The sequence below is a fragment of the Mycolicibacterium parafortuitum genome (genome assembly GCF_002086815.1).
GTDB classification, from domain to species: Bacteria; Actinomycetota; Actinomycetes; order Mycobacteriales; family Mycobacteriaceae; genus Mycobacterium; species Mycobacterium parafortuitum.
In genome coordinates, this window is sequence record NZ_MVID01000009.1 from 56,083 (window position 1) to 113,753 (window position 57,671).

Consider the following 57,671-nt stretch of genomic DNA (forward strand, 5'->3'; position numbering starts at 1 on the left):
ACGCGTGCCAGATGTCGGCGTGCCTGGCCACGGCCGGCAGCGAGCGCTTGGGTCCCGTGCCGCCGATGAGGATCGGCAGCTTGCGCACCGGCGGCGGAATCAGGGCGGCCAGCCGCTTTTCGATACGGAGCAGGCTCTCGTCGAACAGATCGAAGCGTGAGCCGAAGGTGCCGAAGTCGTATCCGTAGGTGGTGTAGTCCTTTTCGTACCATCCCGCGCCGAGACCCAGAATGAGCCGTCCGCCGCTGATGTGGTCCACGGTGCGCGCCATGTCGGCCAGCAGGTCGGGGTTGCGGTATCCCACGCCGGTGACGAGAAGACCGATTTCGGCGTGTGAGGTGATCTCGCCCCACGACGCGAGCGCAGTCCAGCCCTCGAAGTTCGAGACGTCGGGCTGCTCGTCATACATGACGGGTTTGCCGTCGACGATGGCCTCCATCGCCGGGCGGTGGAAGTGGTCGTAGCCGAGGATGACGTCGACGCCGAGGTCGTCGGCCGCCAGGACGGCGTCGCGCCACGTGGCGTAATCGGGTGTGCCACCGGGCTGGATCTGTACGGCGACGCGGATGGGACGGGTCATGGAATCTCCTGGGTCGGGGGAGGGCGACTCTTCAGCCAAGTCATCGGGTTGGGGGGTTTATTCCGAATCCGCCGAGCGGTTTCACGGCCCATTTCACGGCTGCGCCGAGGACCCGCAGATCCACCGTGCGGGAATGCCCCACCGGACAGGGCTGTTCTACCGACTCATGACGACCGAACATCCGTCGGGTGCAGAGTCGGCTCTCGTCATCGGTACTGGTGAGCTCGGCGGCAGCGTGGTCGGCGCGCTGACACAGCGGGACGACCCGCCGCCGGTGACGGTGTTGCTGCGACCGTCGGACACGCCGAGACACGTCCGCCTGCGTGCCGAGCTCGCTGCAAGTGATGTGGCAGTGGTGGAGGCCGATATGGCCACGGCGACGATCGGTGAACTGGCGGCGATCTTCGGCCGGTTCCACACGGTGATCAGTTGCATCGGGTTCGCTGCGGGTCCGGGAACGCAACGCAGGATCACCGAGGCCGTTCTGCAGGCCGGGGTTCGCCGATATCTGCCGTGGCAGTTCGGTGCCGACTACGACGCGATCGGGCGCGGCAGTCCGCAGGATCTGTTCGACGAGCAACTCGATGTCCGTGACCTGCTGCGGGCCCAGGACGTCACCGACTGGGTGATCGTGTCCACCGGAATGTTCACCAGCTTCCTCTTCGAGCCGGACTTCGGCGTGGTTGATTTCGCCACCAACACCGTCAATGCGCTGGGCGGTTGGGATAACGCGGTCACTGTCACCACCCCGGAGGACATCGGCGTATTGACTGCGGAGGTCGTGTCGGCCCGGCCACGCATCGCGAACCAGGTCGTCTATGTCGCCGGTGACACGATCACCTACCGCGAGCTCGCGGACATCGTGGAACGGACCCGAGGCGTACCGGTCACCCGCAGCGAGTGGACGGTGGCGCGATTGCTCGACGACCTCGCCCGAGACCCCGACGACTCCATGCGCAAGTACCGCGCGGTGTTCGCCCAGGGCAGGGGTGTCGCGTGGCCGAAAGCCGTCAGCTTCAACGCATCTCGTGGAATCCGCACCACTACCGCGGAGGAGTGGTTGCGGAAGCACCTCGGCGCGTGATGGCTCATCCCAGGATCGACCGCGCCGCTCGCTCGGCGATCAGCATGACCGGCGCGTTGGTGTTCCCCGAAGTGATGGTGGGCATCGCCGACGCGTCGATGACGCGTAGGCCCGCGACGCGGAACACGCGGCAGTCGGTGTCGAGCACCGTGGTCGCCGACCGCGGCACGCCGTGGGTGTCGAAGGCTCCCATCGCGCACGTGCCCACCGGGTGGAAGATGGTCGTCCCCAGTTCCCGGGCCGCGGCCTGCAGGTCGTCGTCGCTCTGCAGGTCCGGGCCGGGGAGCATCTCTTCGGGACGGTAGCGGGCCAGGGCCGGTGACGCCATGATCTGCCGGGTCATCCGGAGGCCGCGCACGGCGATCTCCCGGTCCGCGTCGGTGGACAGGTAGTTGCAGAGGATCCTCGGGTGGGCCAGCGGGTCCGCGTCCGCCATCCGCACATGGCCGCGCGAGGTGGGCCGCAGGTTGCAGACCGAGGGCGTTATCGCGCCGTATGGGTGCAGGGGATCGCCGAACTTAGGCAGTGACAAGGGCTGCACATGCCACTCGAGATCGGGGCTGCTCAGCGCGGGGTCACTTTTCGCGAATGCCCCCAAGGTGGACGGCGGCATCGTCAGCGGTCCCGATCGCAGCAGCAGATACTGCAGGCCCATGCCCGCCCGGGTGATCCAGTTGCGGTACAGCGTATTCACGGTGCGCGCCCCTCGAATCCGATAGACGGTTCGCAGCTGCAGGTGGTCCTGGAGGTTCTCGCCCACTCCGGGTAGGTCGACGGCCACCGGCACCTGATGCCGGGTGAGTAGGTCGGCCGGGCCCAGGCCGGAGACCTGCATCAGATGTGGTGAGCCGATCGCTCCCGCGCTCAGGAGTACCTCCCGGCGGGCTCGCACCGTGGCGATCTGACCGCCCTTCAACAGCCGCACCCCGGACGCGCGGTGCCGGGCCGTGGTCCAGGCGCCGCGACGCTGGTTGTCGCTGACCTGATCGTCCAGCAGCAGCCCCAACGCCTGGGTCTTGGTGTAGACGGTGAGATTGGGGCGGTGGGCGACGGGGTGCAGGAAGGCATCGGCCATCGACCAGCGTCGGCCGCGTTTCTGGTTGACGTGGAAGTACGCACTGCCGGAGTTGTCACCCCGGTTGAACTCCTCGATCGGCGCGATGCCCCACTGGGCGGCGGCGTCCTGCCAGGCGTCCAGGATCTTCCAGCGCACCCGCGGTCGCTCGACCCGGATCTCGCCGGCGCTGCCGTGCCAGTCGTCGGCGCCGCCGAAGTAGTTCTCCAACTCCTTGTAGATCGCCAGGGTCTGGCCCGGACGGTCCGGGCCTCCCCAGAGCCACCGGTCGTCACCGGTGGCCTGTGCCCACTGTTGGTAATCGCTGGCCTGCCCGCGCATGTGGATCATCGCGTTGATCGACGAACAACCGCCGATCACGCGGCCCCGCGCGTAGATGATGCTCCGCCCGGCCAGACCCGGGTCGGGTTCGGTGGTGAAGCACCAGTCTGTGCGGGGGTTGGCGATCGTGTACAGATAGCCCACCGGCACCTTGATCCAGAACCAGTCGTCCTTGCCGCCGGCTTCCACGAGGAGCACACGGTGAGCGGGGTTGGCGCTGAGCCGGTTGGCGAGCAGGCACCCCGCGCTGCCCGCGCCGACGATGACGTAGTCATATTCAGCGTCGTACTCGGCGCCGTATTCGGGCCTAGGGCTGGTTTCCGGCACCGTTCCTCCATTGCGCTCCGTTGCGCGTCCCAGTGTGCGCGATGACGGCCCGGTAGAGGAGTAACGCAGGTCGCGTGCCGCGGTCGTGACGCCCCGGCGCCGGCTGATCAGGCCAGTACGTCGCGGATGGCGGCATCCAGGAACTCGGCGAACCCGGCATCGTTGCCGGGGCTGGCGACGCAGTGCCCGAGCGGTGAATCGTAGGGCCGGAGCTCGGCGTTGGGCATCTGCACGACCTCGAGTTCGTTGTCCTCTGGCGGGAAGTACAGGTCCTGGGTGCACGGGATCAGGATGGCGCGCGCGGTGGTCGCTGCGAGCGCGGCGTGAAAGTCGCCGTGGTACAGCGGGTTTGCGCTGATATCGCTGTTCTTCCAACTCCAGATCTTGGCCAGCAGGTCGTGGGCGTCCCAGTTGTCGACGTGGTCGTGCTCCCAGTCGACCAGCAGGTCCTCGATCGTGTCGTAGCCGAGGGAGCGGAAGTGCCCGTCCCGGTAGAACGTCTGCGAGTACGCCCACCCGGCGTAGACCCGGGCGAACGCCTTCAAACCTCGGATCGGTGACCCGTGCTCCCAGAGTGGGTCCGCCCGCAGCGCCGCCTTGATGCCCTCCAGGAACACCACGTTGTGCGGTGAGGTCCTGGCCGAGGCGCAGAACGGGACGATCGCGCCGACCACGTCGGGATACATCGCGCCCCAGTGGTAGGCCTGACAACCCGCCATCGACCAGCCGGTCACGAGCGCGATCCGCTGCGCGCCGAGTTCCTCGAACAGCAGCCGGTGCTGGCACCGAACGTTGTCGTAGAGCGTCACGTGCGGGAATGCCGCGCCGTGTTGCGACGGAGCCGCGGTGGACGGCGAGGTGGACAGCCCGTTGCCGAACATGTTGACCGACACCACGAAATGGCGTGCGGGGTCGATGGCCCGCCCCGGACCGAAGAAGCCTTCATTGCGGATATGTGTTCCGGTGTAGAACGTGGGCAGGACGACGACGTTGTCGCCTGCCTCGTTCAGTCGACCGTAGGTTTCGTACGCCAGCACCGCATTCGACAGCGTCTCACCGCTGAGCAGGGGCACATCGCCGAGGTCGAAGTTCTTCATGGTCAGTAAAGGCGCAGATACTCTTCGACCTCCCAGTCGGTGACGGCCTGGTGATAGCGCTCCCACTCGTCGAGTTTGTACGCGACGTACGACTTGAGCATCGTCTGCCCCAGGACGCCCGCGATCAGCTCGTCCTTCTGGAGATGACTCACGGCGTCGAGCAGGTTTCGGGGGAGCCGGCGGATGCCCAATGCCTCACCCTCTTCCGCCGTCATGGAGTACAGGTCGCGGTCGGTGGGCTCGCCCGGGTCCGTTTCGGTGACGATGCCCTCGACGCTCCCCGCGAGCGTGCAGGCCAGGGCCAGATAGACGTTCATGCACATGTCGGCGGCGCGGTTCTCGATGCAGTAGCGGCTCTGCGGCAGACGGAACTGGGCGGCCCGGTTGTTGTGGCCGTAGGTGATGTTGGTGGGCGCCCAGGTGACCGTGCCGCCTTCGAGACCACCTACTCGGGGCACAAGCCCGTTGTAGGAGTTGACCGTTGGGCAGGTGATGGCGGTCAGCGCCTCGGAGTGGGCGAGCAGGCCGCCGACGGCGTAGCGGGACTCGTCGCTCCACCCGCCGCCGGGGCGTTCGAAGAGGTTCTCGTCGGGGGCATCGACGGAGCGCAGCGAGAAGTTGATGTGCGCACCCGAACGCCAGTCGCCCGTGGTGGGTTTCGGCATGAACGTGACGAACATGCCGTGCCGTTTGGCGACCTCTTTGAGCGCGAGACGCAGGAAGACCAGCCGGTCGGCCATCTCCAGCAGGTTCGTGTAGTGGAAGTCGAGTTCGAACTGGGAGTAGGCGCCCTCGGCCACCACGTCGTGCAGGTTCCAGCCCAACCCCTCGAGCATGTCCATCATGTCCTTGAGGAACGGCATCGCGTCCAGGGAGTGTTCGACGTCGTAGCCGTAGGCCTGCCGTCGCGGACGCAGACCACCGACCTGCTGGGGATCGGTGTCGAAAGCCTTGACCGGCCTGCCGTTCTCGTCGTAGCGCATGACGATGAACTCGGGCTCGATTCCGGCGTAGCCGACGTAACCTTGTTGCGCTGCTGCGTGAATGGTGCGTTTGAGTGCCTGGCGGGGACAGACGTTGTAGGGCTTGTCCTCCCAGAACAGGTCGGCGAAAATGATCGCGGTGCTGGTGTCCCACGGGCAGATATAGACCGCGTCCAGGTCGGGCACCGGGATCTGATCGGAGTCGGCCGCGGTCAGTTCCGGCACGAAGGACACCGAGTGCACGGCGAACTGCGGGCCCTTGCCCTTGCACAGCGCTTCGAAGTCGCTCATCGGCACGGGCTTGGTCTTCGGGACACCGAACAGGTCGATCCAGCACGACAGCACATACTTGACCCCGGCGGCTTCCAACTCGGCCCGAACGGCGGCGATCTTCGCGTCGTCGGGCAACGCCTCCGCCAAGGTTTCGGCGTAGTGCGGCGCGGTGCTGGTGTCGGGATCGAGCGTGCTCGTCATAGCTCACTTTCGACGCGGGGTTTCTTGTTGAGAGTCACCGTATCGCCAGATGAAACGGGTCGCATCTGGAAGCGGAGGGAAAACACCGACATACCGTTGTCGTGGCGGTGGCCGACGCTGAGGTCATGACTGAGAACCTGAACACGGTGGAGACAGACACGGCTGCTGCGGATGCGGGGCTGGCGGTGTGGTTGGAGATGTGGAACAGCGACAGTGCGATCGCACGTCGGATCTGCAGTGAGGATTTCCGGATTCACTTCTTGATCCCCGATTCCGACGGATCGAACCCTGGCGACGATGTGCTGGGCGCGCAGAGTTTCGTTCGGTTTCTGGATCGGTGGCGCGAGCGACATCCGGGTGTGGTCTTCACCGAGGTGGCGCGGGCGGTGGACGGTGCGCACGGGCGGATGCTGTGGAACATGCAAGCCGGGGACGTCGTTGCGGGTGGGATCGATGTCTTCGACTTCACAGAGGACGGGATGATCCGCGAGGTGTGGTCGGTGAACGGAACGCGCGCGCACCTGACTTGAGACCGGGAGACTTGAGCTCGTGAGGAGAGCCGAGCGGCTGTACGCGCTGGTGGATCTGCTGCGGGGGTCGCGCCGGCCGTTGTCGGCTGCGCGGCTCTCCGAGGAGTTCGACGTTTCCAAGCGCACGATTGAGCGCGATATCCAGTCGCTGCAGCTTGCGGGGGTTCCGATCTATGCCGACCACGGGGTGTCGGGCGGATACTCGATTCTGCGGGAGCACTCGTTGCCGCCGCTGAATCTCACGGTGCCGGAGTCACTGGCGGTGCTTGCCGGGCTTGGCTTGGTGGAGACCTCACCGTACGGTGCCGCGGCACGCCGGGCGCGGGCGAAGATCCTCGCAATCAGCCGCGAGGATCAGCTCGCGCCGATAGACGAGGCGTTGGCGTCGATGTTCGTCATCGACGCCCAGCCGCCGACCGAGGCAGCGGTCGCCCTGATTCCGGAGGCGATCGCCGCGCGCCGGGTCGTCCGGTTGAGCTATACCGCCAAAGACGGTGCGACCCACACCATCCGTGACGTAGAGGCGATGGGACTGCTGCGCGGAGGTGCCGCCTGGTTGTTCGTCGGGTGGTGCCGGCTGCGCGAAGGCATCCGCGGATTCCAGCTCGACCGCATCCGGCAGTTGGAGATCACCGATGAAGTGTTCCCCGAACGTGATTCGGCGGTCCTGGAGGCGGATCTGTCGCGGTGGAGCACGCGGCGGCTCGGGTGACCCGGGGTTATGCGACGCTGCTGATGATCGCGACGACCAGCCCGCCCAGCGTCAACACCCCGACGATCACTGCGGCGGCGATCGCCTGGCGACGCCGGCGCCGACGGGCACCGTCGACGGCCACCGCGAGGATGCCGAGGATCAACGCCGCGTAGACCGCCAGCCCCACCGTCAGCGCCGGCGCGGTGCTGGCCGCCAGTGTCACAGTGCGCATGGCGTGAGCCTACGACGGGCGCGGATTCGTCCGACGCTGAGCCGGCGGCAGACTGCGCACCTGCACTGTGCACTGACGGATGCGGGACACACCGGCACCGCGTGACCATCGGTTGAAGCTTCGATCAGCCATGCGACCGCCGAGGAGTCAACATGACGGCGCCATCCGTCGATCGTCCCGGCCGCAGCGGGCCGGGACTGTGCCCGCGATGATGCGGGCCGTCGGCGTCACCCGCTATGGCGGCCCCGAGGTGCTGGAACTCGTCGAGGTGCCCCGTCCAGACACCGGGCCGGGGAAGATCCGGGTCCGGGTGCACGCCGCGACGGTGAACCCCGGTGACACCCTGCTGCGCATCGGCGACCTCGACGAGGTGTTGCGCGCCGGCCCGCTGTACCCGCCGTACCGACCGGGTATGGAGGCGGCCGGCGTCGTCGACGAGATCGAACCCGGCGCCGCAACCGATCTCGCGGTCGGGGACCGGGTGATGACCGTCGTCATGCCGATCGACTCCACTGGGGGCGCCTACGCCGAGTATCTGGTCGTGGACACCGATCAGGTCACCCGCGCCCCGGCGGGCAGCACGCACTCCGAGGCCGCGACGCTACCGATGAACGGACTCACCGCCCGGCTTGCGCTCGACGTACTGGCGCTGGAGCCAGGGGAAACGGTGGCGGTCACCGGCGCCGCCGGCGCGGTCGGCGGATACGCCATCCAGTTGGCCAAGGCGGACGGGTTGCGGGTGATCGCCGACGCTGCAGAGTCCGACGAGGCGCTTGTCGCCGCGCTCGGCGCCGATCAAATCGTGGCGCGCGGTCCGGGAGTGGGGGAGCGCATCCGCCGATGGTGGCCGGGCGGCGTCGCCGCGGTAGTAGATGCGGCGCTACAGGGCCGCGAGGTGGTCCCGGCCCTGCGCGCCGGCGGCCAGATCGCCGCCGTCCGCGGCTGGGAACTGCCCGACCCCGCTGCGCTGGGCGCCGACCATCACATCACCGTCCGGGAGGTGTTCGTACCGGAATACACCCACGCCCACGACAAACTCGACGAACTGCGCAAGCTCGCCGAGGACGGGTCACTCACGCTGCGAGTGGCCCGCACGTATCCGGCGCACCAGGCCGCCGAGGCGCATCGAGCCCTCGAAGCCGGCGGCATCCGCGGACGCCTCGTCCTCACCTTCGACTGACAGGAGATCCCTCATGGCACTCGCCAACAAGGTTTGGTTCATCACCGGATCCTCTCGTGGCTTCGGACGCGCCCTGGTCCAGGCCGCCCTGGCCGCCGGCGACCTGGTCGCAGCGACCGCACGTCGCCCCGAGCAGGTCGCCGATCTGGGACGCGAACACCCGGACCGGTTTGTGGCGCTGCCCCTCGACGTCACCGACCGTGCTGCCGTCGACCGGGCCGTCGCGGCTGCCGCGGAGCGGTTCGGCCGGATCGACGTGGTGGTCAACAATGCCGGCTACGCCGATGTCGCACCGATCGAAACCGGCGCTGAGGAGAACTTCCGCGCCCAATTCGAAACCAACTTCTGGGGCGTCTACCACGTCTCGCGAGCAGCGATTCCGGTGCTGCGGGGCCAGGGTGGGGGGCTGGTCATCCAGTTCTCCTCGATGGGCGGACGTGTCGGCGGCTCGCCGGGTATCGCCTCGTATCAGGCCGCCAAGTTCGCCATCGACGGGTTTTCCCGGGTGCTGCAGGCCGAGACCGAGCCGTTCGGCATCAAGGTGCTCGTCGTGGAACCCAGCGGCTTCGCCACCGACTGGGCCGGCTCCTCGATGGCCGTCGAGGACATCCCCGACGTCTACACCGACACCGTCGGGGCGATGTCGGAGGTCCGGCGCAGCGCGGCCGTCACCGCCGGGGATCCGGTCCGGGCCGCCGAGATTCTGGTGCGTCTGGCCCGGCACACCGACATCCCGTATCACCTGCCCCTCGGGGTGAACGCCGTGGAGGGATCCATCCGCCAGGACGAGTTTCTGCTCGGCGAGGACCGCAGGTGGGCCGCGGTGGGCCGGTCGGCGGACTTCGGCGAACCGTACCCGGTCGACTTTCCGGCCGCCTGAGATGTCTGCCCCGGTTACGTCAGCACTTGGGGAAGTTGGCTGCGGGAGCTGATCCCGAGCTTGGTGAACACCTTGCGCAGGTGGTACTGGACCGTGCGGGCACTGATGAAAAGCCGGGCGCCGATCTCCGGGTTGGACAGCCCGTCGCGGGCCAGCCGGGCCACTTGTTCCTCCTGTGCGGTCAGCGCCGCGCCTCCGACGGCGGAGGGTTCATCGGCCGCGACACCGTAACCGGTGGCCCGCAGTTCACGTCCGGCACGCTCAGCGAAGGCCTGCATCCCCATCGCGATGAACATGTCATGCGCGGTCTGTAACTCGGTGCGGGCCTCGCCGCGCCGGCGCTGCCGCCGCAGCCATTCGCCGTACACCAAGTGCGCGCGGGCCAGTTCGGTACGGATCCGGGTGCGGCCGAGCCGATCGATGGCCTCGACGTACAAGCGTTCGGCCGCAGCATCGTCGGCAAGTAACGCCCGCACCCGCGCCTCGGAGCCCAGCGCCCAGTCCGTCCCGCTCGACCGGCTGATCTCGCTGAATCGACGCAATGCGGATTCGGCCTCGTCCTGCAGACCCAACCGAGCTGCCGCCTCGACCAGTTCGGTGAAGGCCCAGTTGGCTGAGCTCAGCCCTGCCGGATACTCGATGGCTTGACGCGCTGCGTCGAGTGCGGCCTGGAAGTCACCGAAACCGTTGTGCAGCAGCGCTGTTGCCCACATCGCCACCGAGATGCCGTTGCCCTCGCCTCGAGCGGTGACCTCCGAGATGGTGCGCGAGCTCAATGCCAGGGCGGTGTCGCGGGCTCCGCGCAGCGCCGCGAGGCCGAGCGCGGCGTAGGGCGCGATGGTGCTCTTGACGGCGTCCTGGGCCGTCGCCAGTTCCTCGACCAACGCTGCGGCAGCGGATAACTCGCCGGTGAACATGGTCATGAAAGCATGCGTGTTCAGCGCCAGCGGGATATCGCTCAGGATGCCCGCGACCCGCACATAATCGACGTAGCCGCTGGACATCTCATGCCAGCGCCGGTCATCCCAGGCCCGGAGCGCAGCGACGGTGGCCAGCCAGGCGCACCGGCGTCCTTCCCACTCTGGGACATCCCCTTCGGCAGCGTCCAATGCCCGGTTCAGGGCCGGTAGGGCCGCGGCGTGACCGTGCGTGAAGAACTCGACCAGCCAGTCCAGCAGCAGATCTCGTAACTGCGGCGCGCCCGGGGGACGTGGCGCGTCCGCCGCGGATCGCGCGATCTCCTCGGCGTCGGCGCCGACGGACAATCGGCCCGCGAACATCGCCGCGGTGAAGGCCTCGATGTAGGTGGTGCGGCACAGGTCGGTGTCGATCGCCCGCAGCCCCTCGGCGGCCTTCAGTAACAGCGGGGGAGCGTCACTGCCGCGCTGGGAGACGAAAGCGATCCGTGCCTGCAGCAGATCTGCCCGTGCCCACTGCAGGTCGCTGAGATGTTCGGAGCGGGCCAGCGCCAACAGATCGACCGCGGCGTCGAACGCCCCGGCCTCGGCCTTGGCCTCCGCCGCGGCCAGCACCCGTTCCGCGCGTTTGTCCCGGTCGGCGGTCACTGCCGCCGCCCGCTCCAGGAAGGCCGCCGCCGCGCTCACCCCGCCGCGGCGGTGCGCGCGGTCAGCCGATTGTTCGAGCGCGACGGCGACATCCTCGTCAGGCCCCGTCGCCGCATGCGCCAGATGCCAAGCGCGACGGTCGGAATCATGTTCGGGGTCGGTCGCTTCGGCCAGTGCTCGATGCACCCGCCGGCGGTCCTGTGCAGTGCCTGCCCGGTAGGCCGCCGAGCGCACCAGGGGGTGCCGGAATCGCACCCAGGTGCCGAATCCGGCCAGGTCGGCCTCGACCGCGGGCACCGCCGACTCGGCGGAGATCTCGAGGAGTTCGGCGGCCCGCCAGACCAGGGCGGCATCGCCGGTCGGCTCGGCCGCGGCGAGTAGCAACAGCAGCCGGGACGGTCGCGGCAAGCCGGCGATGCGTGCCCCGAACGCGGGCTCCACACCCGTCGAAATCCCCGCGGCCCCAAAGAATCCGAATCCGCCGGCAAGGTCCTCGGCGGTCATCTGCCGGGGCAGTTCCAGCAGCGCCAGCGGGTTACCCATGGTTTCGGCGACGATCCTGTCGCGCACCCGCACGTCGAGTGGACCGATCAGCGCCGCCTCGAGCAGTGCCCGCGCGTCAGGAGCGTGCAGGCCGCGGATGACCAGCGTCGGCAGTCCGGACACCGCGTCGGTCGGTTCCCGGGCTGCGAACACCACCGCCACCGATTCCGCACCCAACCGCCGGGCCACGAAAGCCAGCACCTGCGCCGAGGCCCGGTCGAGCCACTGCTCGTCGTCGACGAGACAGATCAGCGGTCGTTCGGCGGCGACGTTCGAGAATAGGTTCAACACCGCCAGGCCGACCAGGAAGCGGTCCGGCACCGGGCCTTCGGCGATCCCGAGTGCAGTGCCGAGGGCGTCGCGTTGCGGCGCCGGCAATCTCCCGAGGTGGTCCAGGAACGGCTGACACAGCTGGTGCACGCCGGCGAAGGCCAATTCCATCTCGGCTTGCACACCGGCCGTACGCACCACCTGGAACCCGTCGGCGGCCCGCGCGAGATGGTCCAGCAGCGCAGTCTTGCCGATGCCGGGTTCGCCGCGCAGCACCAATGCCCGGCTCTCTCCGGCGCGCAACGCGTCGACGATGCCGTCGACGACCGCGCATTCGTCGCGGCGTCCGATCAGCTCGTCGTTCGCTGCCAAGCGGGCCCCCTGTGTCAGAAGTCATCCCACGTGCACGTCCAGGCCCATATGATGCCCCACGATCCGCCCCGGAGGCCATTGCCGTGGAGCCGAATAGCTCGGGCTTCGAGGTCTACTGCAACGGCTCGGGCGTAAAGGTGGCGTCGATGCCACCCACGGTCATCGTCACCTGACCTTCCATCACCATGACCTGCGCCGAGACTCGGCGATCGACACTCTGGGCCAGTTGTTGCACCGGCGCGTGCGGAATCTGCACGACAGACAGATTGGGCACGCCCGACACTTTGGGCCCCACGGTGCGCCACCAGGTGGCCACGCCGGCGGCGAAGGGGAACAGCAGCACCTGGTCGGCCTTACTGGCCGCCTTGCCCAAGACCCGTTCGTCGGGCTGGCCGACGACGATCCACTCCAGGATCCGCTCCGTGTAGTCCGAGAGCCTCAAGTCCGGTACGCCGGGGGTGGAAAGGCCTGCCCCGAACGCCAACTCACCGTCGACTTCGCCGAGCCGGTGGGCGCGCAAACCAAAAGCCAACAACCGCACCACCATCCGCTCATCTGTCTCACTGGGGTGACGAGCCACGGTCAGTGCGTGATCGGCGTAGTAACCGTGGTCGACGTCGGAGACGCCGAGTTCGACTTTGAACACTGTCGCGGAAAGGGCCACGCCCTAGTGTCCACTCTGGTGACGCTGACCATGTGATCAGGCCGCGGCAGGGGATACTGGCCGCGGACCGGCATGCACACAGACAGGGACACAACATGACCTCAGCACGCAATGTCGATGTCCACCATGGTCGGGCCTGGGTTGACCCGCAGCAGACGGTTCGTATCGGCTATACCGTGGCCACTCCACCGCAGCCCACCAAGACGGTCGTGCTGCTCCACGGGGCCCCCCAGACCCGCTACGAGTGGCGCAAGGTCATGATGCCACTGGCCGCCGCCGGATATCGGGTGATCATGCCGGACTACCGCGGCGCCGGCGCATCTGACAAACCTCGTGACGGATACGACAAGTGGACGATGGCCGGTGACATTCACAGCCTGGTGCGCGAGACCCTGAGCGTGGCGGAGCCCATCTCGCTCGTCGGCCACGACCTGGGGTCGATGCTGGCTCTGAGTTTCGCGCTGCGGTTCCGCGAGGATGTCGTGAGCGCCACCTTCATGGAGGCTCCGCTGCCGGGCACGGCCTACTACGAGTGGCGAGTGACTCAGAAGTCGGCGTGGCAGTTCGCCTTTCACGCCAACCCGGACATCGCGGTGTACCTCACGCACGGACGTGAACGTTGGTACATCAGCCGGTTCTTCGACGAACTGGCCTACCAGCCGGATGCGATCTCCAATGATGACCTTGACGTGTACGCCCGCGCGTACGAAGCGCCAGGAGCCATGCGCGCGATGTGTGAGATCTACCGGGAACTCGACCGCGACGCCGCCGACAACCGCACCGCGCTGGGGGAACACGGCAAGCTCACCATCCCGGTGTTGGCTTCCGGAGGTGCATCCGGCCCACTCGCGCACAACTTCCGGGCGATGTGTGCAGAGGTCGCTGAGCTGGTCACAGATCACCTTGTCCCGGACTGCGGCCACTGGGTAGCCGAGGAGCAGCCGGAGTACTTCACCAGGATGTTCTGCGAGTTCGACGCGGCCGCCCGGAGCGCAGGCGGACATCATTCCAAAACAACACAAGCCGACCAATGGAGCGGCGGCAGGCAGGCGGGCGGGTCGTAATTCGTGCAATACGATCGGCGATCGCCGCATTTGACAACCTTCGATGCATCGAACACGATCGATCGAAGTTGTCGATCAAAGGAACGCGGATGTCTGGGCCGCCTGTCGTGGCGATCGGCGCGCAGCCGCCGACTTTGGCCGACGCGCATCTGTCGTTCCTGCCGGAGATGCGTGTCGCATTCGACCCGACTCCGCAGCCGTCGGGCGCCCGGGCAGACGCCCGGCAACCATTGCCGTTGTCACTCATTCCTATTGGTGGATGACTCCGGCTGAGAGGAACACGGCCGTCGGAGCAGCCCGGGGACGGTTCTGGGTGTTGTCCACGCTGTGCGTCACCGAGATCACCAGCTGGGGCGTGCTCTACTACGCCTTCACAGTGCTGGCCCCGCAGATCAGCGCCGACACCGGATGGCCGGCACCTGCGGTCACCGCGGCCTTCTCGGCAGGGTTGGTGACCTCGGCGGTGGTGGGCATCGCAGTCGGGCGCTGGCTGGACCGGATCGGTCCCCGGTGGATCATGACGGGCGGCTCGGTACTGGGCTCGATCTCGGTTGTTGCCGTGGCCGCCGCGCCCGATCTCCGATGGTTCGCGGTGGCCTGGATCCTCGCGGGCGTTTCGATGAGCGCCGTTTTCTACGCGCCCGCTTTCGCGGCACTGACTCGATTCTTCGGCCCAGACGCGGTTCGTGCGCTGACGATTCTGACCCTGGTAGCCGGGTTCGCCAGCACTGTTTTCGCGCCGCTGACTGCGGTACTGTCCGAGTATCTGAGCTGGCGGCACACCTATGTGGTCTTGGCCGGCGTTCTGGCGGTCATCACGGTTCCGGCACACTTTGTCGGATTGCGGCGTCCGTGGCCCGCGGTCAGCGTGGAGCACAACGTCGAGCCACCAACCCGCACCACGCGCAGTGGGGCTTTTCTGGCGTTGGTGGCTGCCTTTGCGCTCTCGGGTTTGGCTTCGTACGCGGTGATCGCCAACCTAGTGCCGTTGATGAACCAGCGGGGGATCAGCACCAGCGCTGCCGCCCTCGCTCTGGGCCTTGGCGGCGCCGGACAAGTGCTGGGCCGCCTCGGTTACCAGTTTCTGGTGCGCCGGATCGGCGTCGTGCCCCGGACCGTGCTCATCATGGCGGGAGTTGCGACCACTACCGCTGTGCTGGGTGTGTTCACCTCGTATGCGGCACTAGTGGCGGTCGCGATCGGGGCAGGTGTGATGCGCGGGGTGTTGACGCTGCTGCAAGCCACCGCAGTTCCGGAGCGCTGGGGCGCAATCCATTACGGCCATTTGAGCGCCTACCTCAACGCCCCGATCATGATCGCGACAGCGGTGGGTCCTTTCGTCGGCGCGGCACTGGCGAGTCTCCTCGGCGGTTACGCCGCGATGTTCCTCGCCCTGGGTGTGATCGCTTCAGCGGGAGCGCTGATGGCGGTCGCCACAAAGCCGCGGACTCTCGGTCCGGCGTGAGCCGTCCAGCCTCAGGGAGGGCTCGGTCCCAATTCAGCGGCCACCGCGTCGAACGCGCGTAGCGTGTCGGCGAACATCCGGGGGTCGCCGGCGTCGTCCTGGGTCGACACCTTGACGGCGATCATGTCGGCGGCCCGGTTGATGTAGATCATCTGCCCGCGCATGCCCTGACACAGGGCGACGGTGTTACCGGGATGGGGAAACCACACCTGATTGCGGTACATCCCGCCCGGCAGGTCGTTGCCGCCAGGCCCGGCCGCGAATGCCTGCCTGGAGTCGGGACCACCTTGCAGGGTGTCGGTGATCCACGCGGCCGGAATCACCTGCTCGCCGGTCATCGACACGCCCTCGCGGAGGAACAGCGAACCGAACCGGATGAGGTCGGTCAGGCACGCGCTGACACCCCCGTCGAAGAACCCGGTACCGGCGGCGTCGACGGCCAGGGAGGCGTCGCATTCGGCGCCGGTGCGGCTCCACAACAGCCCGGACATCAGTTGCGGCATCGGCTGCCCGGTGGCGGCCTCGCAGATCCAGCCGAGCACGTCGGTCTCACACGAGCGGTATTCGAAGGGACCGCCGTGTGGCGATTTCTGCTGAAGGGTGAGGAGAAAGTCGTAGAGCGTCGCCGGCACATCCGGACTCGTTCTGGGCGCCCATCCGACTGCCTGGTCGAGCAGGTGCACCTCCGCGGTGGGATGCATGTAGTCGTCGCTGAACGCGATCCCCGACCTCATGTCCAGCAGGTGCCGCACCGTCGCCCCGGAGTATCCGCAATCGTTCAGGGCGGAAACGTAAGCCGTGACGGGGGCGTCCACGTCGATCACGCCCGCGCCGTGCAGGGCGCCGGCGACCACACCGATCAGCGACTTGCTCACCGAGAACAGCAGGTGCCGGGTGTGCGGGGCGAAGCCGTCGAAGTACTCCTCGGTGAGCAGCGCTCCATGCTGGGCGAGGGCCCATCCGTCGGTGGTGGTGCGGGCCAGCACCTCTCCGACTGTCACCGGCGCACCGGCGCTGTCGGTGAGGCGGATGTCGGCGAGCGGCACCTCCACGAGGACCAGCCGGGCAATATCCCCGGTGCCGCGCGGGATCACGGCGGTGGGTACGAAGTCATCGACGTGCTGCAACGACCAGTGCGCATAGGGCTGCGTCAGCCAGTTGGCCAGCGAGATACTCGCCGGGGCGCCGGTCATGCTCGTGCGACGAGTCGCGACACCATCGGGTTGGTCGATACCAGCGGTATCGACCTCAACTGTGCTTTCAGGCCGAAAATCCAGCGCCTGCACCGCTCGGTGAGCTGATAATCCTCGGTCTGTAGATGCCCACGGGTCACAAGGACGCCGAGTTGCGCTCCGGCGCAACGGATCTCACCGGGCGCGGCGACGCGCATGTAGAAGGCTTCGGACTCGTTGAGCAGGGTCGCCCAGTCGTTGCCTGGCCGGGCGAACGAAACCCCGCCTTCCTCGTGGAGGCGCCACACCCCGGTGCGGGGAGTGGAGGTGAAGATCTCCACGTCCGGAGAGGTCTCCGAGATGATCAACTGGGCGTCCAACTGTCCGCCATGCCGCATAGGCGCGTCACATGTTGATCGCAAACAACTTTTCTGCGTTTCGGAAGGCGATTTTCTCCTTGGTCTCACGGGGCAGATCTACAGCCCGAAACCAGTCGGTTCCTTCCTTCATATTCGCAAACGGATAGTCGGTCGCAAACATCACCCGGTCAACATTGATGTACTTCAGCAGGAGGTCGAGCAATTCATCTTGAAAGAATGCGCTGGTTGTGAACCAGAAGTTGTCATCGAAGTACTTGCCGATCGGTTTATTCAGAGAACGTTCGGTCGAATCTCCCAAATCCTCCACGATCCGCTCGTAGTAGAACGGAAGACCCTCGCCCATGTGGCCGACGATCATCTGCAGTCCAGGGAATCTGTCGAAGACCCCGGTCAGGATCAATCGCAGGCTTTGAGTAAGCACCTCTTGGTGCCAACCATATCCTGAGCCACTGAAAATGTAATCCTGATACTGATCGTTGTATCCTGGGCGCTCGATACCGTAGTAGATATCGAAGACCTGCTTCGGCGGAAAGCCCGGGTGTAGGTATATCGGAACATCAAGTGCCTCGGCACGTGCCAGAACGGGCTCAAAATCCCGGTGGTCAAGAAATTTGTTACCAACGAACCCATTCGTCATGGCGCCTACGAAGCCGTCTTCGCGGACAGCGCGTTCCAGTTCGTCCGCAGAGGCCTCAGGGTCCTGCAGAGGCAGGGTCGCATAGGCTTGGTAGCGTCCCGGATGGGTGGCCATCGGGCCGCTGGCGATCATCTTGTTGAGACGATACGCAAAATCGTTGCCCTCTTGACCGACGAGATTCTGCACGCCCGGTGTATGTGCTGAAAGAACTTGAACATTTATTCTCGCCTCATCCATTGCGGCGATGCGGCTGGGCCCGAGTTCGGCAAGGCCAATTTCCTTGAGGTACTCGGTATGATCATCGTTAATCGCGTTCAGGGCAATCAGCTCATCGGTGGTATAGGTCTCTTCCGTGGCGATGAAAGGTAGGTCTTGGTCCCGCGCGGAAACATGTGAAGGCTCTCGCGTTGACTCATTGGCGCCGGCGGCACATGCCGATAATCCGGCACCAACGCCGAATGCGGCGGCGCCGATCATAAAATTGCGGCGTCTTGTCGAAAATTCCTGCAGGGGTTGTATGCTCGTCCTCATATCAGCCTGCTCCGACGTTGCGTTGTCCAATTCGGTACAGCCCTTTCGCTTGAAACGGGTTTCGCTGACAATGTGGCTACCAAAACACGGGGCATAGACCACAGGATGCCCCTCAAAAATTCGAGTGTCGCGGGGGATGACCTCCCGATTGAGTAGGGAAAACCGCTGATTTCTTCACGTACCGGGGTGGGTGTCGCATGCCGGGTAACGCGGGAACGCGAGATGAAGCCGAGCGGGCGACAGGGCATTGCCGGATCTTGCGCGGGAAGCGAGACCCGTTGGGCAACAGGGCTATTCGGCTTAGTTTGGTTGACGCAGCGTATTCGAGTGCAGCACCGCCCCGAATGTGTCAACAGGGAAACCGTTGTTCGCGCGCCCTCGGCCGCCACCGTGATACCGCAAGTTGGGTGAACCCCGTCGGAGGCTGCATGCAATTCATCAGCAAATGTTTGGGGGTATATCCCTGGTCCACTGCGGGGAGCCTGCTGCGGCCCAGATCTTCGGATTTGGCCAATCTCGGCTGATCGCATACAGTGCTGGCAACCTTGATAACTCGGGTTATGGCCAGTCTGATGGCCGAAATCACAGTGTGGCAATAGATGAGTCGCTTGCCACACGCACAATATGTCAGCGCCGGGTCGACGTGCGGTCGTTCCCGCCCTGACGCATACAGCAAACCTCTCGGTCTGGCTGCGCCGCGCTCGCGGCTGCCCAAATGTCGGCAGTTGCCCGCTGCCTTCGCTCGCCACCGAGGGGAGGGGCCGTGTCCGACCCGGCCCCGCATGTTCAACGCGTAGAGAAGTGAGCAGGACCATGCCAAGAACCGGCCGCCCCACGACGATGTTCCGTCGCCGCAAGCACTCGACAGCACTTGTCACGGCCCTCCTCGTGGCCGCTGGTCTCGGCGGCGTGTCTGTGCTTTTGGCGCCGACGCACCGGCATGCGGAGATCGCCGTGGAGCACGGCTCAGCCGACGCCGCGGAGGTGGCACCCCAAGCCGCTGCGCCGGAGAAGCCGACTGTCGTGGCCGCAGCACCGGTGGTCGCGCTCCGCCCGCCGGTGGTCGTGGTGACCAAGGAATCCGACGCCCACGACATCGTGAAGGCCATCGTCAGCCACGGCCGGTACGCGGGGTTGACCGACGACCAGATCACGACCGTCATCGCTACCGCCAAGATCGAGTCCAGCTTCCGTCCGGCGGTGTCGGGCGGGGTGCAGGCCTATGGCGGTCGGGGGACCGCCGCTGACGAGGTCATCGGGTTGTTCCAGGAGAAGGCCAGCTTCGGCACTGTCGCCGAACGTCAGGATCCGAACTCCGCGATCACCCGGTTCATCACCCGGTTCCTCGAGGCGTACCGCAAGCACGGCATCACAGGCGACCATGTGCAGGCGGCGACGCTGGCGCAGAACCCGCAACTACTCAAGCGCAATCGGGGGGTCGGGACGCAGTACTACCGGACGATCCAGGCCGCATTGGGCGACGCCGCCGGCCTCCACCGGCAGGCACTCGACGCACTGCGCCCGATCGCCTGACGGCAGACCGATTCATCGAGGGATCCTCGGGCGCACGCATCATTGAGGGGACCCTCGTGGTACCCCTCCTCTCAGGATCTCCTCGGTGCCTGGCGTGCTGTTTAGCGTTGAGAGGGAAGCGGTGAACCGGAGCGCGAGAAAGGCGACACGTGGTAGTAACCCAATTGGCGACGCACACAGAACTTTTCGATTTGAACGGCAAGCGCGCCCTCGTCACCGGTGGCACGAGGGGCATCGGGATGATGATCGCGCGGGGGCTTGCGCAGGCCGGGGCCCGCGTGGCGATCAGCTCGCGCAACGCAGACGCATGCGCTCAGGCGCAGGAACAGCTCTCCCGATACGGCGACGTCTGGGCGGTCCCCGCCGATTTGTCCCGGCACGCGGAATGCGAACGCCTCGCGGACCTCGTCACGGCCGACTCCGAGTGCCTCGACATCCTCGTCAACAATGCAGGTGCCATGTGGGACGAGCCCTTGGAGACGTTTCCCGACGCGGCCTGGGACACCGTCATCGACCTCAACCTGAAGTCGCCGTTCTGGCTGGTGCAAGCGCTGCTGCCGGCCCTACGCAACTCGGGGACCGTCGACGATCCAGCGCGGGTCATCAACATCGGCAGCATCGCCGCCATCCACATCCCCCAGCGTCCCAACTACTCGTACTCCAGCAGCAAGGCTGCACTACACCAACTCACCCGGGTGCTCGCCAAGGAACTCGGTCCGCAGCACATCACGGTGAACGCGGTGGCACCGGGACCGTTCCCGTCGACGATGATGGCCACCACCCTCGACGAATTCGGTGAAGCGATCGCAGCGTCGGCTCCGCTACTACGGATCGGCCGCGACGACGACATGGCGGGGGTCGCGGTCTTCCTCGCCAGCCGGGCCGGGGCTTACCTGACCGGGACCATCATCCCCGTCGACGGCGGGATCGCCACGACGGCGTGACCCCCGGGGGTACTGGCGCTACCTCCCTTCCCGTGCGGTGCAGGCCTACGGTGAGGGGATGGACTCCACGCTTGATCTGCGCACCGAGATCCGAGAGTTTCTGAGGTCACGTCGCGCCCGCATCGCGCCAGAGATGGCCGGCCTTCCCTCCTACGGCGGGAAACGTCGCGTCGAAGGTCTGCGGCGCGAGGAGGTTGCCCTCCTTGCCGGGGTGTCGGTCGAGTATTACGTACGGATTGAGCGCGGCAGCCTGGCCGGCACCTCCGAGGCCGTGCTCGACGCACTCGCGACGGCGTTGCAGCTCGACGACGCGGAGCGTGATCACTTGGTGCATCTGGCGCGGCAATCCGGAGCATCCGCCGGCCGACGGCGCTGCGCACCTCCGACGACGGTACGCCGGGCGCTGCAAGAGATGCTCGACGCCATCACCGGAGCGCCGGCGTTGATCCGCAACGGTCGCCACGACGTGCTCGCCATGAATCACCTCGGTCGCGCACTGTATGCCCCGGTGCTGGCAGACTCCCGACGGCCCGCCAACACCGCGCGGTTCGTGTACTTGGACGCCGGCGCGGCCGAAAAGTTCTTCGTTGACTACGACCAGGTAGCGCGAAACACCGCGGCGGTGCTGCGCATGGAGCTGGGCATTCATCCCCACGACGATGAGCTCATCGCCTTGGTTGGCGAATTGGCAACGCACAGCGAGCTATTCCGGAAGAATTGGGCGTCACAGGACGTGCGGGTGCATGGATATGGGAGCAAGCAGGTGAACCATCCGGTGGTGGGTCGGCTCGATCTGAACTTCGAGTCCATGGATCTGCCGACCGACCCCGGCCTGCATTTGAACATCTATACCGCACCCGCAGGATCGGCGTCCGCCGACAATCTGGCCCTGTTGGCGTCGTGGGCGAGCTAAGAGAAAAGTCACCTCTGGGCGTCGCGCCGCCACGGGATAGCCGAATTGGAACGGGCCGAGGCTTGACAAGACTGGTGACGTCACCGTCCACCTACTCGTCTGACACAGTTGAAGGGCACAGCAACACGACAGGAGACCACCAATGTCCGTCACCGTTTTGCTCGAGCTGAGGTTCAAGCCCGAATCCCTCGCCGATGCCCGCGACGTGTTCGTGCGCGAACTGCAGAAGACACGATCGTTCCAGGGAGCGTTGACGGTCGAGGTGCTTGTCGACGAGGACGACGAGGCGCACTGGGTCATCTACGAAGTCTGGGAGAGCGTCGCCGACGACGAGGCATATCGTGCCTTCCGCGCCGGCGAGGGCAAGATCGTCGACCTGCCGCCGCTACTGGCCGCACCCCCGGTCAAGACCCGGTACGTCACTACCGACGTCTGACCGCCGGCGCGGGCGCCGCCTCGACGTGAGAGGGCCGATGTGGAACTCAGGGTCGGGGAGCAGGGCGCCTGGTTCGTTTCCTCAGGGAACCAGGCAGTTACGTGTGCGGGCGGGGCCGCGGTGCACCGCTGTGGGAAAAGTCGGCTGAATGCAGGACATTCGCGAATATCAGCGGCCGAACATGTTCACCGGGTCTCGCCGCGTGAGCGCGACCGGGATGGCCCGGTCAGTTCCCGGTGGAATCCTGAGCAGCCTGCTCCGGCGCTCCGCGCTGCATGCGCTAACAGTGCGGCCTGCGAGGCGCGACTGAGCCAGACAATCCAAATCCGTTGCCGGCGTGCGCAATTTCGCCAGAATCGCATGGCCTGAATCTGTCGGTCGGGCCAGGGGAGCGGGCGGTGGTAACCGGGCGTCCTGCTCGCACCCGTTCGTTCAGCCAACGTCCGGGTGCGGGTGCCCGCACATGGGCGCTCAAACCCCTCCCTAGGGGTGTAGTGCGCTACCCCCCGACGGTGGTCCACTGAGTGCGCGCTGAGAGCACCGGGTCGACAGGGAAGGGCGCCGAGAACCCATCTCAGCGATGCCGGACCTCGCGAGGGCACCGCCATGATCACTTGCCGAGTAATGCACGACGCGCTTCGGCGCGGCCGACACTCACCTGGCCGGATTATGTTGTGCAACAACAGTTTCAGAATAGTCTGGACTCAATCCAGAAGTATTGACGTTTGTGTTGAAAAGCCGCGGGGTACGCCCTGCTCAGCATAGGAGGTACATCGAAATGCCCAATTGGATATGGATACTGGTCGCGATCGCCGTCGTGATCGTGATCGCGGCGGTGGCGTTTATCGCCACTCGGGGTCGACGCGACTCCGACCGGCTCAAGCAGCGCTTCGGTCCCGAGTACGACCGTACGGTGTCCGAGGCCGGCGACGAGAGGGCTGCCGAGAAGGAGCTCATCGCGCGGGAGCGCAAGCGGGACAAGCTCGACATCCGGCCCCTGAGCCCCGCGGCGCTGGACGGCTTCGCCAACCGGTGGAGGGCCGTACAGACCGCGTTCGTCGATCATCCGTCGAGCGCGGTGGGGGAAGCCGATCTGCTCGTCACGGAGGTGATGCGGGAGCGTGGCTATCCGGTGGACGACTTCGACCGCCGGGCCGCCGACATCTCGGTCGACCACCCCACGGTGGTCGCGGATTATCGCGCAGCACACGACATCCACCTCGCGCAGCAGAAGGGGGACGTCGGCACCGAGCAGCAGCGTCAGGCATTCGTGCACTACCGCGCACTGTTTACGAAGTTGCTCGAATCGGAGAAGGACAATTCACAGGAGGCACGCGCATGACCGCCCACGATCAGCACACCGATTACGACCCCACGCGGAGGGATCTCGACGCGGCGACGGCACAGCATCCCGCCGACCGGCAGGACTATCCCACCGATCAGGGCGCCGCACCGGGGTACGACCAGAACTCCGGCTACGCCGATCGGTCAGCGGGCCTTGGCGCTCGTTCCCCGTCGGAGCCGCCGTTGACTGAGACGGTGGCCCCACCGAGTGGGGAGCGTCTCGCCCAGCCGACGGACGAGCGTATGAGCCGTTCGGCGAACGACCCGACGACCGGGCCGACCGGCGACCACCTCTCGCAGCAGGGACGGGCTACCGATCCGTCAGCCGTCCAGGGCGTGTCATCGAGTACGGCCACCACCGACGCGGCGGGCGGAAGCTCGTCGGCGACGGGGGAGGAACTCTTCGGCGACGATGAGAGGGTGGGACTTCGCGCCCGGTGGGACAGCGTCCAGGCCAGCTTCGTCGACGACCCGAAGGAATGCGTGCAAAAGGCCGACGGCCTGGTCTCCGATGTCGTCGACCAACTGACGTCCAGTTTCGCCCATGCCCGTTCACGTCTCGAGGGGCAATGGGCCCGCGGCCAGGAGGCATCGACCGAAGATCTGCGGATCGCGCTGAAGCGGTACCGGGAATTCTTCGACCGCCTGCTGTCCGTCTGACTCCACGCCATTGCGGCGCCGGCCTCCGCCCGACGGCGGGGCCGGTGCCCGTTGTCGAGGGTGCGTCCGGGTCGGTCATCGCGTGTACACCGCGGCCTTCAGTTCGGTAGTGCAGTCTGCGCGGCACCTAGTGCGAAGGCGGCATAAGCGTTGACACGCATCCGATTTCCTAACCAGAGAGGCCGGCCAGGTGGCCGTCGGTCTCCGCCCGCCAGGGCCACGATCAGGCCTGGTTCAAGTGAGAAGGCCGGCGAACAGGCGTACCGCACTGTCGGGCGTGTCAGGTCCGAAAAACTGTTCCAGATTGCTTGCGCTGCGTCGGGCCGCCTCAGCGGCGCGCGGGAAAAGCGCGTCCTCATACGCCGACAACGCTTCCTCAATGTGGCCGCGGCACGCGATCATCTGTGCGGCCAGCGCTGCGCCGTCGAACATCGCGAGGTTGGCGCCCTCGCCGGCGAACGGTGACATCAGATGCGCGGCGTCGCCGATCAGCGTCACGCCCGGCAGCCGCTTCCAGCGATGCGTCGTGGGTAGCGCATAGATGGGACGCAGCACTGGATCCTGGATGTTGTCGGACACCAATGAGGAGAGTGCAGGCGTCCAATCCTCGAAGCGCTGCCCGATAAATGCTCGCATGGTCGCTGGGCCGCCGATGTCGACAGATTCAACGAGGTTGAGTGGTGCGATGATGGCGACGTAGCCGCTGAGCGTGTTGTTGGTGTTGTGGTGAGCGAGAATGCCCTGACCGGGCGCTAGCGCCATGAGCGTGCCGCGACCGATAAGCGCTGCGCCTTCACGAGACAGCAACTGTCCATGGGCAGAACCAATCTCGATGAAGCAGGTGCCCGTGTAGACCGGATCGACGCCGGAGACGCTCCGGCGCACTTTCGACCACGCGCCGTCAGCACCCACGACGAGGTCGGCTGCAGTCGATGAGCCGTCGGCGAAGTTCACCTGAGGGCGCTGGCCCGGAGCGGTGGTCACCCTGCTCACCTTCCGTCCCCAGCGGATGGTGCCTATAGGCAGCGAGGCAATCAACATGCGGCGAAGATCGCCGCGGTCCACCTCAGGGCGGGTGCCGAGGCTGCTTCCCGGCCAATCGAACAAGATGGTGCCGTCGCGTCCGGCGATACGTTTGGCGTCGTGACCTGGACGGATGAGGGCCTGGAAGTCTTCGAACAACACCGCGTCGCGCAGCGCCGCCTGTCCAGTGTGTGGGTGGATGTCGAGCAGGCCGCCCTGAACACGCGCGGCGTCAGATTCTTCAGCGTCGTAAACGGTAGTGGCGACGCCGTGGACGTGCAGAGTGCGGGCCAGTGTGAGGCCTCCAAGTCCAGCCCCAACGATGACTATCAACGACATCAGGCGCTCCCCGGCTACGGCACGACACATGTCGAGCTCCGATGAAAAGACGCTGGGCGGCTGAGACCTTTGGCCTAAGCACCGTGTCGGCGACCGCTTGATCGGTCGATTTTCGCGATGGCTACGACGCTACCGGAGTCTTCCTGATGTCGCGAGACAGGAACTGTGGTCTTCGTTCGCGAGTTCTGCGACTCTCGGGGCGTGGTCCACGGTTCGGTCCATCATTGCCGAGGCAGTAGTGGCCCCCGCTATAAACCTGCCTCCGCCGGAGAAAAGCGGGTTGGAGGTCAAGATGATTCACGATGGGCTGCGCGACGGTTTGGTTCGTGAGCTTCGCTGTGCCGTCGCGGACGATGAAGTCAATGAGTCGTACGGGATCCCGGTGATGTCCGATCCTTCGGGACGGTAGGTGGACGGGCGTGGGGACCTCGGGTGATCGCGTTGAGACAGATTTCCGGCATGTCCACTGCGGCAGGAACCGTGTCGAGGAACACCACGGCCTGCGCTACATCGTCAGGGGTAACGGCGTACATCGCGAAGGGGACATCGGTCAGCATGTCGGTCTCCACGGGTCCCGGTGTGACGATGTTGACGTTGATCCCGTCTCGGTCGACCTCTAGAGCCAGGGCTCTGGCGAAGGCATTCATGCCCGCTTTGGATGCCGAATAGGCCGTCCGTCCGGGCATGGGTTCGTGTGCCGCGGACGACGAGATGAAAATGAATCGTGAACCGGCCTGCATCAGGGGAAGCGCGGCCTGGGTCACGACGAAACAGGAATCGAGATTGGCCGACATCGTCGTCCGCCATTGGTCGAAGGTCTGTTTGCGGGCGTAGGTGCCGTCGAGGACGCCCGCGGCGTGCACCAGCAGGTCGATGCGGGACAAGCTGGAGACCGCGTCGCCGAACGCGGCCGGTGAAGTGACATCCGCGACGATGTGGCGTGCGCCGATCTCGTCGGCGGCTGCGCGCAGCGGAGCCTCCCGGCGGGCAATGAGGACGACGTCGTAACCGCTCGCGGCGAGGTGGCGCCCGCAGGCCTTGCCGATTCCTCCACTGCCGCCGGTGACCACCGCGGTGCGTGTCAGCATCGGTGGATCCGTTCGGCGTTGGTGGCGAATGACTTCTCTCGCGCCTCCGGTGCTAGAAGTGCTCCCTGCTGGGCGTCCGTCGGGCGGACACCGCGGAATGGGGAAGTGGCCATCCAGTCACCTGTCTCGGCGCGATAGTCGGCGACGTCGAACCGGCGCATGGCACCGACGTCGCCCAGGAAGAGTTGCGCCTGCTCGGGATACCAGTCGGATCGTGCCGGATCCCATAGGTGGACATGGGTGTCGACGATGCGTGCGGGCCGGGGTGTGTCGGTCATTGCGGCACCAATTCTGGCAGAGCTGCACCGAATCAGGGCGGAAAATCCGGGTGGCAGCTTTTCGTCAACACGCGCCCTAAGCCGTTGTGGACTGCAACATCAACCATGTCGTCACGGGGCTCACCCCCCGCGGTGCCGCATCGTCGCGTGACGGTTGTCGACGACGATCCGGCCGTCGAAGATCGTCATGGCGAGTTCTCGGACATTGCTGATGTCGCGGGTGGGGTCGGCGGTCAGGACGATCAGGTCGGCGCGTTTACCGGGGGCGGCCACACCGAGATCCGGGCGGCCGCAGTGCCGCGCTGCGGCACTGGTGGCGGCGACGAGCGATTGAACGGGCGACAGCCCGGCCGCAACCATCAGCTCGGCCTCCTCCAGTGTATTGGCGCCGAAAAGCCCTCGGCCGCTGAAGGTGTCGCTTCCCAACGCGATGGTGACGCCAGCATCGGCGACCTTCTTGACGTTGTCCCGACTATCGGGATGAAGAGCGTCGTCGATCCAGAGCGTCGGCGTGTAGGTGATCCCGCGATCGAGCATGAGGTCGATCAAGGCGTGGTCGGTGAGGGGTTCGACGGTGATACCGTGCTCGAGGCCGTCCGCACCGGCCTCCACGGCCTCGCGCGCGGCGACCTGCTGGGTGGTGTGGACGGTCACCCGCAGGCCGCGCTCGTGTCCCGTCTCGATGCCTGCGCGAAGGACGTCCGACGGCAACCGCACGAGGTCGACGGAGGCCGGGAACGCCGGGTTGTGCCAGACGTACGTCGACGAGGTGGTGCATGCGCACGCACCCTCGGACAGCAGTTTGATCGCGTCGACCTTGCGATCGGCTAAGTGGTGCACCACATCACGCATCTGCTGAGCGTTGCCGACTTCGGCGGTGAATCGGCTACGGGCCCAGGGGTTCCCGGCGAAGATGGTTGCGGCGGGATGGCCGTCGCGGCCGGTGATGCCACATCCGGTCGCCACCAGCCGCGGCCCTTGCAACGATCCCGCGGCGATCTTCGCGCGGGTGTTCAGTATCCCGTCGGTCGGGTCACCCACCGACTTGATCGTCGTCACCCCGTGCTGGAGGAAGAGCGCGAGCTTGCGGGGGAGTTCGGTCTCCTCGAATGCCCTCATGGACTCCTCGTCTGACACCGCGCCGACATCGTAGAAGTGCAGATGCGTGTCGATCAGACCCGGGAGGACCCAGCCTTCGGAGGCGTCGACCTCCGTTCTGCCCCGCAGTGGTTGACGTGACACCGCAGCGATCTGACTGCCGTTGATCGCGATGTCGTACAGGCCGGGGAGCGGTCGGTGCCCGTCGAAAACGTGCCCGCGGCGAACGACGAGATCGTGCTGCGCCGAATCGTGATCCTCGGCCGTTCGCGTGACCGCATCGCCCATCGGTTACTCCTCAAGCTCCAGAGCGCCGCGGCGACGCTCGAGAACTAGGTTACTTTTAGTAATCTAATAAGGGAAGCCGAACGACGGTCTTACCATGAGGAATGACCGAATCCCGGCCGCCGCTGCGGGCGTGCTCCTACACCGAGGAGGTCTTCGGCCTACTCGGCAAACGCTGGACGGGACTCCTTGTCGACCTGCTTCTTCAGCGTCCGGCGCGGTTCAACGAACTGCACGCGGCACTGCCGGCGTTGTCCAAGCGCGTCCTGAGTGAGCGCCTATCTGAATTGCAGGCCATTGGCGTGGTCGAGCGCGACGTCGACCCCGGCCCGCCGGTCACCGCGACGTATCGGCTCTCCGAACGTGGACGGGCGCTTGGACCGGCCATGGACGCCCTACGTGCATGGGCCGGTGCACCAGTCGACGAGCACGGTCGTCCGGCACCTCCCTGATCACTATGTCGCTGACGCATTTTGGACAGCTCAACCCAACGCGGCGGGCGAGGGCCACTCAAAACATTCCTGATCCATCCAAGGAAACTGCCGTAATCTTACTGGTAACACTGCATATTCGATTTCTGCATATTCCCCGATGTGTAGAACCGGCATAACAGTCTCCGTACGCCTCGTGGTTCTTTCACCCGGCTCCACTGACGGCTGATTAAGGGTGAGCTGTGCGATGGCGACAGCACCGCGCGGGCTCACGTCCAGAAGACGCATTCCACGCGCGGTATTAACCGGCACAACCGCTCCTCGTTGCGCTGACCACCGTCCGAAAGCGCCGAAACGTAGTCATCTGACGGATGCCTGGTCGGCTGACGATGGCCCAGAGTCATCGTGTGGAGCTGAACTGAATCAGCTCCTTTCCATCGTGAATCCCACCGGGGATGTGCCTTTCGAGGAGACAAGATGTCTGACTTGGTTGATGTGATGCTTGATGCGCACGGCGGTCTCGACCGGTTCCGCCGGTTCGCGTTCCTGAACGCCCGACTGCACCAGGGCGGTGTGCTGTGGGGAGTCAAGGGTCAGCCGACGGTATTGCAGGAGGCCAACGTCCGCGTCGACCTCAACCGAGAGTGGGTGTCGCACTGGCCTTTCGCCCCCACCGATCACCGGTCCCAGTTCACCCCGAAGCGAGTCACCATTGAAACACCCGCGGGCGAGGTCGTCGAGCAACTCGACGAACCCCGTGATTCATTTGCCGGGTACGTCATGGAGACCCCGTGGAGTAACGCGCAGGTCGCCTACTTCGCCGGATACACGATGTGGACCTACCTGACATCTCCGTTCATCCTGGCCCGACCGGGGGTGTTGACCGACGAGATTGAGCCGTGGGCGGAGAACGGAGAGACTTGGCGACGGCTGCGCGTGACCTTCCCCCGGGACATCGCCACCCACAGCACGGTCCAGACCTTCTATGTCGACGACACGGGGCTGTTGCGTCGCCACGACTACGACGTGGATATCCAAGGCAGCAATCCCGCCGCTCGCTATCTGCTCGATCCTGTCACCGTGCAGGGAATCGTGTTGCCCTCCAGATTGCGCATCTTCCCGCGCAACGATGACAACACGGCGGCCGCTGATCCGCTGATCGTCTCGGTGGACCTATCCGACTTCGCGTTCGAGTAACCGTAGGCGACACATCCTGCTTACGGGTGGTCAGATCCGACGGCGGCGTCGCCGGATGGAAGACAGTCAATGTGCCTATGGCTCTCGCGGTCTGCAGGCAAGAGAATCCGGAGATGACGCGGATCCGAGGCGATCTCGCGAGCGATCGATGAAGGGTGCACAGCATATGGAGAATTCGTTGTCGTTGATGGCCGAGACCCGCTATCTGGATGGGCCGAGCGCACGGTTCGCCTACCGTCGCTTCGGTGCGGGTACCGGTGTCCCGTTGGTGCTGGCGTTGCGCTTTCGCGGCACCATGGATCACTGGGATCCGGCGTTCCTGGACGCACTGGGAGCCGAACGTGAGGTGATCCTTTTCGACAACATCGGGCACGGTAGGACCAGTGGCGTCGCGCCGGCCAGCATGGCCGCCCTGGCCGGCGGACTCACCGAGTTCGTCGACACCTTGGGGCTGTCCGAGGTCGATCTGCTCGGTTGGTCGTTGGGCGGGATCGTGGTGCAGGCGGCCACGTTGCAACGTCCTGATCTGGTGCGCCGGCTGATCGTCGCGGGCAGCTCTCCCGGTGGTGGTGTCCCCGGCATGCCGCAACCCGATCCGAAGATCTGGCAGGTTGCCACCAAGCCTGTAAACGACGACGATGACTTTCTCTATCTGTTCTTTCCCGATGAGGATCCGGGTCGCAAGCGGGGACTGGAGTCGTTGCGGAGGTTGGACGACCGTGTCCTGTCGCCGGAGCATGTTCCGGTGTCGATCGAGACGATGCAGGCGCAGTTGGCCGTCATTGCCTCGACCGGTTCGAGTATCTGGGATCGCCTGAGGGAGATCACCATTCCGACCTTGGTTGCCAACGGTGCGCACGACCGGATGATCGATGCCTACGCCACCTTCGCGATGGTGGGCCGGATGCCCAATGCCAAGGCCATTCTGTACAGCGATGCCGGGCACGGGTTCCTCTTCCAGCACGTCACGGACTTCGCCCGCGAGATCGTCGAGTTCCTCGCGTGACCCCGCAGGTGATTGAGGTCGATCTGCTCGTCATCGGATTCGGCAAGGGCGGCAAGACGTTGGCGACTGAGGTGGGCCGACAAGGTCAGCGTGTCGTGCTGGTGGAGGAGTCGGCGCAGATGTACGGCGGCACCTGCATCAACACGGGCTGTGTGCCGACGAAGTCGATGGTGTACCGCAGTGAGCACTCGCCCCGCGGCTCGTCCGGAACGTCGGTTTACGCGGATGCGGTCGCTGCCACAGAGCGGCTGACCACCGGGTTGCGGGCTACGAATCTCGCGGCACTGCAGTCGGTCCCGTCATTGCGGGTGCTCACCGGTCGGGCGAGCTTCATCGATGCGAACTCGGTCGCGGTAGAGACCGAGGACGGTCTCGCCACGGTGGTGGCGCGCGACATCGTCATCGGTACCGGCTCAACACCGGTGATTCCCGACCTACCCGGCGTGCGGCATAGTCCGGTCGTGGTCACCAGTGCGGAGTTGCTGCGGCGTGCCTCGCGCCCGGACCGGCTTGTGATTCTCGGCGGCGGCTACATCGGTTTGGAGTTCGCGTCGATGTACGCCGGATACGGCACCTCCGTGACCGTTCTGGAGCAACGTCCGGCCGTTCTGGCACATGAGGACCCAGACATCGCCGACGCTGCAGTTTCTGTCCTGTCCGGGAGGGGAGCCACGATCCTCACCGGCGCCGAAGTCACTGAAGTGCAGACTGTTCCGCGGCCGGGCGCCCCCCCATTGGCACGCGTGGCGTATCGCATCGGCGGACGCGCCGCCACCGTCGAGGCCGACGTCGTGCTGATCGCGCTCGGACGCACGCCCAACTCCGCCTATCTCCGACTTGATCGGGCCGGGGTGGAGATGACCGACACCGGTGCCGTCGTGGTCGATGACTACCGCCGTAGCAGCCAACCCCACATCTATGCGGTCGGGGATGTCAACGGCGGACCGCAGTTCACCTACATCTCTCTCGACGACTACCGCATCGTGCTCGATCAGCTCGGCGGTGCTGCCGAACCCAGGTCTGCCGCCCAGCGCCGAGCAGTTCCGAACTGCCTGTTCCTGAGCCCCCCACTGGCACGTGTCGGCCTTACCGAAAACCAAGCGCGCACCGCGGGTTACGACCTCAAAGTGGCGGCCAGCCCGGTGGTGAACCTGGCCACCGTGGCAAGAGCCCGCATCGTCGATGACACGGCCGGGATGATGAAAGTGGTGGTGGACGCGGAAACCGACAGGATTCTCGGCGCTGCCCTGCTGTGTCACGACGCACAGGAGGTGATCAACATCGTCGCCCTGGCGATGCGCCACGGCATCACCGCATCGGTATTGCGGGACGAGATCTACACCCATCCGTCCATGTCGGAGTGTTTCAACCAGCTGTTAGGACTGCTGCAATGAAGTTCGACCCTACGAACACCGCGGTCGTGGTCATCGATCCGCAGATCGACGTCCTGAGTCCCACCGCACGCAACTGGGCGTCCGTCGGCGCGAGTGTCACCGAGAACGACACAGTGGCCCACCTCGCCCAACTCATGGAAACCGCCGTCGCCCAGGGGTATCCGCTGATCATCTCGCCGCATTACTTCTATCCGTCTGATTCGCAGTGGTTGTTCAACGGGCCGCTGGAGTCCGACGAGTTCGCCACCGGAACGTTCGCCCGCGTTGGGGCCCTGGATTTGACCGACTTCGCGGGTTCGGGCGCAGACTGGCTACCTGCGCTGGCGCCCTATATCAACCGCCCGACCACCACCGTCGCGAGCCCCCACAAGGTCTTCGGGCCGCAGACCAACGACGTTGTCTTACAGCTACGGAAGCGAGGATGCGACCGCGTCATCCTCGCCGGGATGTTGGCGAACATGTGCGTCGAGTCTCACCTGCGTCACCTTCTCGAGGACGGATTCGAAGTTGCGGTGGCCGTGGATGCGGTGGCGGGCCCCCGTCACCCCGCCTGGGGCGACGGGTATCAGGCAGCGCTGGTGAACTATCGGTTTCTCGCGCACGCGGTGTTGCCGACCGGAGAAATCGTCTCGGCGATGACCGGCGCGGCATGAATCACTGAGCGAGGGTGAAGTCGAGGACGACGCGGAATCGTGCGCGGCCGGACATCATTCGGTCGTAGGCGCGCGGTGCTTCGTGAAAGGGGAGTGGTTCGATCATCGGGGCGATCTGGTGCGTGAGGCTGAATGCGAGGTTGTCTTCGTTATCGATGGCGGATCCGGTGAGGCTTCCGATGATGCTGCGCCCGCCGAAGATCAGATCGGGGGTGTGGACCGGTACCGGTTCTGGTGAGGCTCCGACGACGATCATTTTGCCCCGTGGTTGGAGTCCGGCTACCAGTCCGGCCATCGATGCTCCGTTGGCGGCCGTGGCGATGATCGCTGTCGCACCGCCGAGTGCGGTTAGCGCGGCGGCGGGGTCTTCGGCGGCGCTGTCGATGTAGTGGTCGGCGCCCAAAGTCGAGGCCAGTCGCGCCTTTTCGGTGCCGCGGGCTAGTGCGGCGACGCGGTAACCCATTTTCTTGGCGTACTGCACGCCCAGATGTCCTAATCCTCCGATACCCTGTACCGCCACCAGGGAGTTCACCGGCGCCTGGGCGACGCGCAGGGCGTTGAACACGGTCACCCCGGCACACAACAGGGGTGCGGCCGTCAGCGCGTCGAAGGCCTCCGGAACCCGCACCAGCCCAGAGGCCCTGGCGTAGACGATCTCGGCATACCCGCCGTCGACGGTTGTCCCGGGCTGGGGTTGGTCGGTGCAGTTAACGAAGTCACCGCGGCGGCAGAAGTCGCACTGACCGCACTGGCCGCCCAGGAATCCCACCCCGACGCGGTCACCGACCTGCCACCGAGGTTCCACCCCGGCGCCGATGGCATCAATGGTCCCGACTACCTCGTGACCGGGAACCATTGGGGTCGTCGGGTCTGGGCGCTGTCCCTCCACGGCCAGAACATCGCTGTGGCATACCCCGCACGCGGCCGTCCGGATCCGCACGTGCCCGGGGGCGGGGTCGTGCAGTTCGCGGTCGACGAGGGAGAATTCGCGATGTTTAGTGACCTGATATGCCCGATAAGAGTTCATGTATCCATGCCATCAGCTCCAGCGGCGTCGCGGCATAAGTACGTTGACCACAAGTACGGCTACTCGCCGGCGGGCGTGGCGTTGTCGAGTTCGATGGCGTCTCGTAGTTGAGCGCGGCGAGTGATGCCGAGCTTGGGGAAGATCTTGTACAGGTGCGCCGCAACCGTCCGATGTGAGATGTAGATTTGGTCGGCGATCTGGCGGTTGGTCAGTCCGGCCGCTGCGAGCCGTGCGATCTGTAATTCCTGCGGCGAGAGTTTGGTCGTGAGCACGTCGATTGCCGATGCCACGCCTGGCACCTGCACGCCGGCGGCGCGCAGTTCGCCTCGTGTGCGTTGAGCCCAGGGCGCTGCTCCGCGGTGTTCGAAAAATCTTAGTGCTGCGGCTAACTGGGTGCGTGCGTCGATGATGCGTCGTTGTCGTCGGAGCCATTCGCCGTAGCTCAACTGGGTGCGGGCGTACTCCAACGGCGCTTGGGCCTCGGCGTCCTCGATGTCCAGCGCGGCGTGGAAGTGGTGCTCTGCGTGCTGGTCCGTACCGGCGATCAAGGCCCGGCTGCGGTGTACCAGCATGACGATGTGTGGGGAACCCAGCGCGCTCGCCTCGGTGTCGATCTCGTCGACAAGCTGGCAGATCACTCGGGTGTGGCCACTGGCGACGGCGGCTTCGGTGAGGTCGGCGATAGCCCAGCGACGGGAACTGCGGTCACGGTTCATCTGCGAAAGTTCGGTGAAGGCGCGCTCGCTGTCGTGTGTGCTCAGAGCAAGCAGGCCACTGGCCCAGGCCAGGTCGTCGAGCCACAGTAGGGGAGTGTCGCTGGGCAGGTTCTGTTGCGCTGTCGCCAGTGACTGCTGAGCGGATTTGGTATCGCCCTGCCATGCTTGGATCCGCGCCAGCAGGGCGGCTGCAGCGCCCATGCTGAGCCCGAGATCCGCATCGGTGGCGATCCGGAATGCGTTGTGCGCGCTGACGGCGGCCTCGGTCAATTGCCCGGCGATGATCTGCGATCGCGCTGAGCCGCGCAGCGCCTCACACTCGATCGCGGGCGCACCTGTCCTTCGGGCCACCTTGATGGAACCGTCCCAGCATGACTGAGCGGTCGCCAGATCAGAAGCCGACTCGGCGGCCAACCCCATCGACATCAGCGCCGTCAGATCATCACTCAGGGCATCCTGCAATGTTGCGGCGCGGCAACGGAACTGGCGGGCATACTTGGTGTCCTCAAGGGTCGCCAAGGCCACTTCGACTGCCGGGTGGTCCAGGTGCTCGATTTGGTGCAGGCGCTCGGCGATCAGATCACGGTCACGTTCGTCGAGTCCGTGCATCCGACACTGCGCTGCCGCGGCGGCGAGCAGGCGGATATGGGTGTCCAACTCACCGTGGCTTCCCAACCGGTCCGCCAGCGCCACCAGATCCTCTACCGGCGGCGCCGTTACGCCGGTTGTGACGGCGAGGGTGAAGCGCGCGAACGCAAGATCGAACTGGTGCCCGAGATCAATGGCCAACGGCTCGGCCTCATCGAGGATGTCCATCGCTTCGGCGGTCAGCCCTGCCCGGTACGCGGGTTCGATTGCGCGGACGAGGCGGCGGATGCGATCGTTCGCCGACGGCGACAGCGCGGCCGCACGCCGCCATGCGCGTGCCGCTTCTGCATTGGCGCCACGAAGTTGTGCGGTCTGGGCCGCGGTTTCGAGGTCGGCGGCGACCCCCTCATCGGATCTATAGGCCGCCGCCGACCGGTGCCAGGCGGCTCTCATCGCATCGGTGGTCGCGTCGGCCAGCGCCTGGTGGAAGGCCGAGCGTTGCGTCAGAGGTATCGCCCGGTAGGCCACAGACCGGATCAGGGGATGGCGCACCTGGAGCGATCCGGCGACGACTGTGATCAGCCCGCACCGCTCGAGTGGATCCAGATCGGCATCTGACAGACCGACGTGCCGCGCCGCGTCGGCAAGTTCAGCCATTGCAGTATCTCCGCCGGCGGCGATCAGTCCCAGCATCCGGCGACTGGGTTCAGGAACGCCATCCAGTTGCTCCCGGAAAGCGCGTTCGATGCGACGCGTCGTCGGCAGAGGCGTCGGCGACGGGTTTCTCTGTTCCTCGCCGCCGGCCAACAGTGCCTTCGTGAGTTCGGCGATGGCCAACGGATTTCCCGCAGCTTCGGTCAAGACGCGCCGTTGGGTAAGCGCGCTGACCCCGTGCCCGTCGACACCGGCCAGCGCCTCCTCCATCAGGACGCGCGACGTCGCGATATCCAGTGCCTCCAACTGGAGGTGCGGCAACGACGAGAGTTGTGACGATTCCCCGTCGATGCGGGGCCTTGCGGCGCACAGCATCATCACCGGCGAGTTCGTGATGCGGCGCCCGATGAAGGTCACAACGTGCAGCGTGGAATCGTCGAGCCACTGCGCATCGTCGATCACGAGCAGCATGGGTCGGGTGGCCGCGGCCTCCTCGATCAGCCCGAGCGTCGCGACGCCGATCAGCAGCGGGTTGGGCACGCCGGCCTCAGCGAGGCCGAGGGCGGCCAGCAGGGTCGTCCGCTGGTGCTCTGGCAACGCGTCGGCGCTACTGAGAATCGGGTGCACCAATTCGTGCAGACCCGCGTAGCCCACCGTGGCCTGCGACTGCACCCCGGCACACGACAAGACGATGAACCCCTGGCGCTTCGCCCACCCTGTGGCAGCCGCCAGCAGGGTGGTCTTCCCGATCCCAGGCTCGCCTTCTACGACCAATGCACATCCGCGCTCTGCCAACGCGGTGGCGGCGGCGGTGATCGCCTCCAGCTCGTTGTCGCGGCCGATCACGTGCCGACGGTACCACCCTGGATTGGAGATGCCAACTCAGATAGGGTGTGGCGATGCGTACCGATCCGTGGTCCGACGATCCCTGTCCTATCGCGCGCGCTATGGCGGTCATCGGGCAGCGGTGGTCGATGCTGATCATTCGCGAAGCATTCCTCGGCAGAACCCGATTCTCGGAGTTCAAGGAGCAGTTAGGAATTGCCTCGGATATCCTCAGCGCCCGGCTGGCCGAACTTGTGTCGGCCGGCGTACTGGAGACCGTGGAATACCGCGAGCCGGGCGACCGCACCCGCAGCCGTTACGAGTTGACGCAATCCGGTCGCGACTTGGTCGTGGTCCTTGGAGCAATCGGCCAGTGGGGCTACAAACACGCAGACCGAAGCAAAGGCACGCCGTATCGATTCGTCGACAGCAATGGCGAGCCAGTCATCGCAGGCTTCCGGCACCGTGACGGTACCGCGGCGGCCAGCACGGATGTCCGCCTGGTCAGCGCCGCCGCGCCGATCTCGCAATGACAACACCCGGATCTACCTGCCGGCCGCACCCGCGACGTGACGCGACCTGCCACTGAAGCGAGCAAGTTCGCGCATTACCCGGCGCTGCAGCCGACACGAGTCCCGCTGAGCACGGCCTTTGCCGGGAAGTATCGCAACACGGGAAGAACGAACGACGGGACGGCTATGGCCGCACGAGGCCGGTGTCCGTTAACGGCTGATTTGACGGCGTAATACAGCGAACTGCCGACCCGAGTGAGAAAAAAATCCTTATGCTCTCCTCCTCAATTGAGTTGGCGGACCGGGGCAGCTGCCCTGCGGTCAGCACGAACTGGCCGCATCAAGAGACCGGACAACAAGAAGAGCAGCCGAATGATCTGTTCCTACAATGGAATTGAGCAGTTACTGGTAACCCGCCATATTCGATTCCTGCATATTCTTCCAGTTGGTCTGGCCGGGCAGACTGCGGCGGTCGGTACTGGATCGAACTAGCTCCGCCCGAGGCGGACATGATCATGGATACCGTCCTGCGGTTATCCACGCCGATGTCCATCCTGTGGGGCCGTGAGGTTCACGCCCCTGTGCTGGGCTAAGTAGTGTTATCCGTCGCAATGATCGGAGGTTGCGGCACGCTCCTGACGTTTAACGATCCCTCGGCGATTCCGTGATGAAAGCTCGCTGCGCGTGGGTTAGGTGGCACCGTGAAATCCTCGCTCGGCGGCGCAGTGCTCACCATCAAAGTGTCGAGGTGATCTAGGTCCGGCCACGCAAAGACAATTGACTTCCAACTCGTGACGGGAAATCCCTTACGCATGAAATAGAGGCCGTGGGGGCGGTAGAGCCGCCTGACGGGCGGTGTCTCGAAACCTATCAGGAACTCGATGCCAGCGATTTGAACGTACCCGCCCAGTATTTCGCTGCTCATATTCGCGAGGCGCAGGCGCGCGGATTTGGTGATGATCGGTTGGTCGTTGTCGCGATCAAGCAGCATGTACATGCCCCAAGTGGGAGGCCAGTCGGCTCCACGCCACAGGATCTCAGCCAATTGTTCGGTCGTAACCCCTAGTCGAAAGCGGTATGCAGGCGAGCCGTCGATCTCCATCGTTCCTGACTCGATGGCACCCCATATGACTTTGAGGAGCCAGAGCTCGAAGAAGGGTCCGCTGGCCAAAACGAACCCGCGCGAGAATTCGCTCCTGCGGTCATTGCCGAGGTATTTGAAAATGTCGAGCTGGTCCTCCACGAGGTACCGGAAAAATTCAGCGGCCATCTTGTCCAACGGCCAGAGTGCGCTGTTGTGTCGGTGGCACAGCATCCGCGTCGAGAGACCCTGCCGACCAACAGTCTTTGACCGTTGAGCCTTGTCCTGCCAGGACGCGCCTTCGACGATGACGACCTTGCCGTCGTGAGAAATGGCTTCGAGCACATCATCGGTGATGAAGTGCTCACGGGTGAGCTTGTCGTCGCAGTCGTTGCTTCTGCGTGCGTAACAGCCAGGGTTGGCGTACCCGGTCCGCGGTCCGGTCAGTAGCGGCGGAGGTCGCGTGGCGATCCAGCGTTGCCCCTCCCCGAGATGGCATTCCCGTGACTGACGGCCGGATCCGCAAGGGCAGCGGTGTTCTGGTGCCGGGTGAAAGTACTGATTGAACTCGACGTCGGCGGTACGCACCACCCCGACCAATGGCTCGATGGGCTCCTGTAAGCCTTCGCTCATGGAAAAACGATAGCGTCCGCCTCCGACACTGAATCCCAATGCGAGGCGGTTCCGGCGGCCTGTGCTTCTGGCTACGTCGCGAAGGCAGCGCAAAGTAGCCACCAGCGTGGCCATTTCTAGCACTGCAGCCGAGCAGTGCCTTCCGTGTCCGAGGGTCTGCCATGCGATTATCTGTGGGTGGATTGGCTAGTCAATTGGTGGCACGGTCTATTTTGGACACAAGCGTGGGGGAACGCTGCCGAGTGGTTCGGGGCAATCGGAACCGGGGGAGCCTTCATAGCGGCCGTGGTGTTCTTTATCCACGAGCGGCGAACTGCAAACCGAGGCCAAGCATCGTTAGTCTTCGTCAGAAAAGTAAAGGGCGCTTACGTCGAGATCACGAACAGGTCCGATAAATCGATCTTCGATGTCCGCACGGTAGTAGATCCGATGTCGATGATGACTGCTCTGACAATTGGTGAGGTCAATCAAACGCCGGCAATGGGTGTAGGCGGATCCAACACCTACAAATATCCGTCGCACGAATACTATCTCCTGATGCGGCGTTTGCTAAAGGAAAAAGCGCGAAGGTTTAGTGCGAACTCACCCAATCAAGGGGATGTTGAGATACCGGCGGGTGAGAAACACGAAATTTTTGTGCCCGAGCTGATGTTCAATTTGGACGAAGCGTACGTCTTATTTCTCGACGCCTACGGCAGGAGTTGGGCGGTCAATTCTCGCACCCGGAAAATTATCGGCGCGGGTCAGTACAGGCCTAAATCAGAGAGATTCAAGGAACGATTTTCCTCTCGGTGGTGGATTGCTAAAAATGAAGTCCACTATATATGGGACAATTACATGGATCACCGCAGCGGGAAGCCGGGCCCTCCGGAGTAAACGTGCTAGCCTCGTTCCCCAACTAGCTCGTTACCATGCATGTGAATGCTGGCTAGCCATTCGGTAGTTTGGATTCGTGCATAATCGGTCTGCATAGCCCGCGATAAGAAAGGGCGGGCCCAATGCTCTAAAAATAGGAAATCGCGGTTTGGCACCGCTAAACGAAACTACCCCGCACTCCGCGAATTAGCCGCTTAGAAATCCCTTGCAAAAGAACTTCGGGGGCGCCACCGTCCTCTTCGTTCACGAACACCATGACATCCCGTTCGGCACGACTGATCGCCAGGTAGAGCAGCGACAGCAACCGGCTTTTCTCGTTAGGGGCAACGTAGGGGGCCTGAAGGTCGGGAATGCCAGCAACAATGACCGTCTCGAACTGCAAACCAGCAAGATACTCTGCAGGCCCAACCAGTAACCCACGGCGCCGATAGCCTAAGCCATCAACGTCGCCCCGGCCGGTGATAGACGCGACGTGATAACGCCCTGACTGAGAAATTTGATGCGCTAAATTGGTAAATCGAGGCCATTGGCGCGTATCAACAACTGCTAACGCCACCCGCCCGTGCGGGTAGACATCCCGAATTACGCGGTATATGTCAGTTTCTTCTGAATTATGAGATTCCGAAGTTGTTAATGTTGGAATAGGGCCATCGTCCTTAGTCGATTCCACTTTTGAAAAATCGATATCCCACTCATGCCCTAAGTTGTGAGTCGGAAAGAACAAGTGAATATGTTTGATCAACTCCAAGATCTGCGGCGTGAAGCGGTGAATTCTAGTTAGCTCAAGGTTGGTAACCTCCCCGAAAGAAATTTCGGGAGCAAAATTAGTGGATGACTGCACGTGGTCCGCAGCGATTCCAATAAATGATTCCGACGGCGACTGTCGTGGATCAAGAGCCATGAATATCTTCGGATAACTTCTCACGTCGCGGGTCAAGTAGTGCAGAACCTGCCGTTCAAGCGGACTAAACAAATGAAACTCATCGACAAAAACAAGATCATACCCCTCATCTTTGCGTGACCTGTTCCATGCATGGGTTTCGAGGTGGCTCAGAAAGTCTGCCAGTACCTGGTCTGAAGTCATTAACGAGCGCGCTTCGAGACCCTCCATGAAGCGCGTGTACAGCAGAAATACAACCTCTAGGTCAGCCCTCGATGAAAGGGGCAACATCCATGGTGCTCGCGGAATCTGAAAATACCTTGTATCGGAACCCGCTCCGGGGAATATCGCGGCTGCGCCTATGACCGAACCGAATTCAACCAAGAGGTCCCATGCCAAAGCGCTCCGGTCCTGTTCATTAGCGGAGTCGAGTCTCGATCGAAGTTCACTAGAAGCTTTTGCACGGTATGTAACCCAGTCGCCCTCGACAAAATTATCGATCACGTCCATAATTTCGTCTAACTGTGCCTGCTTTCCGCTGAAGCTGTCCTCTCCAAGTACGGTGAAAGTCGAAACACTTGATGCATATGCGGGTGAAATATTCTCGGCAATTTCAAGCAGCGGGAAGACATCTATTTCTGGCAGCGGCCCGAGGCTCATCGAATCAATGGACTCGGAAATCTCTGTGGCTAGCGACCAACTATGCGTTGTGACAAGGACGCGGATGTCCTGATCTACCTGCCTCGCTCGAAGGACCTCCGCAATCGCCTTCATGGTGAGAGCGAGGGTTTTCCCAGAACCTGCGGGGCCGCGTAACCGAATTGAACTTGTCGCCGGCGCGTCGATGAAGGATCGCTGATCGTCACTAATCGCCTCAAGCCATCGATCATATGACCAACCCTTGGTTGGCGACTGAGATAGCGCAGGCAGGTACATATCCACATCAGCTGCGCTGGACTGGCCTTCGAAGAAATCCGTTGCTGACTGGATGACTCTGTTCCACTGGGCTTCCAAATCAGGAAGCGTGGGCCTGCCCGCGAGATCGAAATCTTCGAGGGTGGTTTTGCTGTCCGATGTAGTAGTGCGCCAATACACGACATCTGACCGGGTCCCGGGCAATACCTCCGCAATCCAGCGTGTTTCACTCGCCCCTCTGGGAACCGCGAAAAATGCGACAAGATTGCCGTGCTTGTACTGGTGCCAACCTCTGGGTAAGGATAGCTTCCCAGAAATCTTGACGCGGTCAACAAAAGAGGCCATCCGCCCTAGAACGCTGCGACGAGATCTAGCTAGATCCGCCGGAGTGTGCTTGTCCGTCCATCCTTCGTCGCGAATAAGTACTACACGCTGTGTCTCGAGATCATCGTTAGCCGTAACCAAGTACTCAGCTTCGTCTGTCTCGCTCAGGTGGAGGTCGACGGATGCATCTACCGCCTCTGGCGCCAAACCTGTCGCTAGAACGCGGAGTGCGTTCGCGGACGTAACAAGAGGCTTCATTTCAACGCATCTCCCATGAGCTCAAAATAGACATCGCGGGCCTCTTCGTACTCATGAGGTAGCCCAATAGCCATGAACACGGTGGCAAAGCGCTGAACCAGCGCGTGTGTGTAGCGATCGCGTAGTCGGGAGATGCGCTTGTATTTGGCATCCCTATGTTTCGGGCCGATGGCAACTTCAGGCTCCCAGACCTGCTCTAGGTGGCGGAGGTATGCGAAGTATCCTCTGTCGTGAGATGCGGCAAATGTGCTGATGAACATCGCATCACCAGGAGGGCGCTGATAGGCCTCCCTTACCGGATCCAGCACTCTTGCGACAGCATTCTTACGCGTAGGCGGTTTATCGCCGCCCAATTGGCCGTCGACGAGGTTTCTCAAGGCCTGATTCAGTTCGTCCGCGGACGCGTCTAATTGCTGAATCGATTCGATTGCAGCCCTGGCGATTACGGCATCTTTCTCAAGCAGCTTCAAGGCTTGGATTATGGAGTCCGCGGACTCTTCCGTGGTCCAGTGCCGCAATCGCTCCGCAGACACTCGCGGCCCGCCGATGCGGTCTAGTATTTTGAGCAACTCGCCAACAGGCTTCTCCACGAGTCGGTTTCGCACACGAGGGACTACCATCTCGAGAAGATACTCTTCGGCTGTCAGTAGTGGTATGCAAGTGACTCGACCATGATGCTTGTTGAAAGCGAGGTCGCAATCGGCCGTAATCACCATTAGGTGGCGCTCCCACATTGCAGCATTGATATCAATGGCCTCCAGAATGTCACCTTGGCGAAGAGGCTCCGATGTGCTGAAATCACAAAATTCGGCAAACACATCGGCCATCGGTGCGTCCCCTTGATGTCTGTTGGTACCGATCATGCGCCGCTGCCACCACGACTCTCGACTCGAATCGCCGAATACCGAACCCAAGGCTGCGCTGCGAGTGCAGCGTGCCAATGCACCACTTGGTCGCTGTAGCCCAACATCTCGGCAACGACCGGAGGCGGTACCTGGATCACGAGTTCGCGCAGTGCAGTGTTACGAGCCCCCAGCAGGTCGATCCCGAGCCACCGAAGACGATCCATCAGTGTGTTGGGGTGTAGGTGCTCGCCGGGCCGATACCCCGGAAACAGCCAGGGATTGTCTGCTCCTGCTGTGCGAAGGTTTGGCCTGTTGGTGACGTGGCTCTTGAGCAGTGCAGCGAATGGCTCAGGAACGGGCGAGGGAGTAACGCCGAGTTCGAGCGATAGTCCGTCGGGAGAGACAAGCACCTTGCTCATCGGTATGGCTGCGACCTTCACGAGTGGCTGGGCGTAGAGCAGTAGCAGCGTTCCGGCGACCCGGTAGGGGAGCGATTCGCTGTCGCCGGACAGAAGCTCTCGAATCCACTCGAGCCGCTGATCTTGCGTGAGAACCCGGACCGTCTTGGCCTGTCGATGTCCGAGCGTGATTGATCGGTTGACCCGCATCTTTTGGCACCAAATGATGAACGTCCGGATGAGGTGCCGTGTGGTCGGACCCCCTGCGACCCAAAGGTCCACGTCTTGCTGTGTGCAGTCGGCGATAGTTCGGCCACGTTCAGTTCGAAGCCACTCGAGGAACTTCAGTGCCTCAGTGATGTCCTGCTTCGAGGCGTGAACGGGTCCGCGCGTCGGCTTCCCGGCGAGTGCCAACTCGTTGATACGTTTGAGGTGGTGCCAAAAAGCGAATTGCCTTATCGGCTGCGCTATCTCGGCGTCAGACACCGGGCGCAGCTTGTCTTCGATCCACCGCTCGAAGTAGGCAAGATACTTATCACGTGCGGTAATTACGTCATGGTGCTGCAGGATGGCCCGTAGGTGGTCGACGTGCCGGCCCGCGGGCTCGTACTGGTCCAGGCCGTCGTGGGTGAGGGGAGTGGTGCCATCTCCGAGGGAGCGTAGGAGTGCTTGAACCTTGTCCGATCGTTTCCACGTGATGATGCTCTCGGCGCGATCGGCTGCGCACAGGGCGTCGATAAGTTGTGTGAAGCTCGCGGGGGAGTCCGGGTGGAGGAACGCCCGCTCAAGGTCTTCGCGGAGGCTGCAACGTGCGCATACATTGCCGCGGTAGGGTCGCCGCTCCTCGTTGCACGACGTGCAGTAGAAGTTCTGCCGGATACGTGCGCAGTCTCGGCAGACCGCTTGATCGCTGATTTCCAGCCGGCCCGGCAAAAGGCGGTGGAATCCGCAGCTGGGACAGTCGCCGTACAGGCTGGTTGCTTCGTAGTAGCAGGAATTGCAGATGCAGCCTTCTGGCCATGTTGCTGCCGTGCGCCGCATCTCGCGGTGGCAACGAGCGCACTCCATTGATCCGTCGGTGACTTTGGGACGTCCGCGAACGGTATTCCGGCGCAGCGGTTCAATCGTCATCGCTGAGGATCCGAGCACGTTTGGGGCGGATGGCCTTGTTGAGTTCTACGACGTTCTCTCGGCCGGCGCTGGCGGCCTTCTTGCGGGCGTCGGCAGCGGTGACAGTGACGAGATCGTCTGGGCCGCAGTCGAAGATGTCGCAGAGGGCGGCGATGAGCTTCAGAGAGACCCGTTCGGGTCGTTGGTGGACGAGTCGGTAGACCTGTGGCCGTGACAGCGTGATGCCGCGTTCATTCAGCCGTGGGATGAGGTCGGTACTGTTGTGCATCTGATTACCCGCCATGAGCTCGGCGAGCCGCCATTGGTAGTCGACATCGCGTTTCATCCGGCGCCGCCGTTCAGCTTCGACTCAAGCGCTGCGGCGATAGTGGCGTCGAGCGCATTTCGCAGCGTTCGGGTGCGGTAGTCGCTGCTGACACAGCTGTAGATCGCTGTGGTCGACGCGTGCTCATGACCCATTTGGTGCTGAACGAACATCGCATCCCAGCCGGCTTCGAGCAAGTGCGTTGCATAGGATCGCCGGAACGAGTGGAGATCGAGGCCGGGCGAGAGGTCGAGATCGTCACAGTACCGGCGGAACCGCCTGATGAGTGTGGTTTCCGAGACGAGATTTCCGCGTTCGCTGGGGAACAGGTCGATCCCGTCGTCCATATGGGGCTGACCATTCTCCAGCCAGTCGACCAGCACTTCGGGCGTCCAATCGAAGACTGTCAGGACGCTGCGCCGCTTCGGCGGGGAGCCCTTCTTCGCTTTGCCGTATCGCACATGAACCAGGCCGAACTTTCCGAACTCCTTAGCGTGGGGGTTCCTTGCTAAGTCGACCGTCTGCAAGTGGGCCAGTTCGTTGAACCGCAACCCATACGAGTAGGCGATCTTGAACATCACGGTGTCGCGGTATGCGGGCAGCCAACCCTTTCTGCTCGAAGCTACGACGGCAGATACCTGCTCGTCGGCATGATCGAAGAAGTCTTGAAGTTCGCGCTTGGTGAATGCGCGTTTCTCGGGCCGGGCCTCGTTCTCCTGGACGTGTCGAGCGGTATTCCAGTCGAAGAAGACTTGGGAGGGGTGAGTCCCGAACAGTGCTTCGCAGACGCGGTCCCAGCCGTAGTCCGGATTGCTGACATAGGAGCAGAATTGTCGCAGGCCGACCTGATACGAACGGATCGACGACTGGGCGAGTCCGTGGATACTCCGAAGATCGCCGAAGAACTCGTCGACCATGGCGACGGTCCAGGTCCATGGGAACTCGTTCGAGTGCTCGATGAAGCGCTGCACCTGCGTGATGCGTGAGTCGATAGTCTCGAACTGCAGATTGCGGCTGAGCTGCTGGTTGCGCCAGCCCTGGAGCATTTCGGCGACTGTCTGTTCTTCGGGGTGCAGGGGCCGGACCGCGTCAACGAGATATGCACGTCCGACGTCGTCGACTGCCACCCGAAACTCCCGTCTTCTGGTATCAACAGATGAATCAATGATTCATCTGTTGCATCATCAAGTCAAGACCCCAGGTCAGCGTGTTGCCGGAACGGCCCACGGGCGTAGCGAGCATGGCTGCCGATACGAGTCCGCAGAGCGGGACGGTGGGCGGAAACTGTTGCAACGCAGCCGAAACCGACAGGAAGAGTGGTGGCCGACAAGCGGCCGGGCGTTGATTCATCTGATGCAATATGCAGTGGTTAATTTGACATAATGTGGCTTATCGGCGATTCGCCGAGCTGCGGAGGCTCGTCGCGCCACGCGCCTGATGATCAATGTCCTTGATCTCGGCCCGAAAGGATCGCCCCGCCAGGCCCACCCGCGTTTCCAACTTCGAGCGCGCGCACCAAGGCTCCCATTTCGAATGACTGGGGATCCGACATGTCGACGCTTCCGCACCGGCGGCGAGATGAACGACTTTCGCCATCAGCCGGCCACACGCCGCGCACCCTCGCCGGCGCCGCGCCCGCCCCGGCCTCTCCCTTCGCAGCGCGCCATTTCGTCACCGTGACGTATTTGTGCACGAAGGGCAACCCCTTTCGCAGGCCAGAAAGTCCCGAAACATCGACCCGAAGACGTGAGTCGCCGTCCAGCGGCTGGCGTCACGACACGACCCGGGCGGCGTGATATCGAGCGCATTGGTAGCCCACTCATCGCGCTTTCGATATAGCACCGGCGGGCCCACGTTCGAGCACAATCGCCTTTCGCGGATCCTCCCCCGAAACACAATGCCGTCCGATACAAGCTGAGATGCGGTTCGACGTCGTCGGCCATGGTCATGTCAAACACGTTGCGGCATAGAGGTTCTGCATTATCGTCACAGTGACGTAACTCCTCGGGTGGCCGCTTGCACCCGTCCCGCCTCGCGGTCAACTGATCGACGAGGTCTAATCCTTCAGCGCCGCGCCAATGGTGCCACCCGCTGAGCGTCCGGCACCCGCCCAGGGCGGGTGCCGGGTGCAGTGGGTGGCGCGCCACCTTCCCCGGGCCGAGGCGCGCTTCGCCGAGCTTCTCGACGATCCTGTTCACGCCGAAGTGCGCGAGCAGGCTACCCAGCTTGCCGACCGATTGGGCCTCTACCTTCCCGCCGCCACCGTGCTCTCCGAGCTGCAGCGCCTGGGCATGGATCCACACGGCGACGAGGCCCAGGTGCTGCTGCACGCCGCCGGCCCCTACCTACGACGCGGAGACTGGTTTGAGAACGCGGCCGTTGATGGCCTTCAGCAAGCAGCGACCGCTGTCGACGAAGCCTTCGCCCGCGACCCGGCGCCGACCTCGGATGCGCTGCTGCATGCGCTTACCGCCATCGGGATGCCGCTGGTCACCGCGGCGGTCTACCTGCGCTCCGCGAGGACTGGCGCAGCTTAGGCGACGTCTGGGTTCGATGGGGCGACTCGGCATTCACCCAGATCGAGGCGGTGCTGCACGCGCGCCACTTCCCTGCGACACCCGAAGAGATCTCTCCGGCGCTCGGTTCGGGCGTGTCGCTGGAGCGGATCCGCGAAGCGATGTCGGCCGACCCGCGATTCCTTCGCGTCACCCGTCGCACCTGGGGGCTGCGCATCTGGGATCTACCCGCCCACGCCGGCATATCCGGCGAGATCGGAGCCCGCATCGACGCTGCCGGCGGCCGGATCAACACCCGCGAACTGATCACCATGCTGCGTGCCGAGATTCCCGACGTGGCCGAATCCTCGATCAGAACCCACCTCACCGACAGCTTGGCGTTCATCAGCGACGGCGCGACAGTCCGGCGACGCACCGCCGACGACCCGTGGCCGCCAGTACCGCCGCTGCGGGCCGCGCGCGGCGCATACCGCAACGGCGCCAACGAAATCCGGCTGGCCCTGCCGGTGAAACCGGACCTACTGCGCGGATCGGGGCAATCGCTGCACCCCGCCGTGGCCGCAGCGCTCGGGTTGAGTCCCGATGAGCGCCGCGAGTTCGACAGCGCACAAGGCCCTGTGGCAGTGCTCTGGCGGCTGGTGTCGACCAACGGACCCATGATCGCATCCCTTCGCGCACAGGCCCGCGCCGTCAACGCCCAAGGCTTGGACACGTTGCTGCTGATCTTCACCCTCGACAACGCATCGCTAACCGTAGAACGCCTCGGCGCCGACGTCACCGGGCTTGCTCGACTGCGACGCCTGCTGGGACGGCCCGTGCGAACTCCCGAGGCTGCGCTGGCAACCAGCCTGGACTGTCCGCGAAAGGATGTGGCCGCTGTCCTGCGCCGCCGCGGGGATGAGGACATCGCGGCGCTACTTAAATCGTGACTTCTCGACTATCGGCCTGGCTACCGACGTTCGGTAGCGGCGCCATCGAGCGTGCCCCGCGCATTCGGAAGGCGGGCCGGCCACGACGCTCCGCCGTGAATGGCGCGGCCCACCGACAGAGTCACCAGCCACATTCCGTGAAGGTCTCGAGGTCCATGCCTTTTATGCTCGTACCTACTGCGGGCGCGGCGCTGACGTACCAAGTATGATATACCACGTTTCAGCGATATCGGATCCTCGCGAGGAGTATCACCGCCGTGCAGTTGGAGAACAGATTTACCGTCGACGCTCCGCTCGCCGCGGTGTGGTCAGCGCTGCAGGATCCGCAGGTGGTGGCGCCCTGCTTCCCCGGAGCTAGTCTCGGCGAGTGCAGCGGCGACTCGTTTACCGGTGACGTCAAACTCAAAGTCGGGCCCATCACGATGAACTATCAGGGCACAGGCACCTATATCGAACGCTCCGAAGAGAACCACACCGTCGTCATCGACGCTCGCGGGCGCGATTCCCGGGGACAGGGTACCGCCGCAGCCAAGGTGACAGGCACGCTGAAAGCGTTGCCCGACAATATGACCGAGGTGACCATGATCGCCGATGTCGCGATAACCGGCCGGGCCGCCCAGTTCGGTCGCGCGGTCATCGTCGAGGTCGCCGACCGGATCGTCGCACAGTTCGCGCAGCGGCTGGCCCGCACCCTGTCCGGGGGTGGCGCCACGGATCTGCCCTCTGACACGTTAAACGGCGTGCCCGCGCCGGTAATCGACGACGCCGACTCACTCAACCTGATGTCGATCGTGGTGCTTCCCGGTCTCAAGCGGGCACTGCCCGTCGCTGCCAGCGCGGCTCAACTCGGCTTGTTGGCGGCCATTCTGGTGGAGCTCCGCCGCGTCAGGCGGCGCGGATGAAGCCTGCACGATTCGCCTACTACCGGGCGTCAACCGTGGCCAGTGCGGTCGAACTGCTCGCGGAGTTCGGCGACGACGCCAAAGTCATCGCTGGCGGCCAGAGTCTGACCGCGATGATGGCGTTCCGATTAGCCCGCCCCGAACACCTCATCGACATCGCCCGCATCACAGGACTCTCCGACATCCGCCGCGAGGGCGACTGCCTGCGCATCGGAGCACTCGCCACCCACCGCGCCATCGAACGCGCTGATCTCGGTGAGGATTTCAAAGTGCTGTCCCGTGCCATGCGGTGGGTGGGGCACCTGCCCATCCGGACCCGGGGCACCGTCGGCGGCAGCCTGGCACACGCGGACGCTACTGCCGAATGGTGCAGCCTGGCAAGGCTTCTCGATGCCGATATCGTCGCTCAAGGACCAGCGGGACAACGCCGCATACCGGCGTCGGATTTCTTCATCGCGCCCTACACGACGGCGCTCGACCCGGCCGAAATCATCGTCGAGGTGGTGTTCCCCCGGCCTGCGCCCCGCGCCGCGCTGACCGAGTACGCGGACCGGCAGGGCGATTTCGCGATCGTCTCCGCGGCGGTCGACCTCGATGGTTCGCCGCAGCATCCCGGTGTCCCGCGCGTGGTGCTCGGTGGCGTGGCGGGCACTCCGCTGTCGGTCGAGGTCTACGGGTCCTGCTGGAAGCCTAACTCCGCCAGTCGCTTCGCCGATCTCGCCGAGGCGGTCGCGGCCGGTATCGACCTGCGCGACGACGGAGGGTTTAGCGTCCACTACCGACGCGGGCTGGTCCGGACCCTGGTCGAGCGAGCGTGTGAGGAGGCGGCGGCGTGAGCAGCCACAGGGACGCCGGCGGCGGAACGTGGGTGGGCGCATCGGTGCAGCGCCGCGAGGATCCGCGTCTGACGACCGGGCGTGGCCGCTACGTCGACGACCTCTCTGTGCCCGGCATGTTGCACGCACAGTTCGTCCGCAGCACCGAGGCGCACGCCCGTATCGTCTCGGTCGACCTGAGCGAGGTGCGCGCCACTCCCGGGGTGGTTGCCGCATTCACTGCGTCAGATCTCGCAATGGCTGACCTGGTGGCGCGTTTGGAGCGGCCTGAGAGTGAATATCGCACCACCGCCATGCCGATTCTGGCGCGCGACGTCGTCCGATTCGTCGGCGAGCCGATTGCCATCGTCATCGCTGCAGACCCTTACACCGCCGAGGACGGACTCGAAGCAGCAGTAGTCGAGTACGACCCTCTGCCGCCGGTCATGACCGAGGACGCGGCACTCTCCCCCAGCTCCCTACAGCTGCACGCCGAAGCCGCCGACAACACTTTCGTCGACGTCACGATGTTCGCCACCGAGGGTATCGACGAGATTTTCGCCAACGCCTACGCGGTCATCGAGGTCGAGCACCGCAGCGGCCGGCAGAACGCGGTGCCGATGGAAACCCGCGGCGTGCTCGCTGAATGGATCGACCGCGACGAGCAGCTACTCATCCAGGTCTCCACGCAGATTCCCCACATCTTGCGGGACGCATTCGCCAACAGCGCCGGTATCGACCAACGCCAAATTCGAGTGGTCACACCGGACATTGGCGGCGGATTCGGGCAGAAGGCCGCCGTGGGGCGGGAAGAGCTGGCAACTTCGGCGTCTGCATTGCGGCTGCGTCGCCCGGTGAAGTGGATCGAGGACCGTCGCGACAATCTCACGGCATCCTTCCTCGCCCGCGAGCAGCACTTCAAGACACGCGGCGCCTTCGACCAGGACGGCAGGCTCCTCGCGCTCGACAACGACGTGATCTGCGATATGGGCGCTTACTCGGTGTTCCCGTTCACCGCCGCGATCGAGCCGATGATGGCCGCCACCGAATTGCCCGGCGTGTACAAGGTTCCGGCCTACCGGATCCGGTCTCGTGCCATCGCGACGAACAAGGCACCGACCGCCGCCTACCGCGGGGTCAGTCGCCCGCAGTGCGTCACGGTGATGGAACTCCTGATGGAACGGGCCGCCCGGAAGCTGGGCATCGATGCGCTGGATCTCCGGCGGCGGAACCTGATTACGGTGTTCCCCTACCGCGGTGTCAACGACATCACCTACGATCCGGGCTCATACCTCGAATCGCTCAACCTGTGCGAGCAGACGCTTCGAGACGAAGGTTGGTACGAGCGCAAACGTGAGGCCGCCGAGCAGGGCAGAATTCTCGGCATCGGTTACGCGTGTTACTCCGAGCGGACAGGTTTAGCCTCCGGTGCCTTCATCGAGCGAAAACCCCGGGTACTCGTCTCGTTCGACCTCTCGGACATCACGATGGACACCTCAGGGTCGGTGCGTGTGACAACCGGGACCCTGTCCCACGGTCAGAGCCACGAAACCACCATGGCCCAGATCGTCGCGGATCGACTCGGCATCCCGATGGACAAGATCAAGGTGATGCAGGGCGATACCGACAAGATCACCTACGGGTTCGGGTCGTTCGCCAGCCGCTCGATCACCATCGGGGGAAGCGCGGTCGCGCTCGCCGCCGACAAGCTGGGTGATCAATTGTGCGCGCTGGCAGCGCATCTGATGGAGGTCGACATCGACTCGGTCGAACTGGACGGAGACAGCGGTGTCCGGCTGCGCAAGGAACCCTCCAAGCGGATGTCGTTCTCGGAACTCGCTTTCGTGGCCTACCTGCAATCGTCAAGGCTTCCGAAGGACATTGGCCCGGGACTTCGCGCGTCCGCAAGTTTCGACCTGGCGGCAGAAGGGGTGTTCTCCAACGCGACCCACGGTGTCGTGGTCGAACTCGACCGGGGCACGGGAGGAATCCAGATCCTGCGGTACGTCTGCGTCGAGGATGTCGGCGTGGCGATCAACCCTCAGGTCGTCGAAGGGCAGGCCCGCGGAGGTATTGCCCAGGGCATCGCCAGCACGCTGTACGAACAAGTCGTCTACGACTCCAACGGACAGCCGTTGTGCCCGACATTCATGGAATACAAAGTTCCGACGGCCATGGAGATCCCCGACATCCGGATCGAGCATCTCGAGACTCCGAGTGCGCTGACCGAAACCGGCGCCAAGGGCGCTGGGGAGGGCGGCACGATCGGCGTGGCCGGCGCGATCCTCAACGCCGTCAACGACGGCCTTCGCCACACCGGAGTGGAACTCGACAGCACTCCGATTTCTCGCGAGCTGGTGTACCGAGCGCTGGAGTATTCTGGGAGCAGCAATGTCTGACGTTCAGTTGATCGAATTGTCCGTCAACGGGCAGCGTTACGAGGCGATCGTCGAGCCGCGTCGCACACTGGTGGATGTGTTGCGTCACGATCTCGGACTTACCGGTACCCACGTCGGTTGTGAGCACGGAATCTGCGGTGCCTGCACGATTCTGATCGACGGCGCGCCAGCGCGGGCATGCCTGATGTTCGCCGCGCAGGCCGAAGGGTGCGAGATCCGCACCGTCGAGTCGCTCGCCCACGAAGACGGTTCGATGAACGATCTGCAGCAGTGCTTCTCGGCACATCACGGACTCCAGTGTGGATTCTGCACTCCGGGCTTCCTGATGCTGGCCGAGGGGTTTCTCGCCGAAGCACCGGACGCCACCCGCGAGGAGATCCGGGAAGTGGTGGCGTCGAACCTGTGTCGCTGCACCGGATATCAGACCATAGTCGATGCCATTGAGGACTGCGCGGCTCGGCGTCGGCGCGCCTGCGACTGAGTCAGTCGTGGCTGTGGCCGAGGATGTGCTCGCGCATCATTTGGCCGGCCAGTTCGCCGTCACGCTTTTCCAGAGCGTCAATGAGCCGCTCATGTTGCAAGAATGAGTCGCCGTGCTTGCGGGCGGTCATCGGCCCGTGCAGGATCGATTGCCACAGCAACCGCATGATGGACAGAAGGATCGGTGACTCCGCGCATTCGTAGACCTTGAAATGGAAGGCCCGGTTGGCCTCTGCATAGCGCGGGTCGTCGTCGCTCATGTCCTTCATCACGGCGTTCAGCGCGCGGAGTTCGGCGATCTGCTCGTCGGTGATGACCGCCGCGGCGAACTTTGCCCCCAATGCTTCCAGGGCCGCCCGGATGTCGGCGTTCTCGCGTTGCATACCCACGCTCGACTTAGCGACGACGGCGCCGCGGTGCGGGTCGATGGTGACGAGGCCCTCTGATTCCAGCCGTTTGAGTGCTTCTCGCACCGGCGTCTGGCTGACACCGAACTTGGCACCGATGTCACGCTGGCGTAGTGCGTCACCGGGTTGAACCTCGCCACCGATGATCATTTGCCGCATCAGCGCGCACACGACGTCAGCTTTGGACGAGAAGACCGGAGCCGAAAAACCGGCCATCGGCTCAGATGTCATGCGAGACCTCCCACGTCCCCCCATACCACGCACTGCCCCGACGATCGATCGTATAACAAATCGATCTCATGGTTCACCGGGAGCCGACCCATCCGGCCAGCCGGCGATCGAGCGGTCTGAACACGACGTACTCCAGGGTTCGCATAATCACGACGAAGATCAACGCATACGCCATCATCTCGGCGGGGCGTAATAGCCGGAACGAGTAGTAGATCTGCGCTCCAACACCATTGGGCTGCGTGAGTGCCTCCATCAGGACGACGATCTTCCACGAGAACGCGAGCGAGGTGCGCATGGATGCCAACGCGATCGGGGCGATTTGGCGACCCAGCACGTCGACGAAGTACGAGCGGCGCGACAGCTTGTAGACGCGGCTCATCTCGTCGAGGTTGCGATCCCGGTTGCGCACACCGCTGTCGGCGCCATGCACGACGAACGGGATCACTGCCAGCACCAGCGCCAGCATCCCGACTTCCTGATCGGTGCCGAGCAATAGCACCGCGAAGATGAAGTACATCGGGTCCGGGATGGCCAGGCCGACCACGACGAGTGGTCTCGCGAACGCTTCGAAGGGCCGCCACAGCCCCATCGCTGATCCGATGAGAATTCCGAGAATCGTCGCGAGGACGAACGCCACCATCAACCGGAGCAGGGTGACGCCGAGATCGCTGTATGTGCTCGACCGTCCGAGGAGCGAGAGGATGGCCTTCGCAATCGCGGGGATGCCGGGAACCCATCCTGACGACATCCACGCCACCACCTGCCATCCGGCGACGATCAGCGCGAGCGCGACGATGACGGACAATGGTCTGGCTTTTCCGTGGCTGTCTCCGGCGTTCACCGCCTGTGCGCCCAGCGGATCGGTGGTGTCCAGGGTGCTCACTCGGAGCCCCAGACCTGCAGCACTCGGCGCACCACTTCGCCCTCCAATTGCGATAGTTCGGGCCCGTCGTAGTTACGCGGTCTGGGCAGATCGACATCGATGGTTTCGATCAGGGAGGCGGGGCCCTTGGTGAAGAGTGCCACCCGGTCGGCCAGGAAGAGGGACTCACGGATCGAGTGGGTGACGAACACGAACGTCCGGTTGGTGCGCTTCCACACCTCGAGCAACTCGGCACGCATGGTGCGTGCAGTGACTTCGTCGAGGGTTCCGAACGGCTCGTCCATGAGCACTACGTCTGAATCGATCGACAGCGCGCGTGAGATCGACGCCCGCTGCCGCTGGCCACCCGAGAGTTGGTTGGGCCAGCGATCTCGCAGATGGTTGATCTGGAGCATGGACAGGTACTCGGTAATCCGGTGTTCCCACTCGGATTTCGGGATCGTGGTGGCAGCCAGCACGGTTTCGATGTTCTGTGCCACCGTCAGCCACGGCAGCAGCCGGTGTTCCTGGAAGACATATCCGATCGACGGAGTGCCTGCCCGGGTTCGCCGACCAACAGGTTGCCCGCCGACGGTGATGCTGCCCTGCGAAACACCGAGCAGTCCTGCTGCCGCTTGCAGCAGTGTCGACTTGCCGCAACCGCTGGGCCCCAGGATGGCGAGGAACTCGCCCGCCCGGACATCGAGGCTGATGTCCTCGACGGCAACCGCACCGTTGGGGTAGGTGATCTCGACATTACGGAAGGCGATCTGCGGCAGGCCTTCTCGACTCCGCGCCTCAACGGACATCTTGGAACCTCCAGCGCATGAAGTGGTTCTCCAACGGGCGGAGCACCAGATACTCGACAAACAGCAAGATGACGATGAAGGTCAGGATCCACAGGACCACCTCGTCGATGAGGAACCGGTCGTAGGCCTTCGTGAACTGCGCGCCCATGCCACTGTTGACGGCGAAGACCTCGGCGAGAACCACGACGCGCCAAGCATGCGCATTCTCGCTGCGCATCGCCGCGAAGGCATAGGGAGTCAGCTGTGGTACCACGACTTTGCGAAGCCGTCGGGCATAGGAGAAGTTGTAAACGTCGGCCATGCCGTCGAGCTTCGGGTCCATCAGTTGGAGCCCACCTCGCAGTGTGAGCACCATGAACGGCCAGATGACCAGAACCACCACCGCGTACACGCCGACCTCGGAGCGGTGGAAGATGAACAGCGCCAGCAGCGCGGCCACGGTACTGGGGATCGCGATCGCCAGCGACACATACACGTCGACGATCTGACCGACCAGCCCCCCGCGCCTACTGAGGATCGCTCCGATCAGGCCGAGGACAAGTCCGATGGCCACCGATATGACCACCCGCAAGAATGTCGCGCCGATGTTCTGGTAGATCGCCGGATTGGTGTAGAAATCCTCTGCCGCGTCAGCAACCTCCGAGATGGTGGGCAGCAGTCCAGAACTGCTGCTCCACACATGCCACGCGAGAACGACCAGGGCCAGTGACAGTAGGGACAACAGGGTGTCGCGAAGACGAGCCGCGGCGGAACGATTCCGCCGCGGCCGCTTCGCATTCCTGGCGCCAGCGGTCCCCGCAGCATCCACGGAAGCCTTTGACAGCACGCCAGGTCGCGGGGTCACGACTGTTCGAGGTCAACCGCGACCGGCTGTGCGGGCATCGCCTCGATGAGCAGTTTGCGATCGGCGAACAGCTGCAGCCACTGCATCGTCCCGTCGACGTCTTGCTGCGACCAGTCCGTGGGGTAGCAAGGCAGATCTGCACAGTACTTCACGAAGGCATCAAGCTCGGCCTCGTCACGTAGAGCCAGAATGTCCGCGTACTTCTGCTCTTTGAGGATCTCGTAATTGCTGTCGCCGATCACCTTCACCGCTTCAAACCATGCGTCCCTGGCCTTGATCGCGAGATCCCGGTTCTGATCCAGCCATTCCGTTCGCGCGGCCAGCAGTGCCAGATTCGGTGAGTATCCGCCGGTGTGCTCCGCCCAGGCCTTGGCCGGCTGGAAGATGTACTTGCCGGGGCCGATCATGGTGGCGCGCAGAGCGAACGGCTCGTAGTCGAAGATCGCGTCCACCTGACCGGCCGCCATCAACTCGGGCAGTGCTGCCGCGCCGGCCTCGCGCAGGTCGAGATCGTTGCTGATGTTGATGCCGTAGAGCTCTTCGAACATGACGTTGATGGCCGTGGTCGTACCGGTGTCCATTCCGAAGTGTCCGACGCGCCTGCCGCGCAGGCCTTCCGGATCGTTGATCCCAGAAGAGTCGGAAGCGACCACACCGGTCATCATGTTGAGCGCCCCGGCGAACCCCACAGCGTTCTTGCCTTCCTGCTGGGCGATCGCGAGGCTGATGCCGTCCTGATCGGTGGCGATGTCGCTCTCGCCCAGGAGGAATGTACTCAGGCTGGCGTCCGGATCGACGACGACCTGTTCGGCCTTGAAGCCGAATTTCTCATCGATTCCCTGATCAATCATGATCTGCAGGGGAATCGAGGCGGGGTCGGACTCCAGGACCTGGAACCGCACTACAGGCAGGCTGTTGTCGCCGCTGGCATTTCCACCGCCGTCGCCCCCGCAGGCGGTGGTCATCAGCAGCATTGCGCCGAGGGCTGCGGTGGCGAACTTCTTTCCGAATTGAGGCATCGCTTGAACTCCCTGTTGCAGACCCAGATCCCGTTCAGCACGGGCGATGGGTGGACCTTATCTGGTGCATGGTATGTAATGTTTCATTTCGCGCGGATTACCTAGGGTTACTTCTGAGGTCGAGTCTGTGAGAGCCGATCAGCCCGGCTCGGCGACGGCACCCGTCATCGAGGGCGACATCGCGCGGGGGTCACGCGGCGACCACGCGTCATTGCTCACCCCGAGCAGGAATCGCTCGACGAAGAGATTGAACAGTGCGGGCTCCTCAATGTTCGACACATGCCCGGTGCGCGGCAGGATGGCCAGTCCCGCACGGGGAATCGTGCGCTTGAGCATCAGGTCGGCCTCGAGGACACCGTTGTCCTCGTCACCGGCGATGATCAGTATCGGCGGTTCGCACCTGCTCAGCTGTTCAGTCATCTCGAACAACAGCGGCCGTGGGATTTGGACGTTGCGCATCGTGAGTGCGGCACCTAGCGGATGATGCTCGGCGAGAATGCCGACGTGCTCGGCGTGACCGCGCGGATCCTTGGCCTGGAATTGCACGCGGGCCGGACCTACGCCGTACCACTTGGACAACGCCTCCGAACCCTCCGTCTCGAAGGCGTGGGCGACGACGGCCGATTCTGCGCGGAAGGTCGGATTTCGCGCAGGATCAGCGCCGTACCCACATCCGGCAACCACGGCCCCGATGCAGCGGTGCGGCTCACGCAAGGCGAAGTGCAGGGCCGCGAATCCACCCATCGAGT

The 57,671-nt window shown here is 64.2% G+C and carries 53 protein-coding genes and 1 pseudogene (2 of these 54 only partly in view); 26 read left to right on the top strand and 28 right to left on the bottom strand.

Features of this window, described 5'->3' with window-relative positions:
• Positions 1–580: the 5' portion of an LLM class F420-dependent oxidoreductase gene (locus tag BST38_RS12540; RefSeq protein ID WP_083143636.1), read on the bottom strand. The gene continues 230 nt to the left of window position 1, outside the view; 580 of the gene's 810 nt are visible here — the first part of the coding sequence; it begins with the start codon at positions 578–580; the stop codon falls past the left edge of the window.
• A gap of 166 nt (positions 581–746) precedes the next feature.
• Here BST38_RS12540 and BST38_RS12545 point away from each other — a divergent pair, with 166 nt between their 5' ends.
• Positions 747–1,664, top strand: a complete 918-nt coding sequence (locus BST38_RS12545) for an aromatic alcohol reductase (RefSeq protein WP_083143637.1) — start codon at positions 747–749, stop codon at positions 1,662–1,664.
• Between the two features lie 4 nt (positions 1,665–1,668).
• On the opposite strand, the gene BST38_RS12550 is transcribed toward BST38_RS12545, so the two are convergent.
• From BST38_RS12550 to BST38_RS12560, 3 genes are all read right to left on the bottom strand, one after another.
• On the bottom strand, positions 1,669–3,387 hold the full coding sequence (locus tag BST38_RS12550; protein ID WP_083143638.1) for a GMC family oxidoreductase: 1,719 nt from the start codon (positions 3,385–3,387) through the stop codon (positions 1,669–1,671).
• Between the two features lie 107 nt (positions 3,388–3,494).
• On the bottom strand, positions 3,495–4,484 hold the full coding sequence (locus BST38_RS12555) for an alpha/beta fold hydrolase (RefSeq protein WP_083143639.1): 990 nt from the start codon (positions 4,482–4,484) through the stop codon (positions 3,495–3,497).
• Positions 4,485–4,486: 2 nt separating this feature from the next.
• Positions 4,487–5,941 (bottom strand): glutamine synthetase family protein, encoded by a 1,455-nt coding sequence (locus tag BST38_RS12560; RefSeq protein ID WP_083143640.1) that lies wholly within the window; start codon positions 5,939–5,941, stop codon positions 4,487–4,489.
• A gap of 125 nt (positions 5,942–6,066) precedes the next feature.
• On the opposite strand from BST38_RS12560, the gene BST38_RS12565 reads away from it, so the two are divergent.
• Together BST38_RS12565 and BST38_RS12570 are read left to right on the top strand one after the other, a co-directional pair.
• Positions 6,067–6,471, top strand: a complete 405-nt coding sequence (locus BST38_RS12565) for a nuclear transport factor 2 family protein (RefSeq protein WP_083143751.1) — start codon at positions 6,067–6,069, stop codon at positions 6,469–6,471.
• Positions 6,472–6,490: 19 nt separating this feature from the next.
• The gene (locus BST38_RS12570) at positions 6,491–7,183 is read left to right on the top strand and encodes a helix-turn-helix transcriptional regulator (protein ID WP_083143641.1); all 693 of its coding nucleotides are present in this window, start codon (positions 6,491–6,493) and stop codon (positions 7,181–7,183) included.
• A 7-nt stretch (positions 7,184–7,190) separates the two neighbouring features.
• Here BST38_RS12570 and BST38_RS12575 read toward each other — a convergent pair whose 3' ends face one another.
• Positions 7,191–7,397, bottom strand: a complete 207-nt coding sequence (locus BST38_RS12575) for a hypothetical protein (protein WP_083143642.1) — start codon at positions 7,395–7,397, stop codon at positions 7,191–7,193.
• A gap of 211 nt (positions 7,398–7,608) precedes the next feature.
• Between BST38_RS12575 and BST38_RS12580 the strand changes: the two genes are divergently transcribed.
• Together BST38_RS12580 and BST38_RS12585 are read left to right on the top strand one after the other, a co-directional pair.
• Positions 7,609–8,577 (top strand): NADP-dependent oxidoreductase, encoded by a 969-nt coding sequence (locus tag BST38_RS12580; protein WP_083143752.1) that lies wholly within the window; start codon positions 7,609–7,611, stop codon positions 8,575–8,577.
• A gap of 13 nt (positions 8,578–8,590) precedes the next feature.
• Positions 8,591–9,457: an SDR family NAD(P)-dependent oxidoreductase gene (locus BST38_RS12585; protein WP_083143643.1), complete on the top strand. Its 867-nt coding sequence runs from the start codon at positions 8,591–8,593 to the stop codon at positions 9,455–9,457.
• A 14-nt stretch (positions 9,458–9,471) separates the two neighbouring features.
• Here the strand turns inward: BST38_RS12585 and BST38_RS12590 are convergent, their stop codons facing one another.
• Both BST38_RS12590 and BST38_RS12595 read right to left on the bottom strand, forming a co-directional pair.
• A complete protein-coding gene (locus tag BST38_RS12590) occupies positions 9,472–12,207 on the bottom strand; it encodes an ATP-binding protein (protein WP_207569354.1) in 2,736 nt (911 codons plus the stop codon).
• A gap of 112 nt (positions 12,208–12,319) precedes the next feature.
• The gene (locus BST38_RS12595; protein ID WP_083143645.1) at positions 12,320–12,871 is read right to left on the bottom strand and encodes a YaeQ family protein; all 552 of its coding nucleotides are present in this window, start codon (positions 12,869–12,871) and stop codon (positions 12,320–12,322) included.
• Positions 12,872–12,903: 32 nt separating this feature from the next.
• Between BST38_RS12595 and BST38_RS12600 the strand changes: the two genes are divergently transcribed.
• Complete coding sequence (locus tag BST38_RS12600; protein ID WP_133057222.1) at positions 12,904–13,935, top strand: alpha/beta fold hydrolase; 1,032 nt, start codon at positions 12,904–12,906, stop codon at positions 13,933–13,935.
• Positions 13,936–14,194: 259 nt separating this feature from the next.
• Entirely contained in the window at positions 14,195–15,400 is a 1,206-nt protein-coding gene (locus tag BST38_RS12605; RefSeq protein WP_083143647.1) for an MFS transporter, read from the top strand.
• 11 nt (positions 15,401–15,411) lie between these two features.
• Here BST38_RS12605 and BST38_RS12610 read toward each other — a convergent pair whose 3' ends face one another.
• The 3 genes and pseudogenes from BST38_RS12610 to BST38_RS12620 all read right to left on the bottom strand — a co-directional run bounded on the left by BST38_RS12610 (position 15,412) and on the right by BST38_RS12620 (position 18,222).
• The gene (locus BST38_RS12610; protein WP_083143648.1) at positions 15,412–16,593 is read right to left on the bottom strand and encodes a serine hydrolase domain-containing protein; all 1,182 of its coding nucleotides are present in this window, start codon (positions 16,591–16,593) and stop codon (positions 15,412–15,414) included.
• Positions 16,590–16,943 (bottom strand): annotated as a pseudogene (locus BST38_RS12615) (biotin carboxylase); the annotation flags it as partial. The gene BST38_RS12610 and the pseudogene BST38_RS12615, both read right to left, overlap by 4 nt.
• Positions 16,944–16,977: 34 nt before the next feature.
• A complete protein-coding gene (locus BST38_RS12620) occupies positions 16,978–18,222 on the bottom strand; it encodes an amidohydrolase family protein (protein WP_207569355.1) in 1,245 nt (414 codons plus the stop codon).
• A gap of 807 nt (positions 18,223–19,029) precedes the next feature.
• Between BST38_RS12620 and BST38_RS12625 the strand changes: the two genes are divergently transcribed.
• From BST38_RS12625 to BST38_RS29845, 6 genes are all read left to right on the top strand, one after another.
• Positions 19,030–19,653, top strand: coding sequence for a hypothetical protein (locus BST38_RS12625; protein WP_237160772.1), 624 nt, complete (start codon positions 19,030–19,032; stop codon positions 19,651–19,653).
• 149 nt (positions 19,654–19,802) lie between these two features.
• Positions 19,803–20,597, top strand: coding sequence for an SDR family oxidoreductase (locus BST38_RS12630; RefSeq protein ID WP_083143650.1), 795 nt, complete (start codon positions 19,803–19,805; stop codon positions 20,595–20,597).
• A 58-nt stretch (positions 20,598–20,655) separates the two neighbouring features.
• On the top strand, positions 20,656–21,510 hold the full coding sequence (locus tag BST38_RS12635) for a helix-turn-helix transcriptional regulator (RefSeq protein WP_083143754.1): 855 nt from the start codon (positions 20,656–20,658) through the stop codon (positions 21,508–21,510).
• A 142-nt stretch (positions 21,511–21,652) separates the two neighbouring features.
• A complete protein-coding gene (locus tag BST38_RS12640) occupies positions 21,653–21,946 on the top strand; it encodes a putative quinol monooxygenase (protein ID WP_083143651.1) in 294 nt (97 codons plus the stop codon).
• Between the two features lie 778 nt (positions 21,947–22,724).
• Complete coding sequence (locus tag BST38_RS12645; RefSeq protein WP_083143652.1) at positions 22,725–23,288, top strand: hypothetical protein; 564 nt, start codon at positions 22,725–22,727, stop codon at positions 23,286–23,288.
• Positions 23,289–23,473: 185 nt separating this feature from the next.
• Positions 23,474–23,950 (top strand): hypothetical protein, encoded by a 477-nt coding sequence (locus BST38_RS29845; protein WP_420872573.1) that lies wholly within the window; start codon positions 23,474–23,476, stop codon positions 23,948–23,950.
• 234 nt (positions 23,951–24,184) lie between these two features.
• Here the strand turns inward: BST38_RS29845 and BST38_RS12655 are convergent, their stop codons facing one another.
• The 4 genes from BST38_RS12655 to BST38_RS12670 all read right to left on the bottom strand — a co-directional run bounded on the left by BST38_RS12655 (position 24,185) and on the right by BST38_RS12670 (position 28,064).
• On the bottom strand, positions 24,185–25,312 hold the full coding sequence (locus tag BST38_RS12655) for an FAD-dependent oxidoreductase (protein WP_083143653.1): 1,128 nt from the start codon (positions 25,310–25,312) through the stop codon (positions 24,185–24,187).
• 359 nt (positions 25,313–25,671) lie between these two features.
• On the bottom strand, positions 25,672–26,400 hold the full coding sequence (locus BST38_RS12660) for an SDR family NAD(P)-dependent oxidoreductase (RefSeq protein WP_083143654.1): 729 nt from the start codon (positions 26,398–26,400) through the stop codon (positions 25,672–25,674).
• On the bottom strand, positions 26,394–26,678 hold the full coding sequence (locus BST38_RS12665) for a hypothetical protein (RefSeq protein ID WP_083143655.1): 285 nt from the start codon (positions 26,676–26,678) through the stop codon (positions 26,394–26,396). The genes BST38_RS12660 and BST38_RS12665 overlap by 7 nt, the downstream gene beginning before the upstream one ends.
• Before the next feature lie 120 nt (positions 26,679–26,798).
• Positions 26,799–28,064, bottom strand: coding sequence for an amidohydrolase family protein (locus tag BST38_RS12670; RefSeq protein ID WP_083143656.1), 1,266 nt, complete (start codon positions 28,062–28,064; stop codon positions 26,799–26,801).
• 101 nt (positions 28,065–28,165) lie between these two features.
• Between BST38_RS12670 and BST38_RS12675 the strand changes: the two genes are divergently transcribed.
• The 5 genes from BST38_RS12675 to BST38_RS12695 all read left to right on the top strand — a co-directional run bounded on the left by BST38_RS12675 (position 28,166) and on the right by BST38_RS12695 (position 32,742).
• On the top strand, positions 28,166–28,513 hold the full coding sequence (locus BST38_RS12675) for a winged helix-turn-helix transcriptional regulator (RefSeq protein ID WP_083143657.1): 348 nt from the start codon (positions 28,166–28,168) through the stop codon (positions 28,511–28,513).
• Between the two features lie 456 nt (positions 28,514–28,969).
• On the top strand, positions 28,970–29,689 hold the full coding sequence (locus BST38_RS12680) for a hypothetical protein (protein ID WP_066830205.1): 720 nt from the start codon (positions 28,970–28,972) through the stop codon (positions 29,687–29,689).
• Positions 29,690–29,876: 187 nt separating this feature from the next.
• The gene (locus BST38_RS12685; RefSeq protein ID WP_231983899.1) at positions 29,877–30,695 is read left to right on the top strand and encodes an alpha/beta fold hydrolase; all 819 of its coding nucleotides are present in this window, start codon (positions 29,877–29,879) and stop codon (positions 30,693–30,695) included.
• Positions 30,692–32,089 carry an FAD-dependent oxidoreductase gene (locus BST38_RS12690; protein WP_066830198.1) on the top strand — a complete coding sequence of 466 codons (1,398 nt, stop codon included), beginning with the start codon at positions 30,692–30,694 and terminating at the stop codon, positions 32,087–32,089. Before BST38_RS12685 ends, BST38_RS12690 begins: the two co-directional genes overlap by 4 nt.
• Positions 32,086–32,742 (top strand): isochorismatase family protein, encoded by a 657-nt coding sequence (locus tag BST38_RS12695; RefSeq protein WP_066830195.1) that lies wholly within the window; start codon positions 32,086–32,088, stop codon positions 32,740–32,742. Before BST38_RS12690 ends, BST38_RS12695 begins: the two co-directional genes overlap by 4 nt.
• Before the next feature lies 1 nt (position 32,743).
• Here the strand turns inward: BST38_RS12695 and BST38_RS29880 are convergent, their stop codons facing one another.
• Positions 32,744–33,769, bottom strand: coding sequence for an alcohol dehydrogenase catalytic domain-containing protein (locus BST38_RS29880; RefSeq protein ID WP_066830193.1), 1,026 nt, complete (start codon positions 33,767–33,769; stop codon positions 32,744–32,746).
• A 59-nt stretch (positions 33,770–33,828) separates the two neighbouring features.
• Positions 33,829–36,573 carry an ATP-binding protein gene (locus BST38_RS12705; protein ID WP_082929338.1) on the bottom strand — a complete coding sequence of 915 codons (2,745 nt, stop codon included), beginning with the start codon at positions 36,571–36,573 and terminating at the stop codon, positions 33,829–33,831.
• Between the two features lie 53 nt (positions 36,574–36,626).
• Between BST38_RS12705 and BST38_RS12710 the strand changes: the two genes are divergently transcribed.
• Positions 36,627–37,085, top strand: a complete 459-nt coding sequence (locus BST38_RS12710) for a winged helix-turn-helix transcriptional regulator (protein ID WP_066830397.1) — start codon at positions 36,627–36,629, stop codon at positions 37,083–37,085.
• A gap of 568 nt (positions 37,086–37,653) precedes the next feature.
• Here BST38_RS12710 and BST38_RS12715 read toward each other — a convergent pair.
• A complete protein-coding gene (locus BST38_RS12715) occupies positions 37,654–38,778 on the bottom strand; it encodes a hypothetical protein (RefSeq protein WP_133057223.1) in 1,125 nt (374 codons plus the stop codon).
• 144 nt (positions 38,779–38,922) lie between these two features.
• On the opposite strand from BST38_RS12715, the gene BST38_RS29205 reads away from it, so the two are divergent.
• On the top strand, positions 38,923–39,654 hold the full coding sequence (locus BST38_RS29205) for a hypothetical protein (RefSeq protein ID WP_133057224.1): 732 nt from the start codon (positions 38,923–38,925) through the stop codon (positions 39,652–39,654).
• 157 nt (positions 39,655–39,811) lie between these two features.
• Here BST38_RS29205 and BST38_RS29015 read toward each other — a convergent pair whose 3' ends face one another.
• The 5 genes from BST38_RS29015 to BST38_RS12740 form a co-directional block, all read right to left on the bottom strand.
• Positions 39,812–41,794 (bottom strand): UvrD-helicase domain-containing protein, encoded by a 1,983-nt coding sequence (locus tag BST38_RS29015; protein ID WP_163767597.1) that lies wholly within the window; start codon positions 41,792–41,794, stop codon positions 39,812–39,814.
• Positions 41,795–42,027: 233 nt separating this feature from the next.
• Positions 42,028–42,894 carry a hypothetical protein gene (locus BST38_RS12725; protein WP_133057225.1) on the bottom strand — a complete coding sequence of 289 codons (867 nt, stop codon included), beginning with the start codon at positions 42,892–42,894 and terminating at the stop codon, positions 42,028–42,030.
• Entirely contained in the window at positions 42,891–44,405 is a 1,515-nt protein-coding gene (locus BST38_RS12730; protein ID WP_179963969.1) for a site-specific integrase, read from the bottom strand. The genes BST38_RS12725 and BST38_RS12730 overlap by 4 nt, the downstream gene beginning before the upstream one ends.
• Entirely contained in the window at positions 44,395–44,730 is a 336-nt protein-coding gene (locus BST38_RS12735) for a helix-turn-helix domain-containing protein (protein WP_065070328.1), read from the bottom strand. The genes BST38_RS12730 and BST38_RS12735 overlap by 11 nt, the downstream gene beginning before the upstream one ends.
• A complete protein-coding gene (locus BST38_RS12740) occupies positions 44,727–45,836 on the bottom strand; it encodes a tyrosine-type recombinase/integrase (RefSeq protein WP_083143664.1) in 1,110 nt (369 codons plus the stop codon). The genes BST38_RS12735 and BST38_RS12740 overlap by 4 nt, the downstream gene beginning before the upstream one ends.
• A 999-nt stretch (positions 45,837–46,835) precedes the next feature.
• On the opposite strand from BST38_RS12740, the gene BST38_RS12745 reads away from it, so the two are divergent.
• The 6 genes from BST38_RS12745 (at position 46,836) to BST38_RS12770 (ending at position 52,751) form a co-directional block, all read left to right on the top strand.
• Entirely contained in the window at positions 46,836–47,246 is a 411-nt protein-coding gene (locus BST38_RS12745) for a hypothetical protein (RefSeq protein WP_133057226.1), read from the top strand.
• A 50-nt stretch (positions 47,247–47,296) separates the two neighbouring features.
• The gene (locus tag BST38_RS12750; RefSeq protein WP_083143668.1) at positions 47,297–48,154 is read left to right on the top strand and encodes a hypothetical protein; all 858 of its coding nucleotides are present in this window, start codon (positions 47,297–47,299) and stop codon (positions 48,152–48,154) included.
• A gap of 257 nt (positions 48,155–48,411) precedes the next feature.
• Positions 48,412–49,056, top strand: coding sequence for an SRPBCC family protein (locus BST38_RS12755; protein WP_083143669.1), 645 nt, complete (start codon positions 48,412–48,414; stop codon positions 49,054–49,056).
• Positions 49,053–49,892 (top strand): FAD binding domain-containing protein, encoded by an 840-nt coding sequence (locus tag BST38_RS12760; protein WP_083143671.1) that lies wholly within the window; start codon positions 49,053–49,055, stop codon positions 49,890–49,892. The genes BST38_RS12755 and BST38_RS12760 overlap by 4 nt, the downstream gene beginning before the upstream one ends.
• Positions 49,893–49,924: 32 nt before the next feature.
• Positions 49,925–52,270: a xanthine dehydrogenase family protein molybdopterin-binding subunit gene (locus BST38_RS12765; RefSeq protein WP_237160775.1), complete on the top strand. Its 2,346-nt coding sequence runs from the start codon at positions 49,925–49,927 to the stop codon at positions 52,268–52,270.
• Positions 52,263–52,751 (top strand): (2Fe-2S)-binding protein, encoded by a 489-nt coding sequence (locus BST38_RS12770; protein ID WP_083143675.1) that lies wholly within the window; start codon positions 52,263–52,265, stop codon positions 52,749–52,751. Before BST38_RS12765 ends, BST38_RS12770 begins: the two co-directional genes overlap by 8 nt.
• A 1-nt stretch (position 52,752) precedes the next feature.
• Here BST38_RS12770 and BST38_RS12775 read toward each other — a convergent pair whose 3' ends face one another.
• The 6 genes from BST38_RS12775 to BST38_RS12800 form a co-directional block, all read right to left on the bottom strand.
• Positions 52,753–53,388 (bottom strand): GntR family transcriptional regulator, encoded by a 636-nt coding sequence (locus BST38_RS12775; protein ID WP_207569356.1) that lies wholly within the window; start codon positions 53,386–53,388, stop codon positions 52,753–52,755.
• A 73-nt stretch (positions 53,389–53,461) separates the two neighbouring features.
• Positions 53,462–54,271, bottom strand: a complete 810-nt coding sequence (locus BST38_RS12780) for an ABC transporter permease (protein ID WP_083143677.1) — start codon at positions 54,269–54,271, stop codon at positions 53,462–53,464.
• Positions 54,268–55,059 carry an ABC transporter ATP-binding protein gene (locus BST38_RS12785; protein ID WP_083143678.1) on the bottom strand — a complete coding sequence of 264 codons (792 nt, stop codon included), beginning with the start codon at positions 55,057–55,059 and terminating at the stop codon, positions 54,268–54,270. The genes BST38_RS12780 and BST38_RS12785 overlap by 4 nt, the downstream gene beginning before the upstream one ends.
• Positions 55,049–55,867, bottom strand: coding sequence for an ABC transporter permease (locus BST38_RS12790; RefSeq protein WP_165761584.1), 819 nt, complete (start codon positions 55,865–55,867; stop codon positions 55,049–55,051). Before BST38_RS12790 ends, BST38_RS12785 begins: the two co-directional genes overlap by 11 nt.
• 32 nt (positions 55,868–55,899) lie before the next feature.
• Positions 55,900–56,922 carry an ABC transporter substrate-binding protein gene (locus BST38_RS12795; protein ID WP_083143680.1) on the bottom strand — a complete coding sequence of 341 codons (1,023 nt, stop codon included), beginning with the start codon at positions 56,920–56,922 and terminating at the stop codon, positions 55,900–55,902.
• 138 nt (positions 56,923–57,060) lie between these two features.
• Positions 57,061–57,671, bottom strand: the 3' portion of a protein-coding gene (locus BST38_RS12800) for an alpha/beta fold hydrolase (protein ID WP_207569357.1). 208 nt of this gene lie beyond the right edge of the window; 611 of the gene's 819 nt are visible here — the last part of the coding sequence; the start codon falls outside the window, past its right edge — the gene reads right to left on this strand; its stop codon occupies positions 57,061–57,063.

Coding starts and splice junctions, on each gene's coding strand:
- BST38_RS12670 (WP_083143656.1), bottom strand. CDS start 28,064: ATGGGCGATGCGGTCACGCGAACGGCCGAGGATCACGATTCGGCGCAG.
- BST38_RS12660 (WP_083143654.1), bottom strand. CDS start 26,400: ATGCTGACACGCACCGCGGTGGTCACCGGCGGCAGTGGAGGAATCGGC.
- BST38_RS12735 (WP_065070328.1), bottom strand. CDS start 44,730: ATGAAACGCGATGTCGACTACCAATGGCGGCTCGCCGAGCTCATGGCG.
- BST38_RS12585 (WP_083143643.1), top strand. CDS start 8,591: ATGGCACTCGCCAACAAGGTTTGGTTCATCACCGGATCCTCTCGTGGC.
- BST38_RS12640 (WP_083143651.1), top strand. CDS start 21,653: ATGTCCGTCACCGTTTTGCTCGAGCTGAGGTTCAAGCCCGAATCCCTC.
- BST38_RS12680 (WP_066830205.1), top strand. CDS start 28,970: ATGTCTGACTTGGTTGATGTGATGCTTGATGCGCACGGCGGTCTCGAC.
- BST38_RS12560 (WP_083143640.1), bottom strand. CDS start 5,941: ATGACGAGCACGCTCGATCCCGACACCAGCACCGCGCCGCACTACGCC.
- BST38_RS12580 (WP_083143752.1), top strand. CDS start 7,609: ATGCGGGCCGTCGGCGTCACCCGCTATGGCGGCCCCGAGGTGCTGGAA.
- BST38_RS12795 (WP_083143680.1), bottom strand. CDS start 56,922: ATGCCTCAATTCGGAAAGAAGTTCGCCACCGCAGCCCTCGGCGCAATG.
- BST38_RS12605 (WP_083143647.1), top strand. CDS start 14,195: ATGACTCCGGCTGAGAGGAACACGGCCGTCGGAGCAGCCCGGGGACGG.
- BST38_RS12555 (WP_083143639.1), bottom strand. CDS start 4,484: ATGAAGAACTTCGACCTCGGCGATGTGCCCCTGCTCAGCGGTGAGACG.
- BST38_RS12665 (WP_083143655.1), bottom strand. CDS start 26,678: ATGACCGACACACCCCGGCCCGCACGCATCGTCGACACCCATGTCCAC.
- BST38_RS12610 (WP_083143648.1), bottom strand. CDS start 16,593: ATGACCGGCGCCCCGGCGAGTATCTCGCTGGCCAACTGGCTGACGCAG.
- BST38_RS12785 (WP_083143678.1), bottom strand. CDS start 55,059: ATGTCCGTTGAGGCGCGGAGTCGAGAAGGCCTGCCGCAGATCGCCTTC.
- BST38_RS12725 (WP_133057225.1), bottom strand. CDS start 42,894: ATGATCGGTACCAACAGACATCAAGGGGACGCACCGATGGCCGATGTG.
- BST38_RS12730 (WP_179963969.1), bottom strand. CDS start 44,405: ATGACGATTGAACCGCTGCGCCGGAATACCGTTCGCGGACGTCCCAAA.
- BST38_RS12710 (WP_066830397.1), top strand. CDS start 36,627: ATGCGTACCGATCCGTGGTCCGACGATCCCTGTCCTATCGCGCGCGCT.
- BST38_RS12775 (WP_207569356.1), bottom strand. CDS start 53,388: ATGACATCTGAGCCGATGGCCGGTTTTTCGGCTCCGGTCTTCTCGTCC.
- BST38_RS12575 (WP_083143642.1), bottom strand. CDS start 7,397: ATGCGCACTGTGACACTGGCGGCCAGCACCGCGCCGGCGCTGACGGTG.
- BST38_RS12675 (WP_083143657.1), top strand. CDS start 28,166: ATGACCGAATCCCGGCCGCCGCTGCGGGCGTGCTCCTACACCGAGGAG.
- BST38_RS12635 (WP_083143754.1), top strand. CDS start 20,656: ATGGACTCCACGCTTGATCTGCGCACCGAGATCCGAGAGTTTCTGAGG.
- BST38_RS12645 (WP_083143652.1), top strand. CDS start 22,725: ATGCCCAATTGGATATGGATACTGGTCGCGATCGCCGTCGTGATCGTG.
- BST38_RS12545 (WP_083143637.1), top strand. CDS start 747: ATGACGACCGAACATCCGTCGGGTGCAGAGTCGGCTCTCGTCATCGGT.
- BST38_RS12715 (WP_133057223.1), bottom strand. CDS start 38,778: ATGAGCGAAGGCTTACAGGAGCCCATCGAGCCATTGGTCGGGGTGGTG.
- BST38_RS12695 (WP_066830195.1), top strand. CDS start 32,086: ATGAAGTTCGACCCTACGAACACCGCGGTCGTGGTCATCGATCCGCAG.
- BST38_RS29880 (WP_066830193.1), bottom strand. CDS start 33,769: ATGAACTCTTATCGGGCATATCAGGTCACTAAACATCGCGAATTCTCC.
- BST38_RS29015 (WP_163767597.1), bottom strand. CDS start 41,794: ATGGCCTCTTTTGTTGACCGCGTCAAGATTTCTGGGAAGCTATCCTTA.
- BST38_RS12655 (WP_083143653.1), bottom strand. CDS start 25,312: ATGTCGTTGATAGTCATCGTTGGGGCTGGACTTGGAGGCCTCACACTG.
- BST38_RS12685 (WP_231983899.1), top strand. CDS start 29,877: ATGGCCGAGACCCGCTATCTGGATGGGCCGAGCGCACGGTTCGCCTAC.
- BST38_RS12565 (WP_083143751.1), top strand. CDS start 6,067: ATGACTGAGAACCTGAACACGGTGGAGACAGACACGGCTGCTGCGGAT.
- BST38_RS12760 (WP_083143671.1), top strand. CDS start 49,053: ATGAAGCCTGCACGATTCGCCTACTACCGGGCGTCAACCGTGGCCAGT.
- BST38_RS12770 (WP_083143675.1), top strand. CDS start 52,263: ATGTCTGACGTTCAGTTGATCGAATTGTCCGTCAACGGGCAGCGTTAC.